The organism is Cyanobium sp. PCC 7001 (genome assembly GCF_000155635.1).
Taxonomy (GTDB): Bacteria; Cyanobacteriota; Cyanobacteriia; order PCC-6307; family Cyanobiaceae; genus NIES-981.
The window spans coordinates 1,525,194-1,577,763 of sequence record NZ_DS990556.1 but is presented as its reverse complement, the minus strand read 5'-3'; the positions used below and the strand labels follow the sequence as shown (position 1 = coordinate 1,577,763).

General features: G+C 68.8%; 64 protein-coding genes, 3 tRNA genes and 1 pseudogene (1 of these 68 running past the window's edge). 20 read left to right on the top strand and 48 right to left on the bottom strand.

What is annotated here, in order from left to right; genetic code table 11:
• Positions 1-441 precede the first annotated feature (441 nt).
• From psaA to CPCC7001_RS07910, 4 genes are all read left to right on the top strand, one after another.
• Positions 442-2,745 carry a photosystem I core protein PsaA gene (gene psaA, locus CPCC7001_RS07925; RefSeq protein ID WP_006909907.1) on the top strand — a complete coding sequence of 768 codons (2,304 nt, stop codon included), beginning with the start codon at positions 442-444 and terminating at the stop codon, positions 2,743-2,745.
• 19 nt (positions 2,746-2,764) lie between these two features.
• Entirely contained in the window at positions 2,765-4,984 is a 2,220-nt protein-coding gene (psaB, locus tag CPCC7001_RS07920; RefSeq protein ID WP_006910911.1) for a photosystem I core protein PsaB, read from the top strand.
• 132 nt (positions 4,985-5,116) lie between these two features.
• Positions 5,117-5,506, top strand: a complete 390-nt coding sequence (locus CPCC7001_RS07915; protein ID WP_043368797.1) for a CrcB family protein — start codon at positions 5,117-5,119, stop codon at positions 5,504-5,506.
• Complete coding sequence (locus CPCC7001_RS07910; RefSeq protein ID WP_006909212.1) at positions 5,503-5,913, top strand: CrcB family protein; 411 nt, start codon at positions 5,503-5,505, stop codon at positions 5,911-5,913. Before CPCC7001_RS07915 ends, CPCC7001_RS07910 begins: the two co-directional genes overlap by 4 nt.
• A 20-nt stretch (positions 5,914-5,933) precedes the next feature.
• On the opposite strand, the gene CPCC7001_RS07905 is transcribed toward CPCC7001_RS07910, so the two are convergent.
• From CPCC7001_RS07905 to CPCC7001_RS07895, 3 genes are all read right to left on the bottom strand, one after another.
• Positions 5,934-6,260 carry a hypothetical protein gene (locus tag CPCC7001_RS07905; RefSeq protein ID WP_156796726.1) on the bottom strand — a complete coding sequence of 109 codons (327 nt, stop codon included), beginning with the start codon at positions 6,258-6,260 and terminating at the stop codon, positions 5,934-5,936.
• A gap of 129 nt (positions 6,261-6,389) precedes the next feature.
• Positions 6,390-6,881, bottom strand: a complete 492-nt coding sequence (locus CPCC7001_RS07900; RefSeq protein ID WP_006909724.1) for a photosystem I reaction center subunit XI — start codon at positions 6,879-6,881, stop codon at positions 6,390-6,392.
• A gap of 54 nt (positions 6,882-6,935) precedes the next feature.
• Positions 6,936-7,052 carry a photosystem I reaction center subunit VIII gene (locus CPCC7001_RS07895; protein WP_006910603.1) on the bottom strand — a complete coding sequence of 39 codons (117 nt, stop codon included), beginning with the start codon at positions 7,050-7,052 and terminating at the stop codon, positions 6,936-6,938.
• A 90-nt stretch (positions 7,053-7,142) separates the two neighbouring features.
• Between CPCC7001_RS07895 and CPCC7001_RS07890 the strand changes: the two genes are divergently transcribed.
• Positions 7,143-7,667 (top strand): HEAT repeat domain-containing protein, encoded by a 525-nt coding sequence (locus tag CPCC7001_RS07890; RefSeq protein WP_043368794.1) that lies wholly within the window; start codon positions 7,143-7,145, stop codon positions 7,665-7,667.
• On the opposite strand, the gene CPCC7001_RS07885 is transcribed toward CPCC7001_RS07890, so the two are convergent.
• Positions 7,613-8,578, bottom strand: coding sequence for a glycosyltransferase family 2 protein (locus CPCC7001_RS07885; RefSeq protein WP_006909116.1), 966 nt, complete (start codon positions 8,576-8,578; stop codon positions 7,613-7,615). The two genes, CPCC7001_RS07890 and CPCC7001_RS07885, sit on opposite strands and share 55 nt — an antisense overlap.
• Positions 8,579-8,607: 29 nt before the next feature.
• Complete coding sequence (locus tag CPCC7001_RS07880) at positions 8,608-9,378, bottom strand: C40 family peptidase (RefSeq protein WP_006911461.1); 771 nt, start codon at positions 9,376-9,378, stop codon at positions 8,608-8,610.
• Positions 9,379-9,410: 32 nt separating this feature from the next.
• Here CPCC7001_RS07880 and CPCC7001_RS07875 point away from each other — a divergent pair, with 32 nt between their 5' ends.
• The gene (locus CPCC7001_RS07875) at positions 9,411-10,343 is read left to right on the top strand and encodes a serine hydrolase (RefSeq protein WP_043368793.1); all 933 of its coding nucleotides are present in this window, start codon (positions 9,411-9,413) and stop codon (positions 10,341-10,343) included.
• 67 nt (positions 10,344-10,410) lie between these two features.
• On the opposite strand, the gene CPCC7001_RS07870 is transcribed toward CPCC7001_RS07875, so the two are convergent.
• Positions 10,411-10,499: transfer RNA gene (locus CPCC7001_RS07870), tRNA-Ser, on the bottom strand.
• Positions 10,500-10,557: 58 nt separating this feature from the next.
• Positions 10,558-13,047, bottom strand: coding sequence for an alanine racemase (gene alr / locus CPCC7001_RS07865; RefSeq protein WP_006909246.1), 2,490 nt, complete (start codon positions 13,045-13,047; stop codon positions 10,558-10,560).
• 92 nt (positions 13,048-13,139) lie between these two features.
• Here alr and CPCC7001_RS07860 point away from each other — a divergent pair, with 92 nt between their 5' ends.
• Positions 13,140-13,667: an HNH endonuclease gene (locus CPCC7001_RS07860; protein WP_043368791.1), complete on the top strand. Its 528-nt coding sequence runs from the start codon at positions 13,140-13,142 to the stop codon at positions 13,665-13,667.
• A gap of 36 nt (positions 13,668-13,703) precedes the next feature.
• Here CPCC7001_RS07860 and prfA read toward each other — a convergent pair whose 3' ends face one another.
• From prfA to rplC, 30 genes are all read right to left on the bottom strand, one after another.
• A complete protein-coding gene (gene prfA, locus CPCC7001_RS07855; protein WP_006910225.1) occupies positions 13,704-14,801 on the bottom strand; it encodes a peptide chain release factor 1 in 1,098 nt (365 codons plus the stop codon).
• Positions 14,802-14,907: 106 nt separating this feature from the next.
• A complete protein-coding gene (gene rpmE, locus CPCC7001_RS07850; protein WP_006909642.1) occupies positions 14,908-15,180 on the bottom strand; it encodes a 50S ribosomal protein L31 in 273 nt (90 codons plus the stop codon).
• Positions 15,181-15,209: 29 nt separating this feature from the next.
• The gene (gene rpsI, locus CPCC7001_RS07845) at positions 15,210-15,611 is read right to left on the bottom strand and encodes a 30S ribosomal protein S9 (protein WP_006910781.1); all 402 of its coding nucleotides are present in this window, start codon (positions 15,609-15,611) and stop codon (positions 15,210-15,212) included.
• Complete coding sequence (rplM, locus tag CPCC7001_RS07840; RefSeq protein WP_006909970.1) at positions 15,608-16,060, bottom strand: 50S ribosomal protein L13; 453 nt, start codon at positions 16,058-16,060, stop codon at positions 15,608-15,610. Before rplM ends, rpsI begins: the two co-directional genes overlap by 4 nt.
• 72 nt (positions 16,061-16,132) lie before the next feature.
• Positions 16,133-17,053: a tRNA pseudouridine(38-40) synthase TruA gene (truA, locus tag CPCC7001_RS07835; protein WP_006909755.1), complete on the bottom strand. Its 921-nt coding sequence runs from the start codon at positions 17,051-17,053 to the stop codon at positions 16,133-16,135.
• Between the two features lie 41 nt (positions 17,054-17,094).
• Positions 17,095-17,445, bottom strand: coding sequence for a 50S ribosomal protein L17 (rplQ, locus tag CPCC7001_RS07830; RefSeq protein ID WP_043368790.1), 351 nt, complete (start codon positions 17,443-17,445; stop codon positions 17,095-17,097).
• A 38-nt stretch (positions 17,446-17,483) separates the two neighbouring features.
• Positions 17,484-18,422, bottom strand: a complete 939-nt coding sequence (locus tag CPCC7001_RS07825; RefSeq protein ID WP_006910451.1) for a DNA-directed RNA polymerase subunit alpha — start codon at positions 18,420-18,422, stop codon at positions 17,484-17,486.
• 59 nt (positions 18,423-18,481) lie between these two features.
• The gene (gene rpsK / locus CPCC7001_RS07820; RefSeq protein ID WP_006910768.1) at positions 18,482-18,874 is read right to left on the bottom strand and encodes a 30S ribosomal protein S11; all 393 of its coding nucleotides are present in this window, start codon (positions 18,872-18,874) and stop codon (positions 18,482-18,484) included.
• Positions 18,875-19,023: 149 nt separating this feature from the next.
• Positions 19,024-19,389 (bottom strand): 30S ribosomal protein S13, encoded by a 366-nt coding sequence (gene rpsM / locus CPCC7001_RS07815; protein ID WP_006909855.1) that lies wholly within the window; start codon positions 19,387-19,389, stop codon positions 19,024-19,026.
• 135 nt (positions 19,390-19,524) lie between these two features.
• On the bottom strand, positions 19,525-19,638 hold the full coding sequence (gene rpmJ, locus CPCC7001_RS07810; protein ID WP_006173336.1) for a 50S ribosomal protein L36: 114 nt from the start codon (positions 19,636-19,638) through the stop codon (positions 19,525-19,527).
• Between the two features lie 94 nt (positions 19,639-19,732).
• Entirely contained in the window at positions 19,733-20,293 is a 561-nt protein-coding gene (locus tag CPCC7001_RS07805) for an adenylate kinase (RefSeq protein WP_006909614.1), read from the bottom strand.
• 75 nt (positions 20,294-20,368) lie between these two features.
• A complete protein-coding gene (gene secY / locus CPCC7001_RS07800) occupies positions 20,369-21,688 on the bottom strand; it encodes a preprotein translocase subunit SecY (protein WP_006909719.1) in 1,320 nt (439 codons plus the stop codon).
• A 131-nt stretch (positions 21,689-21,819) separates the two neighbouring features.
• Complete coding sequence (rplO, locus tag CPCC7001_RS07795; protein ID WP_006909951.1) at positions 21,820-22,269, bottom strand: 50S ribosomal protein L15; 450 nt, start codon at positions 22,267-22,269, stop codon at positions 21,820-21,822.
• Positions 22,270-22,278: 9 nt separating this feature from the next.
• The gene (gene rpsE, locus CPCC7001_RS07790) at positions 22,279-22,923 is read right to left on the bottom strand and encodes a 30S ribosomal protein S5 (RefSeq protein WP_006910949.1); all 645 of its coding nucleotides are present in this window, start codon (positions 22,921-22,923) and stop codon (positions 22,279-22,281) included.
• Between the two features lie 14 nt (positions 22,924-22,937).
• Positions 22,938-23,303: a 50S ribosomal protein L18 gene (rplR, locus tag CPCC7001_RS07785; RefSeq protein ID WP_006909511.1), complete on the bottom strand. Its 366-nt coding sequence runs from the start codon at positions 23,301-23,303 to the stop codon at positions 22,938-22,940.
• Positions 23,304-23,335: 32 nt separating this feature from the next.
• Positions 23,336-23,875: a 50S ribosomal protein L6 gene (gene rplF, locus CPCC7001_RS07780; RefSeq protein WP_043368788.1), complete on the bottom strand. Its 540-nt coding sequence runs from the start codon at positions 23,873-23,875 to the stop codon at positions 23,336-23,338.
• 16 nt (positions 23,876-23,891) lie between these two features.
• Positions 23,892-24,293, bottom strand: a complete 402-nt coding sequence (rpsH, locus tag CPCC7001_RS07775) for a 30S ribosomal protein S8 (protein ID WP_006909077.1) — start codon at positions 24,291-24,293, stop codon at positions 23,892-23,894.
• A 19-nt stretch (positions 24,294-24,312) separates the two neighbouring features.
• Positions 24,313-24,852: a 50S ribosomal protein L5 gene (gene rplE / locus CPCC7001_RS07770; protein ID WP_006910001.1), complete on the bottom strand. Its 540-nt coding sequence runs from the start codon at positions 24,850-24,852 to the stop codon at positions 24,313-24,315.
• Between the two features lie 94 nt (positions 24,853-24,946).
• A complete protein-coding gene (gene rplX, locus CPCC7001_RS07765; protein WP_006910118.1) occupies positions 24,947-25,303 on the bottom strand; it encodes a 50S ribosomal protein L24 in 357 nt (118 codons plus the stop codon).
• 1 nt (position 25,304) lies between these two features.
• Positions 25,305-25,670, bottom strand: a complete 366-nt coding sequence (rplN, locus tag CPCC7001_RS07760; RefSeq protein WP_006910461.1) for a 50S ribosomal protein L14 — start codon at positions 25,668-25,670, stop codon at positions 25,305-25,307.
• A gap of 13 nt (positions 25,671-25,683) precedes the next feature.
• The gene (rpsQ, locus tag CPCC7001_RS07755; protein ID WP_006909923.1) at positions 25,684-25,935 is read right to left on the bottom strand and encodes a 30S ribosomal protein S17; all 252 of its coding nucleotides are present in this window, start codon (positions 25,933-25,935) and stop codon (positions 25,684-25,686) included.
• Between the two features lie 16 nt (positions 25,936-25,951).
• Positions 25,952-26,176, bottom strand: coding sequence for a 50S ribosomal protein L29 (gene rpmC / locus CPCC7001_RS07750; protein ID WP_006911384.1), 225 nt, complete (start codon positions 26,174-26,176; stop codon positions 25,952-25,954).
• A 2-nt stretch (positions 26,177-26,178) separates the two neighbouring features.
• The gene (gene rplP / locus CPCC7001_RS07745) at positions 26,179-26,670 is read right to left on the bottom strand and encodes a 50S ribosomal protein L16 (RefSeq protein WP_043368787.1); all 492 of its coding nucleotides are present in this window, start codon (positions 26,668-26,670) and stop codon (positions 26,179-26,181) included.
• Positions 26,671-26,686: 16 nt separating this feature from the next.
• Positions 26,687-27,415, bottom strand: a complete 729-nt coding sequence (gene rpsC, locus CPCC7001_RS07740) for a 30S ribosomal protein S3 (protein WP_006910865.1) — start codon at positions 27,413-27,415, stop codon at positions 26,687-26,689.
• Positions 27,416-27,435: 20 nt separating this feature from the next.
• The gene (gene rplV / locus CPCC7001_RS07735; RefSeq protein WP_006911273.1) at positions 27,436-27,789 is read right to left on the bottom strand and encodes a 50S ribosomal protein L22; all 354 of its coding nucleotides are present in this window, start codon (positions 27,787-27,789) and stop codon (positions 27,436-27,438) included.
• 3 nt (positions 27,790-27,792) lie between these two features.
• A complete protein-coding gene (gene rpsS / locus CPCC7001_RS07730) occupies positions 27,793-28,068 on the bottom strand; it encodes a 30S ribosomal protein S19 (protein WP_006911786.1) in 276 nt (91 codons plus the stop codon).
• 35 nt (positions 28,069-28,103) lie between these two features.
• Entirely contained in the window at positions 28,104-28,967 is an 864-nt protein-coding gene (gene rplB, locus CPCC7001_RS07725; RefSeq protein ID WP_006910666.1) for a 50S ribosomal protein L2, read from the bottom strand.
• Between the two features lie 18 nt (positions 28,968-28,985).
• Positions 28,986-29,288, bottom strand: coding sequence for a 50S ribosomal protein L23 (locus CPCC7001_RS07720; RefSeq protein WP_006910939.1), 303 nt, complete (start codon positions 29,286-29,288; stop codon positions 28,986-28,988).
• Positions 29,281-29,916, bottom strand: a complete 636-nt coding sequence (gene rplD, locus CPCC7001_RS07715; RefSeq protein WP_006909581.1) for a 50S ribosomal protein L4 — start codon at positions 29,914-29,916, stop codon at positions 29,281-29,283. The genes CPCC7001_RS07720 and rplD overlap by 8 nt, the downstream gene beginning before the upstream one ends.
• Before the next feature lie 14 nt (positions 29,917-29,930).
• Positions 29,931-30,578, bottom strand: a complete 648-nt coding sequence (gene rplC / locus CPCC7001_RS07710) for a 50S ribosomal protein L3 (protein ID WP_043368785.1) — start codon at positions 30,576-30,578, stop codon at positions 29,931-29,933.
• A gap of 530 nt (positions 30,579-31,108) precedes the next feature.
• On the opposite strand from rplC, the gene CPCC7001_RS07705 reads away from it, so the two are divergent.
• From CPCC7001_RS07705 to recA, 6 genes are all read left to right on the top strand, one after another.
• Positions 31,109-31,573 carry an NAD(P)H-quinone oxidoreductase subunit N gene (locus CPCC7001_RS07705; RefSeq protein ID WP_006910056.1) on the top strand — a complete coding sequence of 155 codons (465 nt, stop codon included), beginning with the start codon at positions 31,109-31,111 and terminating at the stop codon, positions 31,571-31,573.
• A gap of 23 nt (positions 31,574-31,596) precedes the next feature.
• A complete protein-coding gene (locus CPCC7001_RS07700) occupies positions 31,597-32,655 on the top strand; it encodes an LdpA C-terminal domain-containing domain (RefSeq protein ID WP_006910028.1) in 1,059 nt (352 codons plus the stop codon).
• A gap of 8 nt (positions 32,656-32,663) precedes the next feature.
• On the top strand, positions 32,664-34,373 hold the full coding sequence (locus CPCC7001_RS07695; RefSeq protein WP_050757212.1) for an AAA family ATPase: 1,710 nt from the start codon (positions 32,664-32,666) through the stop codon (positions 34,371-34,373).
• Between the two features lie 160 nt (positions 34,374-34,533).
• Positions 34,534-34,605, top strand: a tRNA-Gln gene (locus CPCC7001_RS07690).
• A 31-nt stretch (positions 34,606-34,636) separates the two neighbouring features.
• On the top strand, positions 34,637-35,398 hold the full coding sequence (locus CPCC7001_RS07685; RefSeq protein WP_006910377.1) for an HAD family hydrolase: 762 nt from the start codon (positions 34,637-34,639) through the stop codon (positions 35,396-35,398).
• Positions 35,399-35,530: 132 nt separating this feature from the next.
• Positions 35,531-36,739, top strand: a complete 1,209-nt coding sequence (recA, locus tag CPCC7001_RS07680; protein ID WP_043368784.1) for a recombinase RecA — start codon at positions 35,531-35,533, stop codon at positions 36,737-36,739.
• Between the two features lie 5 nt (positions 36,740-36,744).
• Here the strand turns inward: recA and CPCC7001_RS07675 are convergent, their stop codons facing one another.
• The 3 genes from CPCC7001_RS07675 to CPCC7001_RS07665 form a co-directional block, all read right to left on the bottom strand.
• On the bottom strand, positions 36,745-37,125 hold the full coding sequence (locus CPCC7001_RS07675; protein ID WP_043368783.1) for a DUF1815 family protein: 381 nt from the start codon (positions 37,123-37,125) through the stop codon (positions 36,745-36,747).
• Between the two features lie 112 nt (positions 37,126-37,237).
• Complete coding sequence (locus CPCC7001_RS07670) at positions 37,238-37,480, bottom strand: DUF2839 domain-containing protein (protein WP_043368781.1); 243 nt, start codon at positions 37,478-37,480, stop codon at positions 37,238-37,240.
• Positions 37,481-37,541: 61 nt separating this feature from the next.
• Positions 37,542-39,020 carry a hypothetical protein gene (locus CPCC7001_RS07665; protein ID WP_006911254.1) on the bottom strand — a complete coding sequence of 493 codons (1,479 nt, stop codon included), beginning with the start codon at positions 39,018-39,020 and terminating at the stop codon, positions 37,542-37,544.
• Between the two features lie 60 nt (positions 39,021-39,080).
• Here CPCC7001_RS07665 and CPCC7001_RS07660 point away from each other — a divergent pair, with 60 nt between their 5' ends.
• Positions 39,081-39,977: a prephenate/arogenate dehydrogenase gene (locus tag CPCC7001_RS07660; protein WP_050757093.1), complete on the top strand. Its 897-nt coding sequence runs from the start codon at positions 39,081-39,083 to the stop codon at positions 39,975-39,977.
• Here CPCC7001_RS07660 and crtD read toward each other — a convergent pair.
• Entirely contained in the window at positions 39,940-41,517 is a 1,578-nt protein-coding gene (gene crtD, locus CPCC7001_RS07655; protein WP_225867203.1) for a C-3',4' desaturase CrtD, read from the bottom strand. The two genes, CPCC7001_RS07660 and crtD, sit on opposite strands and share 38 nt — an antisense overlap.
• Here crtD and CPCC7001_RS16010 point away from each other — a divergent pair.
• Together CPCC7001_RS16010 and CPCC7001_RS07650 are read left to right on the top strand one after the other, a co-directional pair.
• Positions 41,438-41,653 (top strand): annotated as a pseudogene (locus CPCC7001_RS16010) (hypothetical protein); the annotation flags it as partial. The gene crtD and the pseudogene CPCC7001_RS16010 overlap by 80 nt on opposite strands.
• Before the next feature lie 76 nt (positions 41,654-41,729).
• The gene (locus tag CPCC7001_RS07650; RefSeq protein WP_006911451.1) at positions 41,730-42,392 is read left to right on the top strand and encodes a fructosamine kinase family protein; all 663 of its coding nucleotides are present in this window, start codon (positions 41,730-41,732) and stop codon (positions 42,390-42,392) included.
• 16 nt (positions 42,393-42,408) lie between these two features.
• Here the strand turns inward: CPCC7001_RS07650 and CPCC7001_RS07645 are convergent, their stop codons facing one another.
• Complete coding sequence (locus CPCC7001_RS07645) at positions 42,409-42,840, bottom strand: CAAD domain-containing protein (RefSeq protein WP_006909088.1); 432 nt, start codon at positions 42,838-42,840, stop codon at positions 42,409-42,411.
• Between the two features lie 45 nt (positions 42,841-42,885).
• On the opposite strand from CPCC7001_RS07645, the gene CPCC7001_RS07640 reads away from it, so the two are divergent.
• Positions 42,886-43,344 carry a M67 family metallopeptidase gene (locus tag CPCC7001_RS07640; protein ID WP_006909892.1) on the top strand — a complete coding sequence of 153 codons (459 nt, stop codon included), beginning with the start codon at positions 42,886-42,888 and terminating at the stop codon, positions 43,342-43,344.
• Between the two features lie 41 nt (positions 43,345-43,385).
• Complete coding sequence (gene moeB, locus CPCC7001_RS07635; protein ID WP_043369748.1) at positions 43,386-44,558, top strand: molybdopterin-synthase adenylyltransferase MoeB; 1,173 nt, start codon at positions 43,386-43,388, stop codon at positions 44,556-44,558.
• Between the two features lie 9 nt (positions 44,559-44,567).
• Here the strand turns inward: moeB and CPCC7001_RS07630 are convergent, their stop codons facing one another.
• Positions 44,568-45,752: a cob(I)yrinic acid a,c-diamide adenosyltransferase gene (locus CPCC7001_RS07630; RefSeq protein ID WP_006910305.1), complete on the bottom strand. Its 1,185-nt coding sequence runs from the start codon at positions 45,750-45,752 to the stop codon at positions 44,568-44,570.
• A gap of 129 nt (positions 45,753-45,881) precedes the next feature.
• Between CPCC7001_RS07630 and larE the strand changes: the two genes are divergently transcribed.
• On the top strand, positions 45,882-46,757 hold the full coding sequence (larE, locus tag CPCC7001_RS07625; RefSeq protein WP_006909073.1) for an ATP-dependent sacrificial sulfur transferase LarE: 876 nt from the start codon (positions 45,882-45,884) through the stop codon (positions 46,755-46,757).
• Between the two features lie 129 nt (positions 46,758-46,886).
• Here larE and speD read toward each other — a convergent pair whose 3' ends face one another.
• Together speD and recF are read right to left on the bottom strand one after the other, a co-directional pair.
• A complete protein-coding gene (speD, locus tag CPCC7001_RS07620; RefSeq protein ID WP_006910197.1) occupies positions 46,887-47,366 on the bottom strand; it encodes an adenosylmethionine decarboxylase in 480 nt (159 codons plus the stop codon).
• Positions 47,367-47,437: 71 nt separating this feature from the next.
• The gene (gene recF, locus CPCC7001_RS07615; RefSeq protein WP_006909975.1) at positions 47,438-48,613 is read right to left on the bottom strand and encodes a DNA replication/repair protein RecF; all 1,176 of its coding nucleotides are present in this window, start codon (positions 48,611-48,613) and stop codon (positions 47,438-47,440) included.
• A 55-nt stretch (positions 48,614-48,668) separates the two neighbouring features.
• Here recF and CPCC7001_RS07610 point away from each other — a divergent pair.
• A tRNA-Arg gene (locus CPCC7001_RS07610) sits at positions 48,669-48,742 on the top strand.
• A 136-nt stretch (positions 48,743-48,878) separates the two neighbouring features.
• Here CPCC7001_RS07610 and CPCC7001_RS07605 read toward each other — a convergent pair.
• The 3 genes in view from CPCC7001_RS07605 to gshA are tightly spaced (at most 36 nt apart) and all read right to left on the bottom strand, a layout consistent with a single transcriptional unit that may run on beyond the window.
• Complete coding sequence (locus CPCC7001_RS07605; RefSeq protein WP_006909056.1) at positions 48,879-49,331, bottom strand: hypothetical protein; 453 nt, start codon at positions 49,329-49,331, stop codon at positions 48,879-48,881.
• Positions 49,332-49,367: 36 nt separating this feature from the next.
• Positions 49,368-52,370, bottom strand: coding sequence for a phosphoenolpyruvate carboxylase (gene ppc / locus CPCC7001_RS07600; protein WP_006910189.1), 3,003 nt, complete (start codon positions 52,368-52,370; stop codon positions 49,368-49,370).
• Positions 52,367-52,570 carry the final stretch of a glutamate--cysteine ligase gene (gene gshA, locus CPCC7001_RS07595; RefSeq protein WP_043369744.1) on the bottom strand. The gene runs 963 nt beyond the window's last position, so only the last 204 of its 1,167 coding nucleotides appear in the window; the start codon falls outside the window, past its right edge; its stop codon occupies positions 52,367-52,369. The genes ppc and gshA overlap by 4 nt, the downstream gene beginning before the upstream one ends.

The window sequence follows — 52,570 nt, the reverse complement described above, 5'->3', positions numbered from 1 at the left end:
TGCTCCCTTGCTGGATGGCGGCATTCTGCTGGCTGGCGTGAAGCCCGGGAGCCTGTGTCACCGGCCCATCTCTAAATTTTCGGGAATGATGTAACAAAGTGCCTTGAAAATGCTGTGATCCCTTGTCGCTTACTCCCAGTCAGACCCCAGTGCTGGCCTGGGAAGCTGACGGATTGAACCTTTGTAACTGGCCGCCCAGGGCGGATCAATTTGGCCCCTATAGTGCCGCCAGCGGTCCCCTATCTGGGGCCCAAAGCCCCAGCCACAGCAGTCGGTTTCGCGGATTCCGCGAGTCCTGATCTCAGGCTGGAGCCCATGGCCTTGCCGGCTCCGGTCGGCCTGCGCCATGGGGCCCACTGACACCGTGCTCCCGTCTCGGCGGTTGCCGCTGTCTCCAGGGGTGGACCACCACCTCGACCCCGTCCCTCGAGGAACGTCTCGATGACCATCAGCCCACCAGAGCGTGGGGAAAAGGCCAAGGCCATGGTCGACCGGAACCCCGTTCCGGCCACGTTCGAGCTTTTCGAAAAGCCCGGACACTTCGACCGCAGCCTGGCCAAGGGTCCCAAAACCACAACCTGGGTTTGGAACCTCCACGCCAACGCTCACGACTTCGACAGCCACACGAGCGACCTCGAAGAGGTCTCTCGCAAGATCTTCTCGGCTCACTTCGGCCATCTGGCCGTCATCTTCATCTGGTTGAGCGGTGCCTTCTTCCACGGCGCCCGCTTCTCCAACTACACCGGCTGGCTGGCCGACCCTCTGCACGTCAAGCCTTCAGCCCAAGTGGTCTGGCCGATCTTCGGCCAGGAAATTCTCAATGGTGATGTGGGTGCCGGCTTCCACGGCATTCAGATCACCTCCGGCCTCTTCCATGTGTGGAGGGCCTGGGGTTTCACCAGCGAGTTCCAGCTCCTCTGCACCGCCATCGGTGCCCTGGTGATGGCTGGCCTGATGCTGAATGCCGGCGTCTTCCACTATCACAAGGCCGCACCGAAGCTGGAGTGGTTCCAGAACGTTGAGTCCATGCTCAACCACCACCTGGCTGGCCTGCTGGGCCTGGGCTCCCTGTCCTGGACCGGGCACCTCCTTCACGTGTCCCTGCCCACCACGGCCCTGATGGATGCCATTGATGCCGGCCAGCCTCTGGCCCTCAACGGCAAGACCATCGCCTCCTACGCCGACATCCCCCTGCCCCACGAGTTCATCAACCAGGACGTACTGGCGCAGCTCTATCCGGGATTCGGCGCAGGCATCTCCGCTTTCTTCACCGGCAACTGGGCGGCCTACAGCGATTTCCTCACCTTCAAGGGTGGTCTGAATCCTGTGACCGGCAGCCTCTGGATGACCGACATCGCGCATCACCACCTGGCGATCGCGGTGCTCTTCATCGTGGCCGGCCACATGTACCGCACCAACTGGGGTATCGGTCACAGCCTCAAGGAGATCCTGGAAGGTCAGAAGGGTGATCCCCTGCTCTTCCCGGCTCCGAAGGGTCACGACGGCCTGTTCGAGTTCATGACCACCAGCTGGCATGCCCAACTCGGCGTGAACCTGGCCCTGCTCGGCTCGCTGACCATCATCGTGGCGCATCACATGTATGCGATGCCGCCCTATCCCTACATCGGGATTGATTACCCCACTCAGCTGTCACTGTTCACCCACCACATGTGGATCGGTGGCTTCCTGATCGTGGGTGCCGGTGCTCACGCCGCCATCGCCATGGTGCGTGACTACGACCCCGCCAAGCACATCGACAACGTGCTGGACCGAGTGCTCAAGGCCCGTGATGCCCTGATCAGCCACCTCAACTGGGTGTGCATCTGGCTGGGCTTCCACAGCTTCGGCCTCTACATCCACAACGACACCATGCGTGCCCTGGGCCGTCCCCAGGACATGTTCAGCGACTCGGCGATTGCCCTGAAGCCCGTGTTCGCCCAGTGGATCCAGGGCCTCCACGCCGCTGCCGCCGGCAGCACCGCTCCCAACGCCCTCGCCGGCGTGAGTGAGGTGTTCAACGGTGCCGTGGTGGCGGTCGGCGGCAAGGTCGCTGCTGCGCCGATCCCCCTGGGTACGGCGGACTTCATGGTCCACCACATCCATGCTTTCACGATCCACGTCACCGTGCTGATCCTGCTGAAGGGTGTGCTGTATTCACGCAGCTCGCGTCTGATCCCCGACAAGGCGAACCTCGGATTCCGCTTCCCCTGCGACGGCCCCGGCCGTGGCGGTACCTGCCAGGTGTCGGCCTGGGACCACGTGTTCCTGGGTCTGTTCTGGATGTACAACTCCCTGTCCATCGTGATCTTCCACTTCTCCTGGAAGATGCAGAGCGATGTGTGGGGCACCGTCAACGCCGACGGCACCGTCCAGCACATCACCAACGGCAACTTCGCCCAGAGCGCCATCACCATCAACGGTTGGCTGCGTGACTTCCTGTGGGCTCAGGCCGCACAGGTGATCAACAGCTATGGCTCGAGCTCCAGTGCCTATGGCCTGATGTTCCTGGGTGCCCACTTCGTCTGGGCCTTCAGCCTGATGTTCCTCTTCAGTGGCCGCGGCTACTGGCAGGAGCTGATCGAGTCCATCGTCTGGGCTCACAACAAGCTGAAGGTGGCGCCGGCCATCCAGCCCCGCGCCCTCTCCATTACCCAGGGCCGTGCCGTGGGTGTCGCCCATTACCTGCTGGGCGGTATCGCGACCACCTGGTCCTTCTTCCTGGCCCGCATCATTGCGGTCGGCTGACCTTTCCTGACCTTTCCCAATGGCAACGAAATTTCCTTCGTTCAGCCAGGGTCTGGCACAGGACCCGACAACCCGCCGTATCTGGTACGGCATTGCCACGGCTCACGACTTCGAGAGCCACGACGGCATGACCGAGGAGCGGCTTTACCAAAAGCTGTTCTCCACCCACTTCGGTCACCTGGCCATCATTGGCCTCTGGGTTTCGGGCAACCTGTTCCATATCGCCTGGCAGGGCAACTTTGAGCAGTGGGTCACCGATCCTCTGCATGTCCGTCCCATCGCTCACGCGATCTGGGACCCCCACTTCGGCCAAGGAGCCATCGCCGCCTTCACCCAGGCCGGTGCCTCCTCCCCGGTGAACATTGCGTACTCCGGCCTGTACCACTGGTGGTACACGATCGGCATGCGCACCAACGCCGAGCTCTATCAAGGGGCCATCTTCATGATGATCCTCTCGGCCTGGGCTCTGTTCGCCGGCTGGCTTCACCTCCAGCCCAAGTTCCGGCCTTCCCTGGCCTGGTTCAAGAACGCTGAGTCCCGCCTGAACCACCACCTCGCGGTGCTGTTCGGCTTCAGCTCCATCGCCTGGACCGGTCACCTGGTCCACGTGGCCATTCCTGAATCCCGTGGTCAGCACGTGGGTTGGGACAACTTCCTCTCGGTGCTGCCGCACCCTGCGGGACTGGCCCCCTTCTTCACCGGCAACTGGGGCGTCTACGCCCAGAATCCCGACACCACCTATCAGGTGTTCGGCACCGCTGAAGGCTCCGGCACGGCGATCCTCACTTTCCTGGGTGGTTTCCACCCCCAGAGCGAGGCCCTCTGGCTCACGGACATCGCCCATCACCACCTGGCGATCGGCTGCCTGTTCGTGATCGCGGGTCACATGTACCGCACCAACTTCGGTATCGGCCACTCGATCCGCGAGATCCTCGACGCCCACAACCCTCCCGCCGGCACTCCCGGTGATCTGGGTGCGGGCCACAAGGGGCTCTACGACACCATCAACAACTCGCTCCACTTCCAGCTGGGTCTTGCCCTGGCGAGCCTCGGTGTGGTGACGAGCCTGGTGGCGCAGCACATGTATTCGATGCCGTCCTATGCGTTCATCGCCAAGGACTACACGACGCAGGCTGCCCTTTACACCCACCACCAGTACATCGCCATCTTCCTGATGTGCGGTGCCTTCGCCCACGGTGCGATCTTCTTCATCCGTGACTACGACCCCGAGGCCAACAAGAACAACGTTCTGGCCCGGATGCTCGAGCACAAGGAAGCGATCATCAGCCACCTGAGCTGGGTCTCCCTGTTCCTCGGTTTCCACACCCTGGGCCTCTACGTCCACAACGACGTGGTCGTGGCCTTCGGCACTCCCGAGAAGCAGATCCTGGTGGAGCCCGTGTTCGCCCAGTTCGTGCAGGCGGCGAGCGGTAAGGCCATCTACGGCATGAACGTGCTGCTGGCCAATCCCGACAGCCTGGTGAGCAATGCCCCTGGCCCCGGCGCCGTCTGGCTGCCCGGTTGGCTCGATGGCATCAACGCCGGCGACAACTCCCTGTTCCTGCAGATCGGTCCTGGTGACTTCCTCGTTCACCACGCGATCGCGCTGGGTCTGCACACCACCACCCTGATCCTGGTGAAGGGTGCCCTGGATGCCCGGGGTTCCAAGCTGATGCCCGACAAGAAGGACTTCGGCTACTCCTTCCCCTGCGACGGCCCCGGCCGTGGTGGTACCTGCGACATCAGTGCCTGGGACGCCTTCTATCTGGCTGTCTTCTGGGCTCTGAACACGGTTGGTTGGCTCACCTTCTACTGGCACTGGAAGCACCTCGCCATCTGGCAGGGCAACGTGGCCCAGTTCAACGAATCCAGCACCTATCTGATGGGCTGGTTCCGCGATTACCTGTGGCTCAACAGCTCCCAGCTGATCAACGGCTACAACCCCGCTGGTTCCAACAACCTGGCGGTCTGGGCGTGGATGTTCCTGTTCGGCCACCTCGTGTGGGCCACCGGCTTCATGTTCCTGATCTCCTGGCGTGGTTACTGGCAGGAGCTGATCGAGACCATCGTCTGGGCTCACCAGCGCACCCCGCTCGCCAATCTGGTGGGCTGGCGCGACAAGCCTGTGGCTCTCTCGATCGTTCAGGCCCGCGTGGTTGGTCTGGCTCACTTCACCGTGGGTTACTTCCTCACCTATGCGGCCTTCCTGATCGCCTCCACCTCCGGGAAGTTCGGCTGAGCCGAACCGCCTGATCCAGCCTCACTCGAGGGACCTCCAGCACCCCGGCATCGCCGGGGTGTTTTTTCTTGTCTGGGCTACAACAGCTCTGGGCTAAAACAGCCTCGACGCCCCAGGGGAGACCCCATCGCCATGTCCTCTGTGCCCGTTGCCACCGGAGCGCTTCTGGTGGCCCTCGGCGTTCTTCCCGGTGCCTGGTTGCGCTTCCGGGTGGTGAACCATCTCGAACCGATGCTGCCCCGCAAGCACTGGGGCACCTTCGGGGTGAACATGGCGGCCTGCTTTGCGCTGGGTCTGCTCGTGGCCATGCAGCAGAGCTGCGGTGGCGCCGGTCAGCGCACGCTGCTGCTGATGGGCACGGGATTCCTGGGGGGATTCAGCACCTTTTCCTCCTTCGTGGCCGAGCTCTACGTGGTGCTGTGCCAGTGCCACTGGGCCGAGGCGGTGCTGCTGGCGTCGGGCTCGGTGCTGGGAGGCCTCCTGGCCATGCAGCTGGGCCTGTTCATCGGTGGCCTGCCATGAGGCCTCCGCTGCGCCGGGAGCTGGCTGACCTGGTTCTGCTGGCGGCTGGAGCGATCCCGGGGGCCTTGCTGCGCTGGCAGCTCGATGGGCTGGCCGCAGCCAACACGGGCCCCTACGCGGGGCTGCTGCAAGCCTCGCTGCTCGCCAATCTGGCCGGTTGCCTTCTGATCGGCCTGCTGATCGTTCAACCGCCCCAGCGTGCCCGGCTGTACCTGCTCGCTGGCATCGGGTTCTGCGGCAGTCTCACCACCTTCTCCTCCTGGATGCTGGCGCTGGCCCGGCGACTCTCCACCGGCGAGTTGCTTGCCGCGGCCGGGGTGCTGCTGGTGAGCCTGTTCGGTGGCCTGGCGCTGGTGGCGCTTGGGGCCTGGCTGGGCAGGCAACTGTGGAGACAAGCGTCGCCCTGAGCGGGCAGGTGCGGTGGGCTTCAGGGGGCCTGGAGGTAGTTCTGCCGCACGTAGGACCAGTCTTCACAGCGGAGCTCATTGCCGTCGGTCTGGCCCCGCTCCCCGTGCAGGCATGACACCACCGCCTCGTGCCCCTGGAGCAGGCCACGGCTTCGCTCCGCGCTGAGCCGCGCCTGCAACTGGGGAGTGTCCGGCGACGGTGCTGCCGTGCCGCCCCCGGAGTTCGCCGGCGGCAGGGAGGGAGCCGAGGGGGGCTCGGGAACGGTCGAGGGCTGGCTGCCGCAGCTCCCCAGCAGGATCGCCATGCCGAGCAGCAGGCCCGGCCCGCTGGTGATGGGGCTTCGCATGGCGTTCGGCTTCCACGGCAGCTTCCTCTCCATCCTGCCCCTGGCCGGATGCCGTGGACGGGATCGTCCATGAAAAAGCCCCGCGTTGGCGGGGCTGGCCGGCAGTGTTGGAAGGGGAGGAGGAGGGCCTCAGCCGACGCTCCAGACACCACCGGCGATGTTCACCAGCGGGGCCACCACGGCGGTGCCGGCGAGGAACCAGGCGAAGGCTGCGCCACCGCAACCGCCGAGCCAGAAGCCGCTGGCGAATTCGGCCCACCCGGCCTTGGTGAACAGGTCAGCCGGGGGGGTGTCGATCGTGGCATCAGGCGGCTGGACATTGGGGCCGGTGCCGGCCGTGCCGTAGATGGACAGGCACACCGTGAGGATCGACACCAGACCGATCGTGGCCAGCAGGCCCGCCGTGCTGGCGTATTCCGTGAGGCGGAGCGGACCGGTGATGGCGAAGGGGCCGTAGAGGAAGAAGCCGTGGGCCATGCCCACTTCCAGGCCGCGACGGTTGGGGGAAAGGGCCGGTCGGTAGGCCGGCAGGGCGTTCAGGAAGGCCTTGGTGAAGTAGCTGCTGTTGACGGGGGTGGCCAGATTGCCGACACAGGGGTCGGCCACGGGGGTCACGGTCATGGGGGTGGAAGCGAGGGTGATGAAAGGGGCGCGGACACTCCGGGAGGAGTGAGTTCAGTCGCGGGCCTCGATCACGTTGAACAGCAGGGCCATCGCCACGGCTGGGCCGAGGATCCCGACAAGGGGCACAAACACCGAGGGCATCCAGGCGGCAGCGAATTCTCCAGTCATGGCGCAGGCCAGTAGCAACCGCCGGTACTGTAAGGATCGTTCCCAGGACAGCCTTCTCGGGCTGGAGCTGGCGACATAAAAGTTCAATCCATGCCTCCCTCCAGCCTGGGCGCCGCGGCGGCGGTTCTGGCCCTCCTCTTCTGGTTGCTGCGTCGCCGGCGGCCCGCCGTGGTGCTCCGCTCCACCGATGCCTCCGCCGTGGCGGCGCTCAACCGGGCCCAGATGACGGAGTCCGCTGCTGCGGACCAGGCTGAACGTGGAGTCCGGGCACGGCAGGATCCGGGTTCTGATGGTCGCGCCGGCGACCTGGAGACCGCCGAGGCCTGGCCACAGCCCTGGCGTCCACCGGACCTCCATGAGCGCGGCCGGGTGCTGCGCGATCTGCACCAACGCCTCCGCGGTGATGACGCGACCCGCCTCACCGCCATGCGGGTCGCCCGCCTCTGGGGTGATCCCTGCGTGGTGTCCCTGCTCAGGCGGGGGCTGCGGGACCCGGACCCCGCCGTGATGCGTGAAGCCGCGCTGGGACTGGAACGGTTCCGGGGGCGTACGGCGGTGCCTCAGCCGGCCGATCCAGCGCCGCCGCTGCCGCGCAATGTGGCCCGCACCCTGTAGATCGGCCGCCCCTGGCTTTCGTGATAGGTGCGCATCTGCACCTCGGCCAGCAGGCCGAAGCAGAACAGCTGCACGCCGGCGAGCACGCTGATCAGGGCCACCAGCAGCAGCGGGCGGTCGCCGATCTCCGCGCCCAGCACCAGCTTCTCCACCACCAGGGCGGCGGTGAACAGCAGCCCCAGCAGCATGGCCGCCAGGCCGCCGAAGCCGAACACGTGCATGGGGCGGGTGAGGAACCGCTTCATGAACCACACGGTGAGCAGATCCATCAGCACGCGGAAGGTGCGATCCAGGCCGTACTTGCTGCGGCCGAAGCGGCGGGCGTGGTGGTTCACCTGCACCTCGCTGATCCGGGCTCCCTCGATGAAGGCCAGCGCCGGCAGGAAGCGGTGCAGCTCGCCGTAGAGGTTCAGGTCGTCCACCACCTCGCGGCGGTAGGCCTTCAGGGAGCAGCCGTAATCGTGCAGGCGCACGCCGGTGACCCGGGCGATCAATCGGTTGGCCAGGCGGCTGGGCAGCAGCCGCCACAGGGCGTGGTCCTGCCGCTGGTGGCGCCAGCCGCTCACCAGGTCGTAGCCCTGATCCAGCCGTTCCAGCAGCACCGGAATGTCGGCCGGATCGTTCTGCAGGTCCCCGTCCAGGGTCACGATCACCGCACCGCGGCTGGCATCGAAACCTGCGGCCATGGCGGCCGTCTGGCCGTAGTTGCGGCGCAGCAGCACCACCACCAGCTCCGGCACGACCTCACTGAGGCGGCTGAGCACGGCGGCGGTGCCATCGGTGGAGCCGTCGTCCACCACCACCAGCTCATGGGCCAGGCCGAGCGGGCGCACCGCCTTCAGCACCTGCTCCACCAGCAGCGGCACGCTCTCCTCCTCGTTGTAGAGGGGCACCACCACCGAGAGATCCATTGCCACAGGCCCGGGCCGGACCGATGAACCTACGCGGGCAGGGGACTGCCGTCGTGGCAGCGCATCACCCGGCCCGCTCCCCGCAGCTCCCGGCGGTAATGCACCGCCACGGGGTCGGTGTTGCGGGGGCTGAGATCGTCGATCCCGATGCCGTTGCGCCCGTGCTCCCGGCCGGAGCTGTGCAGGTAGCGGCCCCCACCCAGGTGAAGGCCCACATGGGTGCAGCGCTGCGGGGTGCCGAAGAAGATCAGATCGCCCGGTTCCAGCAGCTGGGTCACGCCCGGCCGTGCCGCCACCGGCTGGCAGAAGCGTTCCTGCAGGTAGGCATCCCGCGGCAGCCAGATGCCGGCACTGGCGTAGGCGGCCTGCACCAGCCCGGAGCAGTCGTAGTCGGGCCCGAGGCTGCCGCCCCACAGGTAGGTGTTGGGGGTGCGCAGGGCGCCCATGGCGAAGGCGAGCACCGCCGCCAGACGTTCGGCGATGGCGGGGCGGTCCAGCAGCCGCGGTGGCGGTGGTGTCGCGGCGATGGCCATCCCCAGCAGGGACTCCGGGGCGATCCAGCCGGGATAGCCATCCTCCACCAGGCGCACCCGCACCCGCAGGCGCGACGGACTGCCCTCCACCGACGCCGCTTCGGGAAGCACCTGCAGGCAGCGGCCGGCCGTGGCCTGGGTGGCGAGTCCCGAGCCCCGGGGCCGACTGAAGAGATCGAGGCGGGCGAGCAGACGCCAGGTGGTGCCCGGCTGCAGCAGTTCGGGAGCGGCCGGGGTGCCCGCCGCCAGGGGACGGATCTGGGACATACCTAATCTCGCCACAGCAGGAGCCGGCAGTGATGGCGTTCTACAGCCCGGACCCGCCGATGGAGCAGGTGCTGAGCGACCTGGTCGGACTGCTGGAGCTGCAGGGGCGTCCGGGGCTGGCCCAGCAGCTGTCGATCACCTGGGTGCGCTTCGACCGATCCCAGATCGGCGCGGCGCTGGAGGGCGGTGCCGAGGCGTACTGGCAGCGGCACCCGCCCGGCGCCGGCTGGGGGGGGGATCGTCAGCGCTACCCCGCCAGTGTGGTGAAGCTGGTGTACCTGATCGCGGCCGAGGCCTGGTTGCAGGACGGGCTGCTCGAGGACGGCCCGGAACTGCGGCGTGCCCTGGAGGACATGATCCGCGACTCGAGCAACGACGCCACCGGCCTGGTGGTGGATCTGCTCAGCGGCACCACCAGCGGTCCGGAGCTCCCCCCGGAGCGCATGCAGGCCTGGGTGGCCCAGCGCCAGCTGGTGAACGAATGGCTCGCCGGCATGGCCTGGAGCGAACTCCGCGGCTGCAATGCCTGCCAGAAAACCTGGGGGGATGGCCCCTACGGCCGCGAGCGGGCCTTCTACGGGCCTGGCCTGGAGAACCGCAACAGCCTCAGCACCGATGCGGCCTCGCGGCTGTTGCTGGGGGTGATCGCCTCGGCGCTGGTGTCCCCCCCGGCCTGCGGGCGGATGCGGGAGGTGCTGCGGCGCCCCCTGGATCCCGCCAGCCGCGCGGCGGATCCGGAGAATCAGGTGGATGGCTTCCTCGGTGCCGGCTTGCCGGAGGGGGCCCGCCTCTGGAGCAAGGCCGGCTGGATGAGCCAGGCCCGTCACGACACGGCCTACGTGGAGGCCGAAGGCCACAGCCCCTTCCTGCTGAGCGTGTTCAGCGAGGGGGCCAGGCAGGCGGCCGACACCGCCCTGCTGCCGGAGATCGCCTCCCATCTGGCCAGGCTGTGTCGGCAGGACTGAGCACAGAGCTGGCCATGCCATGCCGGGCCGGTGGGTGGCTTGGCTGGGAACCAGGGACTCAGGGAAACGGAGAGGGAGGGATTCGAACCCTCGACAGAAGTTGCCTCCTGTAACTCCTTAGCAGGGAGCCGCTTTCAACCACTCAGCCACCTCTCCAGCGGCACCAGGAGCTTACCTGAACGCTCCAGCCGCTCCGGCTGCCGGAGCGTTCGATTCAGCCGCCCCGGAAGATCCGTTGCACCCGTCTGCCATCGACCTGCACCAGCAGGTCGTAGGGGATCGTGCCCGCCTGGAGGGCGGCCTGCTCCGGACGCAGCACCTGGCCTTCATAGGCTCCGAAGATCAGCACTTCATCGCCCACCGTCGCCTCGGGCAACGGATCCAGATCGACCGCCATCGAGTCCATTGACACCCGGCCGAGCACGGCCAGGCGCCGACCCTGGATCATCACCTCGCCGCGGTTGCTGAATCGCCAGGGCACACCGTCGTTGTAGCCCGCGGCCACGATGCCGATCCGCTGGCGTTCCGCGCTGACCACGTAGGTGCCGTTGTAGCCGATCCGCTGCCCCCTGCCGTACTCCCGCACCTGCACCAGGCGGCTGATGAACGCCACCGCCAGCTCCAGTTCGATCGCCTCAGCCACGGCTGGTGAGGGATGCAGGCCGAACAGCCCCAGGCCCAGCCGCACCATGCCGTAACGGGATTGCGGGAAGCGCACGGCCCCCGAGGTGGCGGCCGCGTGCACCAGCAGGGGCGTGCCCAGTTCCTGATGCAGCCTGGCCATCACCGCATCGAACCGCTCCAGCTGGGCGCGGGTCTCGTCATCGGCGGCGGGATCATCGGCGCCGGCCAGATGGGTCATCACGCCTGTCACGGTCACGACCCCGGAATCGCGCAGCAGCCTGGCGGCGGCCAGGGCCTCCTCCGGCGCCACACCGAGGCGACCCATGCCCGTCTCAATCTCCAGGTGCACCTCCAGGTGCGCGCCCATCGACTGCAGCGTCCTGACCAGCGCCTGGGCGAAGGGCAGCGAATAGATCAGCGGCGTCACGCGCCAGCGCACCGCCTTGTCCACCTCATCGGGGTCCATCAGCATCACCAGCACCGGCCGGTGCACCCCGGCCCGTCGGATCACGGCACCCTCGTCGGCGGCGGAGACCCCGATCCAGTCGATGCCGCTGTCCTGCAGGGCCGCCGCCAGCCGCGGCAGCTCGGTGCCGTAGGCCCAGGCCTTCAGCACCGCCAGGATCGCAACCTCGGGGCCGCAGAGGGCCCGGAAGCGGGTGATGTTGTCGCGGATGGCGTCGAGATCAACCAGCAGGCGGCGGGGTGCCATCGATTCCCAGATCGCGCGGGCCGCGCTGCTCAGCTCCTGGCGGGCGGCACCCTTGAGCAGAACGGTGTCGCCCGGCTCGGCCATCTGGCGGATCCGCTCGCGCAGGGCGGCGGTGTCGGCCAGTTCCTGGGCCGCCTGGGCGGGGTGGCAGCCGTTCCAGGCGGCGGCAGTGTGGCTGCGGGCCGGGTGCGGCAGCAGCAGCAGCCCTGAGAAGCCCTGTTCGGCCGCCATTCGCCCGATCAGCGCGTGCTCCCGCTGTTCGCAGGGTCCCAGATCTCCCATCCCGCCGAACACGAACAGGCGGCGGCCCCCTTCGGGAAAGGCGGCCACCGTGGCCAGGGCGGTCTGCACCGAGAGCGGGTCGTCGCTGGCGGTGTCGTTGATGATCGTGATGCCTTCCGGCGTCCGCCAGGTCTCCATGCGCGTCGGCCCGAAGGTGTAGTCCTGAAGCACCTCCGCCATCTCCGCCGCGGGCACCCCCAGGTGGTGGGCGGCGGTCAGGGCGATCAGGAGGTCGTCGACGAGAGGCCGGGAGCGGGTGTGCACCGTCACCTGGGCCTGGCACCCGCCCAGATCGAGCTGGAGCAGGAGGCCGTTCCCCCGGGAGCGCTGACCCAGCAGCCGTGGCGGCCCGGCGCCGGGGTGGATGCGGCGGCAGGGCAGGGGCAGGGCGTTCACGAGCGGGTCGTCCGGGGCGATCACCCAGCTGTGGGCATCCATGCCCTGGAACAGGCGCAGCTTCTCGCGTGCCGTCACCGCGCGGCTGCCGAAACTGCCGAGATTGGCCAGACCCACGTTCACCAGCACGCCGTGGTCGGGCTGCAGGATCGCCTCGAGGCGCTCCATCTCGCCGGGCGCCGAGATGCCGGCCTCGAACACCCCCAGTTCGGTGCCGGGCGGAGCCGTGAGCACCGCCAGCGGCACGCCCACCTGGCTGTTCCAGCTGCCGGGGCTGGAGGCCACCCGGAAACGGCCCGCCAGCAGGGCCGTCAGCGCAGTCTTGACCACGGTCTTGCCATTGCTGCCGGTGACCGCCACCACCCTGCGGATGTGGGTGCGGCGGTACCAGGCGGCAAGACGCTGCAGGGCCAGCAGCGGATCAGCCACCAGCAGGTGGGCGCAGCCCGGTCCCGGGCCGCTGTCCGGGCAGCGGTCCCGCCGCAGCACCACCAGCGACGCCCCGGCCCCTTCGGCCTGCGCCACGAAGTCATGGCCGTCGCAGTGGCGCCCCCCCAGCGCCACGAAGAGATCGCCGGGCAGCACCCGCCGCGAGTCGATCGCCACAGCCCGCAGCGGTTGCTCAGGCGGGGTGCCGCGCAGCTCGCCGTCCAGCAGGGCGGCCAGCTCTCGGGGTGCGGGCAGGGTCATGGTGCAGGACGGTCCGGCGGAAGGCCTGGTCGTGGACGACACCGACCCGGAGGATGTGCCTCGTTAGCATTTTGGCGATCCTGGTTGCGGCGATGGGGCACGTTCTCGTCCTCAATGCGTCCTATGAACCGCTCAACATCACCACCTGGAAGCGGGCGCTGGTGATGCTGCTCAAGGGCAAGGCCGAGGGACTGGAACATGACCGGAACCGAGCCATCCGCCCGGATCTTCTGCTTCCCACGGTGATCCGGCTGCGTCACTTCGTGCGGGTTCCCTACCGGCAGCTGCCGCTCACACGCCGCAATCTCTTTCACCGCGATGGTCACTGCTGTCAGTACTGCGGCTACAGCGGTGAGAAGTTGTCGGTCGATCACGTGGTGCCCCGCAGCCGCGGCGGTACCGACAGCTGGGAGAACGTGACCACGGCCTGCCTCAGCTGCAATGTCCGCAAGGGCAACCGCACGCCGCGGGAAGCCGGCATGGTGCTGCTGCGGGCTCCCCACCGTCCGGCGAGCGGGCTGGGCTATGAAGCCACCCGCCATCTGCGGGCCGGGAGGCACCACGAATGGGCCAAATACCTCATCGGCCTTGAGGTCCTGGCAGACGAACGGGCCGCCTGAGATCACACGGGCCGCCACTGCCCAGGGGCCCAGGGTTCACGCACTCACGTCGGCGGCCAGCTCGTCCAGCTGCCTGGCCTGGTCCGCGGCGATGCAGGCACCGATCACATCCTGCAGCTGACCGTTGAGCACGGGCTCCAGGCTGAAATTGCGACCCAGCCGGTGGTCGGTGGCGCGGTTGTCCTTGTAGTTGTAGGTGCGGATCTTCTCGCTCCGATCGCCACTGCCCACCTGGGCGAGGCGGGCGGAGCGCTCCCTGGCGTTGGCTTCGGCCAGCTGGCGCTCGTAGAGCTTGGCCCGCAGGATCTCCATGGCCCGCTCCCGGTTCTGCATCTGGGAGCGCTCCTGGGTGCAGAACACCCGGATGCCGCTGGGCTTGTGCAGCAGGTCCACCGCCGTTTCCACCTTGTTCACGTTCTGCCCTCCCGCGCCGCCGGAGCGGGCCGTGCTGATCTCCACATCGCCAGGCTCGATCTGCACCTCCACCGGATCCGCCTCCGGCATCACCGCCACCGTGGCGGTGGAGGTGTGGACGCGTCCCTGGGATTCGGTGGCCGGCACCCGCTGCACCCGGTGCACCCCGGCCTCGAATTTCAGCTGGCTGAACACGCCCTCGCCCCGGATGGAGAGGATCAGCTCCTTGTAGCCGCCCAGTTCGGCTTCCGAGGCGCTCACCGGCTCCACCCGCCAGCCCACGCTTTGGGCGTAGCGCTCGTACATCCGTGCCAGATCACCGGCCCAGATGGCCGCTTCGTCGCCACCGGCACCGGCCCTGATCTCGAGCATCACGCTGCGCTCGTCGCGGGGATCACGAGGCAACAGGGCAATCGTGAGGGACGTTCTGAGGCTGTGGATCCGCTCGGCGAGCTGCTTCAGCTCCTCGCTCGCCAACTCCTCCATGGCCCGATCGCCGCGATGGTCGCGCAGCAGGGTTCGCGCGTCGGCCTCCTCGGCCAGGAGTTTCTGCAGCTGCCGCTGATCGAGCACCAGCGGTTCCAGGCGAGCCCGTTCCCTGGCGATGGCCTGGAGCTGGTCCGGATTGCTGGCCACGGCAGGATCGGCCAGCTGCCTCTCCAGGGTCTCGAAGGTGCGCCGGGCGGCCTCAAGCCGGTCATGCAGCAGGGAGGGGTCCATCAACCCGGAGCTTCAAGGTGGTGTGGGCATGCCGCGGAAACGGCAAAAAGGCCGGATGCCCACTGCACCCGGCCCTGGAGAATGGATGGGAAGAGGGCCGCTGAGATCAGGCCTTGGCGCCGTCTTCCGCGTCGGCTTTGGCCTCGGTGTTGGCCGAGGCGCTGCTGTCGGTGCTGGCCATGCCGTATTTGCGCATGAAGCGGTCCACCCGGCCTTCGGTATCCAGGATCTTCTGGGTGCCGGTGTAGAAGGGGTGGTTGCCGCTCCACACGTCCACGTGGATTTCGGGGGAGGTGGAGCCGGTGGTCATCACCACTTCTCCATTGCAGATCACCTTGGCATCGGGATACCAGGTGGGGTGGATGTCGGCCTTGGGCATGGCTGGAGGAATCGGGAGAGAGCTGAGAATCAGCGCTTGGAGAACTGGGGCGCCTTGCGGGCTTTCTTGAGGCCGTACTTGCGGCGTTCCTTGGCCCGGGGATCACGGCTGAGGTGGCCTTCGGTCTTCAGGGGCTTGCGGTTGTCGGGCGAGAGGTCACACAGCGCCCGGGCAGCACCCTGCTTGATCGCATCGGCCTGGCCGGTGAGGCCGCCGCCCCGCACGTTCACGAGCAGGTCGTAGTCGGCGGCAAGGCCGAGGGTGTTGAGCGGAGCCTTCACCGCGGCCAGGTACACCGGGTTGTAGTTCAGGTAGTTGTCGCCGGGGCGTCCGTTGATGGTCACGGTGCCGGTGCCGGGGACGACACGGACGCGGGCGACGGAGGTCTTGCGGCGACCCGTGCCCCAGTAGACGACGTTGGAGGTGCTCATTGGGCAGCAGCGGCGGGATCGAGGGCGAGGGGCTGGGGTTGCTGGGCAGCGTGCGGATGCTCGGCGCCCTTGTACACCTTGAGTTTGCGGAACAGCTGACGGCCAAGGGCGTTGTGGGGCAGCATCCCCTTGATGGCCTTCTCCACGATGCGCTCGGGCAGCCGGGCCTGCAGGTGTTCGAAGGTTTCGGTCTTCATGCCGCCGGGACGGCCGGAATGGCGGCGATACACCTTCTGGGTGGCCTTGTTGCCGCTCACCCGCACCTTGTCGGCGTTGATCACGACGACGAAGTCACCCGCGTCGAGATGGGGGGTGTAGCAGGGCTTGTTCTTGCCGCGGAGCACGGCGGCCACTTCGCTGGCCAGGCGGCCAAGGGTCTGATTCTCCGCATCCACCAGGTACCACTGGCGGTCGAGCGAAGCAATCGAGGGCAGGGGAGTCTTGTTCATATCGCCTGGTCAGGCACCGGCAGGCCGTAGGGGGCTGGGCAGGTTGGTCGTGATGAGGGCGGAAACGCCCATTCAGAAGACCATACCGCTTGGCCGCGGCGGGCCCTGCGGAACGGCGGGTTGTGCAGCGAGGAGAGCCGGTGGATCGGCGGTCTCCAGCTGATACCGCGGTTGGCAATCATACCAGGCGGCCCTGGGGAAGACGGGCTTCGGGTAGCCCACCCGGAGCAGGCAGAGCCCATGGGGAGGGGCGGCCTCCTTCACGGCCCCGCGGTCGCGGTGGCGCCAGCGCCGCGCAAACGCCTCAGGGCTGAGCCGTCCTTCCCCCACCGCCACGAGCTGCCCCAGCACCAGCCGCACCATGCCGTAGAGAAAGCCGCTGGCCTGGAGCTCCACCCGCAGCAGGTCGCCCTCCCGCTCCAGCAGCACGTCCTGGAGGGTGGTGCGGGCATGGCGGCGCCGGCTGCCGGTGCGCTGGAACGCCGAGAAGTCGTGCTCCCCCAGCATGCCCTGCAGCGCCTGGACCATGGCGTTCTCGTCGAGCCGGTACTGGTAACGGTGCCAGCTCCAGGGGGCCAGAAAGAGGTTGGGCGCCCGGCCGTTGAAGATCGTGTAGCGGTAGCGCCGGTAGGTGGCGGAGTAGCAGGCGTGCCAGTCGGGGGGCACCTGGCTGGCGGCCATCACCCGGATGGTGGGAGGCAGCCGGCCGTTGAGCGCCTTGGGCCAGCGCCCGGCCGGAATCGGACCGCAGCTGTCGAAGTGCACCACCTGGGCTGCCGCATGCACACCGGTGTCGGTGCGGCCCGCTGCCCAGGTGCGGGGTGGTCGTGGTCGGGCAGCCGGGGGGTCGAGGATGGCGATGGCGTCCTCCAGGGCGGCCTGCACGCTCGGGGCATTGTGCTGGCGCTGCCAGCCGTGGAAGGCGCCACCGTCGTACTGCAGGCACAGGGCGATGCGCCGAGGCTCGCCGGGCTCATGCCCTGGCGGCGTCACGGTCGGCCGTAACAGCGGGACTCCGGCCGGTGCGGCAGGGGTCAGACCAGCTCGATGATGGCCATCTCCGCGTTGTCACCACGACGGGGGATGGTGCGGAGGATGCGGGTGTAGCCACCCTGGCGGTCGCCGTAGCGCTCCTGGGCCTTGTCGAACAGGGCGTGCACGAGCTGCTTGTCGTAGATGTAGCCCATGGCGCGGCGACGGGCGGCCAGGGTGCCGTCCTTGGCCAGGGTGATCATCCGCTCGGCCTCATCGCGGAGCGCCTTGGCACGGGCCTTGGTGGTGGTGACCCGACCCTCGCGGATCAGCTGCGTGGTGAGACCCCGCAGCATGGCTTTGCGTTGGTCGGCGGGGCGTCCCAGCATCGGGACTCGGCATTGGTGACGCATCGGTCTAGGGGTCCAGGGGAGTGTTCGGATGCCGCCGATCAGGCGCTGGTGCGGCTCTGGGGCAGGGTGATGCCGATGCGCTCCAGCGCCTCGATCACCTCATCGGCTGACTTGGAGCCGAAGTTCTTGATCTCCAGCAGATCTTCATAGCTGAAGCCCATCAGGTCGGACACGGAGTTGACCTGGGCGCGCTTCAGACAGTTGTAGGCCCGAACCGAGAGGTTCAGTTCCTCGAGGGGGATCTGGGCCTCGGCCGAGGGCTCGGGCTCCTGGCCCGGTTCCTCGACCACGCTCAGGGTGGCCAGCGGCTGGAACAGGGCGATGAGCTGGTTGGCCGCCTGGGCCATGGCGTCATCGGGGGTGATGCTGCCGTTGGTCTCGATCTCCAGCCGCAGGCGCTCGCGGGCCGAGCCCCCCTCACCCACGGCGGTTTCATCCACCGTGTAGTTGACGCGCTTGACGGGCTTGAACACCGCGTCGATCTGGAGGAGGTCGATGGCGCTGGTGTCTTCGCTGTGGCGGTCCACCGGCCGGTAGCCCACACCCCGCTCCACGTGCACTTCCATCTCCAGACCGAAGCCCTCGGCCACGGTGGCGATCAGACGGTCGGGGTCGATCACCTGCACCTGGGAGGAGAACTGCAGATCGGCAGCGGTAACGGTGGCGGGTCCGTTCACCACCAGCCGGCCGATCTCCAACTCACGGCTGCGGCTGCTCACCGCCACCTGCTTGCAGTTGAGCAGGATGTCGAGCACATCTTCCCGGACGCCGGGAACGGTGGCGTACTCGTGGTTGACGCCGGAAATGCGCACGGCGGTGATGGCGCTGCCTTCGAGGCCGCCGATCAGCACGCGACGCAGGGCATTGCCCAGGGTGGTGGCCTGTCCCCGGTCGAGGGGGCCAATCAGGAAGACACCCGTCTGGGCACGGTCTTCCGCGACGTGGTGTTCGATCCTGTCGATTTGGTAGTGCAGCACGGTCTGAACAGTCGGGATGTGGGGCGGGGTGCCCGTTGGCGGGAACGGGGCGACGAACTTCAGACGCGGCGGCGCTTGGATCGCCGGCAGCCGTTGTGGGGCAGCGGCGTGACGTCGCGAATCAGCGTGATCTCGAGGCCGGCCACCTGGAGGGCGCGGATGGCGGTCTCCCGGCCGGAACCGGGGCCGCGCACCAGCACCTCGATCTGGCGCATGCCCTGCTCGAGGGCCCGCCGCGCGGCGGCCTCAGCGGCGGTCTGGGCGGCGAAGGGGGTGCCTTTGCGGGCGCCCTTGAAGCCGCTGGCGCCGGCGGAACTCCAGGAGATCACCTCGCCGGCCGTATCGGTGATCGACACGATCGTGTTGTTGAAGGTGCTCTGGATGTGAGCAACACCGTTGGGAACGTTGCGCTTGGCCTTCTTGGGGCCGGTTTTCTTGGCGGGCTTGGCCATGGGGGCAGGGCCTGCGGACGCAGGAGGTGATCAGGGAACGTGGGAACACCCTGGTGACGCTGGACCCGTGGACACGCCCGGGAGGGCGGCGCTGGAGCCGGCGGCAGGGTGGTGGTGGGCTGGCCTGGGGCCACGGGAGGGGAGCCGGATTACTTCTTCTTGCCGGCCACGGTTTTGCGGGCCCCGCGACGGGTGCGCGCGTTGGTGCGGGTGCGTTGCCCCCGCACGGGAAGGCCCATGCGGTGGCGCCGGCCGCGCAGGCAGCCGATGTCCTGCAGGCGCTTGAGGGCCATGCCCTCCTGGCGGCGCAGGTCGCCCTCGAGGGTGAAGGTTTCGGCGGCGCCGCGCAGCTTCTGCACGTCGGCGTCGCTGAGGTCCTTCACCCGGGTGTCCGGATCAACGCCGGTCTTGGCGAGGATCTTCTGGGCACGGGTGAGACCGATGCCATACACATAGGTGAGAGCGATCTCAACCCGCTTGTCGCGAGGGATATCGACGCCGGCAATCCGAGCCACGTGGGAAAACGATCAAGGGTCAGGGGAGCCCGCGGTGGGGCTGGAGGCCGGCGGAGCCGGGCCGAGGGTTCAGTCAGGCCTTCGGGAGGGGAGGCAGGACGGGGCAGCGGCTCTGGCGGCCGAGCCGGGCTGGGGTCAGCCCTGGCGCTGCTTGTGCTTGGGGTTGGTGCAGATGACCATCACCCGGCCATGGCGGCGGATCACCCGGCACTTGTCGCACATCTTCTTGACTGAGGCACGCACCTTCATGGGCGTTGTGCTCTCCGAATTTGCAAACCGCCACCATACCACAGTGGTCAACGGGTTCCGGTTGACCCTTCCGCAGGGTCTCCGTGCGCAGGGCTCAGTCCAGCAGGGCGGCGATGCGCTGCCCCACGGTCTCCACCTCGCCGCTGGCATCGACGGACTGGAGGAGGCCCCGGTCGCTGTAGAAGCGGATCAGCGGAGCCGTCTGATCCCGGTACACCTCCAGCCGGTGGCGGATCACCGCCTCGTTGTCATCCTCGCGGCCCCGCCCCAGCAGCCGCTGCAGCAGCACGGCATCGTCAAGTTCCATCAGCACCACCACTTCGATCTGCTGGCCGAGGTCCTCCAGCAGCCCCTCCAGCGCCTCGGCCTGGGTGAGGTTGCGGGGGAACCCATCCAGCAACCAGCCGCCGCCGCCGGAAGCGGCCTGCTGTTCCAGGCGGCTGCGCACGATGGCCAGCACCAGGGCGTCGCTCACCAGTTCGCCGCGGGCCATCACGGCCGCGGCCTCCTGGCCGAGGGCGGTACCGGCGGCCACCTCGCCCCGCAGCAGGTCGCCGGTGGAGAGGTGCAGGAGGGCATGGGAGCTGGCCAGCTGCTGGGCCTGGGTGCCCTTGCCGGCTCCGGGGGGGCCGAGGAACAGAACGCGTTGCTTCATCGGAGGTGCTTCATCGGGGGAGCGAAGGGCCGGGGATCGAAGGGCTGGAGGGCGGAGAGGGAACGGGAAGGCCGACTACTGCCGCACCATCCCCTCGTAGCGCTGGGAGATCACGTAGGTCTGCACCTGCTTGGCCGTGTCGATGGCCACCCCCACCAGAATCAGCAGCGAGGTGGCCCCCAGGCCCTGGAAGGTGCGCACCTGGGTCGCCCCCTCCACCGCCGAGGGGATGATCGCCACGGCCCCGAGGAAGAGGGCGCCCAGCAGGGTGAGCCGATTCTGCACCCCCCCCAGGTAGGCGGCCGTGGCCGATCCCGGACGGACGCCGGGCACGGCCACACCACCGCGCTTGAGGTTGGTGGCGATGTCCACCGGGTTCACGGTGAGCGAGGCGTAGAAGAAGGAGAAGCCCACGATCAGCCCGAAGAACACCAGGGCGTAGAGCCAGGGGGTGCTGCTGTTCGGATTGAGGTAACCCGCCACCTGGATCAGCCAGGGGCTGCGGGTGAGGTTGGCGATCGTGAGGGGGAGGAACACCACGGCCGAGGCGAAGATGATCGGCATCACACCGCCGGCGTTGAGCTTGAGCGGCAGGTAGCTCTGACGGGCCGCCAGCAGGTTCACCCCGCCCACCTGGCGCTTGGCGCTCACGATCGGGATCCGCCGGTTGCCCTCCTGCACGAAGATGATGCCCACGATCGTGAGCAGGAACACCAGCACGAGCACCACGATGCCTCCCACGGTGCTCCGGTCACCGCTCTGCGCCAGTTCGATCGTGGAGCCGAGGGCCCGCGGCAGGGTGGCCACGATGTTCACGAAGATCACCAGGGAGGCCCCCTGGCCGATGCCCCGCTCGGTGATCACCTCGCTGATCCACATCACGATCATCGAGCCGGTGACAAGGGCCAGGGCGGTCTGCAGCACGAACACCGGTTCCGAGAGCCCCTCGGTGGCGTACTGCCGCAGGATCAGGGCGAACACGGTGCTCTGCAGAATCCCCCAGCCCAGCGCCACGTAGCGGGTGATCTGGGCGATCTTGCGCCGTCCGGCCTCCCCTTCGTTCTTCTGGAGATCCTCCAGCTGCGGCAGGGCTGCCGTGAGCAGCTGGATGATGATCGAGGCGTTGATGAAGGGCAGGATCCCCAGTGCGAACACGCCGAGGGTGGAGAGGCCACCGCCAGTGAAGATGTCCAGGAAGCCGATCAGCTGGCCGCCGCGGGAGAGGAAATCCTGGAAGGCCACCCGGTCGATGCCGGGAACGGGGATGTAGATGCCGAGCCGCACCAGCAGCAGCAGGCCGAGGGTGGTGATCACCCGATCGCGCAGTCCCTTGGACTGAACCAGCTGGCTGAGGATCTCTCCGGCGCTGGGGTTGCGTCCCCGACTGAGAAGCATGGTGGTTGGGCAGGGGGAAAGGGAGAAGCGGCCGGCCGGATGGGTGCCGGCATCAAAAAGCCGTCCACCGCAGTCCGGCAGACGGCTCAGACCCTAGGGCGACGGCCGGGCGGGGCTGGCGAGGGCGGGAGTCAGATGACGTCGCAGCTGCCGCCGGCGGCTTCGATCTTGGCGCGGGCACTGGCCGTGAAGGCCGAGGCCTGCACGGTGAGCTTCACCGACAGATCGCCGTTGCCTAGCACCTTGAGGGGATGCTTGGGGCTGGTCACGATGCCCTGCTTCACCAGGGTGTCGAGGTTCACCGTGCTGCCGGCGGGGCACTCCGCCAGCCGGGCCACGTTCACCACGGTGAATTCCTTGCGGTTCACCAGCTCGAAGTGCTTCAGCTTCGGCACGCGCCGGTAGAGGGGCATCTGGCCACCCTCGAAACCGGGGCGGGTGGGCCGGCCCGACCGGGACTTCTGGCCCCGCATGCCGAAACCGCAGCTGGCGCCCTGGCCGGCGGCGATGCCGCGGCCCTTGCGCAGTTTGCGGCGCCGGGCGCCGGGGTTGGCTTGAAGCGATTGCAGTGTGATGCTCATCGGGAGGCCTCAGGAGTAGATCTGCTCAAGGGAGATGCCCCGCTCCTTGGCGGTCTCCTTGTGGGTGCGAAGGCCGGCGAGGGCCTGCATGGCGGCGCGGGCGTTGTTGAGGGGGGTCTTGGACCCCAGGCGCTTGGCCAGCACGTTCTTGATTCCGGCCAGCTCCAGCACCGTGCGGATCGAACCACCGGCGATCACCCCGGTACCGGGAGCGGCGGGACGCAGCAGCACGCTGGCGGCGCCATCGCGGCCGTTGCTCAGGGTGGGGATGGAGTTGCTGCGGGTGAGGGGCACCTTGACCAGGTGCTTCTTGCCGTCGGCCACACCCTTGCGCACGGCACCGATCACGTCCCCGGCCTTGCCGACGCCGACGCCGACCTGGCCCTTCTCGTTGCCCACCACCACGATGGCGCGGAAGCTCATCTTCTTGCCGCCCTTGACGGTCTTGGAGACGCGACGGATCTGCACGACCCGCTCCTGCCACTCGGAGTCGCGCTCCTGACCGCGGCGGTTGTCGCGGCCCCGGCCGCCGCGGCGCTCACCCCGGCCCTCGCCGCGGCCACCCCGGCGCTCCTGCTGGCCCTCCGCTGCCGCCGGAACGTCGGCCGCGGCGGGAACGGCGTTGGATTGAACTTGGTCGTTGGTTTCGGTCATGGTGAAAGTCGGGATCAGAACTGAAGGCCCGCTTCCCGGGCGGCGTCAGCCAGGGCCTTGACCCGGCCGTGGTACAGGTTGCCGCCGCGATCGAAGACCACCTGGGAGATGCCCTTGGCCAGGGCACGCTTGGCGACGAGCTGGCCCACGGCCACGGAGGCTTCGCAGGTGCCGGCGGCCGTCACGCTCGGACGCAGCTCCTTGTCCACCGTCGACGCCGAGCACAGCGTGCTCTGGGCGGCATCGTCGATGACCTGGGCGTAGATGTGGTTGTTGGAGCGGAACACGGCCAGGCGCGGACGCTCGGCGGTGCCGGTGAGATGGCGACGCAGACGGCGGTGGCGCTTCTGGGTCTGCTCTTTGCGGGAGGGGGATGACATGGCAGTACAGGGTAAGGACGCTCAGGCAGACCTCATTTCTTGCCGGTCTTGCCGGCCTTGCGCAGGATGCGCTCGCCCGCATATTTGATGCCCTTGCCCTTGTAGGGCTCGGGCGGGCGGATGGCGCGCACCTTGGCGGCTTCGTTGCCCACCAGCTCCTTGTCGGCGCCGGAGACGAGCACGGTGGTGGTGCCCTCGACGGTGAAGGTGACCCCATCGGGGGGCACCATCTCCACCGGGTGGCTGTAACCGGCCGAGACCACGAGCTTCTTGCCCTGGACGGCGGCGCGGTAGCCCACCCCGACGATCTCGAGCTTGCGGGTGTAGCCCTGGCTGACGCCCTCGACCATGTTGGCCACCAGGGTGCGGCAGAGGCCGTGGCGTTCACGGGAGCGGCGGCTCTCGCTGGTGGGGCTGACGACGATGGTGCTGCCCTCCTGGGCAACGGAAACCCCCTCGGGGAGGGTGCGGCTCAGTTCCCCCTTGGGACCCTTCACGGTCACCGCGAGGCCGCTGAGGCTGACGGTGACCTTGTCGGGCACGGGGATGGGCGCTTTACCAATACGTGACATGAATCAATCTCCCTGATCAGTAGACGTAGCAGAGCACTTCACCACCCACGCCCTGCTTGCGGGCGTCGCGGTCGCTCATCACCCCCTTGGAGGTGGAGATGATGGCCACCCCGAGGCCACCGAGCACCTTGGGCAGCTGGCGGTTGTTCTTGTAGATGCGCAGACCGGGCTTGCTGACGCGCTGCACGGAGCGGATCGTGGGCTGGCGGTGCTTGCCGCTGTACTTCAGTTCCACCACGAGGTGCTTCTGCACGCCCTCGCCTTCTTCGCTGATGCCGGCGATGAAGCCTTCCTGCTGCAGCACGGTGGCGATGCTGCGGAGCAGGCGCGAGGCGGGGATTCGGGTGGTCTCGTGACGTTTCTCACTCGCATTGCGGATGCGGGTGAGCATGTCGGAAATCGGGTCGTGATTGGCCATGGTCGGGTCCGAAGAGGGCTCAGTTGCTGCGGAACGGCATTCCCATCTCGCGGAGGAGGGCCCGGCCCTCTTCGTCGTTACGGGCGCTGGTCACGATCGTGACGTCCATGCCACGAATCGCGTCGATCTTGTCGAACGAGATCTCAGGGAAGATGATCTGTTCCCGAATCCCCAGGGTGTAGTTGCCACGGCCGTCGAAGCTCTTGGGGCTGACGCCGCGGAAGTCGCGGATGCGGGGCAGCGCCAGATGGATCAGGCGCTCGAGGAACGCATACATCCGCTCACCCCGCAGGGTGACGGCCACCCCGATCGGCATCCCCTGGCGGATCTTGAAGCCGGCGATGGCTTTCTTGGCCCTCGTCACCACCACCTTCTGACCGGTGATGGTGGCCAGTTCGGCGATGGAGGCCTCCAGGGCCTTGGCGTTCTGGGCGGCTTCACCCAGGCCCCGGTTGACGGTGACCTTGACCACCTTCGGGACTTCGTGGACGTTGGAGAGATTCAGGTCCTTGAGGAGCTTGGGCTGAATCGTCTCCCGGTAGCGCTGTTTGAGGGACATGGCGGGGGAAAGGGGATGCGCTTCTGGGCTGGGTCAGAAGGCGGACGGGGAATCGGGAAAGGAAAGGTGGCTGTAGGCGTTGGGGCTGAAGGGATCAGTCGAGGATTTCGCCGGTCTTCTTGAGGCGGCGTTTCTTGGTGCCGTCGCTCTCGACGACGATCTCGACCCGGCTCGCCACGTTCTTGCTGGTGGAGAAGAGCATCACATTGGAGGCGTGCAGGGAGGCCTCCTCGGTGACGATCCGGCCGGTCTCGCCCTCCTGGGTGGGTTTGACGTGACGGGTGCGCAGGTTGATGCCCTGCACCACCACCCGGTTCTCGTAGGGAAGGGTGCGGAGCACCTCACCGGTCTTGCCCTTGTCCTTGCCGGCGATCACCTGCACGGTGTCGCCCTTCTTGATGCGCATCTTGGTGCGCGTCGCGGTGGTGGCTTTCGGGGTTGCGGTTGCCATGTCAGATCACCTCCGGGGCGAGGGACACGATCTTGGTGAAGTTGCGCTCCCGCAGTTCGCGGGCCACCGGACCGAAAACCCGCGTGCCCTTCGGGTTGTTCTCGTTGCCCAGGATCACCGCGGCGTTGTCATCGAAGCGGATGGCATTGCCGGTGTCGCGGCGCAGGGTGGCCTTGGTGCGCACCACCACGGCCTTGACCACATCCGATTTCTTGACGCCCATGTTGGGCATGGCGTCCTTCACGGCGGCCACGATCACATCGCCCACGTGGGCATAGCGACGGTTGGTGCCCAGCACGCGGATGCACTGGATGCGCTTGGCGCCGCTGTTGTCAGCGACGTTGAGAAACGTTTCCTGTTGAATCATCGGTCGTTCCTCGTCAAGTGGCGGCGGAGGTGTTGAGCACCTCGGCCACGGTCCAGCGCTTGGTGCGGCTGAGGGGGCGGGTTTCGGTGATGCGAACCCGGTCGCCCACCTTGCAGCTGTTGTCTTCGTCGTGAGCTTTGTAGCGTTTGGTGCGGCTCACCGTCTTCTGGTAGATGGGATGGGGGAAGCGGTTTTCCACCGCCACCACCACCGTCTTGTCCATCTTGTCGCTGACGACGGTGCCGACCCTTTCCTTGAGTGCCATGGGATCGAGGGGGGTATCAGGTAGCTGAATCAGCCGGGGCTGCGGAGGCCTTGCGCTCGTTCTGCACCGTGAGCAGGTGGGCCAGCTTGATGCGGGCTTTCTTGAAGCGGTGCGGATTTTCCAGACGGCGGGTGGCCTGCTGGAAGCGCAGGTCGAACAGTTCACGCCGGGTGGCGTCGATCTGCTCGGTGATGTCAACGTCCGTGAGCTTGCGCACGTCGGTGATGGCAGGAAGGGCCATGGTCAGGACTCCACAGTGTTGGCAGGCTCGGCCGTGACCGAAGCAGCAGCTGCAGGGGCTTCACCACCGGCGACCGGCTGGTCGTCCAGGGTGAGGAACTTGGTCTTCACGGGCAGCTTGTACTGCGCCAGGCGCATGGCTTCCCGTGCGATCTCGGGGGTGATGTCGGCACCGCCCATCTCGAACAGGATGCGCCCGGGCTTGATCACCGCCACCCAGAACTCCGGGTTGCCCTTGCCGGAACCCATGCGGGTCTCGGCGGGGCGCATGGTGACCGGCTTGTCGGGAAAGATCCGGATCCAGATCTTGCCGCCCCGCTTGACGTAGCGGGTCATGGCGCGACGACTGGCTTCGATCTGGCGGGAGGTGATCCACCCGCACTCCTGGGCCTGCAGGGCGAACTCCCCGAAGGCGATGGTGTTGCCGCGCGTGGCGACGCCGCGCATGCGGCCTCGCTGTTGCTTGCGGAACTTGACGCGTCTTGGACTCAGCATGGTTCAGGCCTCCTGATCACTCCTGGTTCGAACGGTCTTCGAACTGTTGGGGCTGCCGGCTGGTCCGGCGGCGGGGAGCGGCGCCCACGGGCAGTTGCTCCTTCTGGCCCGGCAACACCTCGCCCTTGAACACCCACACCTTGATGCCCAGCACCCCGTAGGTGGTGCTGGCCAGCTTGGTGGCGTAGTCGATGTCGGCGCGCAGGGTGTGCAGCGGCACCCGGCCTTCCCGGGTCCACTCGGTGCGGGCGATCTCGGCGCCGTTGAGACGGCCGCTCACCTGGATCTTCAGGCCCAGCACGCCGGCCCGCTGGGCCCGCTGCACGGCCATGCGGATCACCCGGCGGAAGGCCACCCGCTTCTCCAGCTGCTGGGCGATGTATTCGGCCAGCAGGAAGGCGTCGGCGTCGACGCGCTCCACTTCCACCACGTTGATGCGCACCTGACGGTTCGCATCACCCACGGTCTTCTGGATGCCGTTGCGGAGATCTTCGATGCCGCTGCCCTGGCGGCCCACCAGCACGCCGGGGCGGGCGGTCTTGAGCTCCACTTCGAGCTGGTCCGCCTTGCGGGCGATCAGCACATCGGAAATACCGGCGGCGCCGTACTTCTTGTGGATGAACTTGCGGATCCGATCGTCCTCCTGGAGGAGGGTGGGATAGGTCTTGCTCGGGGCGTACCAGCGGGAGCGGTGGTCCTGGGTGATCCCCAGGCGCAGGCCGGTTGGATGGATTTTGTGTCCCATCGGTGCGGTGTCCTCGGGGGTCAGGCGGAAGGAGCCACAGCAATGCTGATGTGGCAGGTCTGTTTCTTGATCGCGTAGGCGCGACCCTGTGCTCGGGGCCGGTAGCGCTTCATGGAGGGGCCCATGTCAGCGCTGGCGGTGGTGACCACCAGGCTGGCCGGATCCATGCCGAGGTTGTGCTCGGCGTTGGCCACGGCGCTGCGCAGCACCTTGGTGATGGGTCCGGTGGAGCGGTAGGGCATGAACTCGAGCATGATCAGCGCCTCGCGGTAGGTGCGGCCGCGGATCTGGTCGAGAACCCGGCGCACCTTGCTCACGGAACCGCGGATGTAGCGGCCGTGGGCGAGCGCCTGATTCGGAGCGGTGTTAGCCATGGATCAACGGCCTCCCTTTTTGTCCTTGATGTGGCCCCGGAAGGTGCGGGTGGGGGCGAATTCCCCGAGCTTGTGGCCCACCATCTGCTCGGTGACATAGACCGGCACGTGCGATTTGCCGTTGTGAACGGCGATCGTGTGGCCGATCATCATCGGCAGGATGGTGGAAGCGCGTGACCAGGTCTTGATCACGGTCTTGTCGTTGGCGGCGTTTTGCTTTTCAACCTTGCGAAGCAGGCTGTCGGCGACAAACGGGCCTTTTTTGAGTGAACGTCCCATAGCGGTTCAGGAAGCGGGCAAAGCGGTGTGGTTCATCAGGAATCGCGTCCGCCACGGCTCCGCTTGGAGGTGCGGCGACGTTTCCGGAGCACAAACCGGTTGCTGGGCTTGTTCCGCTTGCGGGTCTTGAGGCCGAGGGCCGGCTTGCCCCAGGGGGTGACGGGGCCGGAGCGGCCGATCGGAGCACGGCCCTCACCACCACCGTGGGGGTGGTCGCAGGGGTTCATCACCGAGCCGCGCACCTCGGGGCGGCGGCCCAGCCAGCGCTTGCGACCGGCCTTGCCCAGGCTGGTGTTGCGCACCTCGGAGTTGCCCACTTCGCCGAGGGTGGCGTAGCACTCGCGGCGCACCAGGCGCACCTCGGTGGAGGGCAGCTTGAGAGCGACATAGTCACCTTCCTTGGCCATCACCTGGGCGCTGGCACCGGCGGTGCGCACCATCTGGCCGCCGCGACCGGCGTACAGCTCCACGTTGTGAACGCTGGAGCCCAGGGGGATGGCCGAGAGCGGCAGGGCATTGCCGGTCTCGATCGGGGACTCGGGGCCGGACACCACCTGCTGGCCGATCTCGATCCCGGCGGGGGCCAGGATGTAGCGCTTCTCGCCATCGGCGTAGAAGAGCAGGGCCAGCCGGGCATTGCGGTGGGGGTCGTAGTGGATGGCCGCCACCTTCGCCACCACGCCGTGCTTGTCCCGGCGGAAGTCGACGAGGCGATAGAGGCGCTTGTGGCCGCCGCCGCGATGGCGGCAGGTGATCACGCCGCGGTTGTTGCGGCCCTTGCGGCGGTGCTTGGCCACCACCAGGCCCCGCTCCCGACCGCGGCCGGTGACTTCGGTGAAGTCACTGGCGACGCGGGTGCGGGTGCCGGGCGTGGTGGGGCGGTAGTTACGGATTGCCATGTGGTTTCAGACCCCTCCTCAGGACTCAGGGAACAGCTGGATGGCGTTGCCCTCGGCCAGGCGCACCACCGCTTTCTTGACCTGGGCGCGCTTGCCGGCGAAGCGGCCGACGCGGCGGGTGCGACGCGGCGGGTTCATGGTGCTCACGCCCACCACCTTCACGTCGAAGAGGGTTTCGACGGCGGCCTTGATGTCGGGCTTGGCGGCCCGATGGTCCACCTCGAAGGTGTACTGGTTCAGTTCGAGGGCACGGGTGGCCTTCTCGGTGATCAGCGGCCTGCGGATCACATCCGCGAGCCGGCCTGCAAAACGTTCAGCCATCGCCGTAGACCTCCTGAATCTTCGCGAGTGCCTCCTCGCTCACCACCAGCTTGTTGGCGTGGAGCAGGTCGAACACGTTGAGCTGATCGGCGGCGATCAGCTTCACCTTCTCGAGGTTCCGCACGGACTTGCGCACGGCCTCGGAGGCGTTGTCGAGGATCACCAGCACCTTGGCGCCGGCCTCGATGCCGAGGCGGGTGAGGGCGGCGGTGATCTCCTTGGTTTTGGGAGTGTCGAGCCCGGCGCCGAAGCCCTTCACCACGGTGATGTCCTCCACCCGGCTCATCAGCGCGGTGCGGAGGGCCAGGCGACGCTCCTTGCGGTTCATCGCCAGTGCGTAGCTGCGGGGCTTGGGCCCGAACACCACGCCACCGCCCGGACGCAGCGGGGTGCGGATGGAGCCCTGGCGGGCCCGGCCGGTTCCCTTCTGCTTGTAGGGCTTGCGGCCACCACCGGCCACTTCGGCCCGGGTGAGGGTGCTGGCCGTGCCCTGGCGGGCGTGGGCCAGCTGGCGCACCACGGCGCGGTGCACCAGGTCGGTGGCGGAGCTTTCCTTGGCGACCTTCAGGTCAAGGTCGGCCTTGCCGGCCTCCTTGCCCTGCCAGTCGCGAATCACACAGTGAGCCATGTTCTCGGTCCTCCTCAGTTCCCGGCGTTGGCGCCCACCCGGTTCGCCGGGCGGATGTTGAGCAGCGCGCCGGGCTTGCCGGGCACCGATCCCTTCACCACCAGCAGATTCCGCTCGGTGTCCACCTTCAGGATCACCAGACCACGGGTGGTGGTCTGCTTGCCGCCGTAACGGCCGGCCATCCGCTTGCCGGGGTAGACCCGGCCCGGGGTGGTTCCGGCGCCGGTGGAACCGGGCTCGCGATGGTTCTTGGAACCGTGGGTCATGGGGCCGCGGCTGAAGCCGTGGCGCTTCTGGTAACCCGCGAAGCCACGGCCCATGGTGTCGCCGCTCACGTCGACCTTCTGGCCGGGCTCGAAGGCGGCGACGGTGACTGCACCGCCGAGCTCGAGACCATCCAGGCTGTCGACCCGGTATTCCTTGAGGTGGCGGAGCAGCTCCTCGCCGGATTTGGCGAGGTGGCCCTGGGCAGGCTTGTTCACGAGCTTCTCGCGAATGTCGCCGAAACCGAGCTGCACGGCGTTGTAGCCGTCGGTGCCGGTGGATTTGATCTGGGTGATGCGGCAGGGGCCAGCCTCGATCACAGTGACCGGGATGGACTTGCCCGCCTCGTCGAAGAACTGGGACATACCCAGCTTCTTCCCAAGAATGCCGATGGACATAGGAGGGGAGTCAGCGCCAGCTGGACCACCGGGGTTTCCGGTGAAGCCGATGCGGATGCCTGGAAGGTCGTGCCGTGCCGTGTCATCCGGTTCCGGATCCCGGCTCAGAACTCCGGCGTCGGCGACGACTCCGGTGAGGCACGGAACCCTGAAGAGACGTTCAGGGCGCTAGCAGACAGATCGCAGGATCTGATCAGCGCGGCTGGGACTTGCCTGGACCGGACGGACCGACTCGTGGGAGAGATCAGCGCGTTCAGGCAGTTTCCCGGCGGTTTGACTGGTCTTTCCGTTGGGGCGTCCGGGCCGGGGCCAGGGCGGTGGAAAAACCTGCGCTGCCGCTCAGGCCGTGGAGGTCGCCACCACTGGCGACCTGGTGCAATGTTCTGGAGGCCCGGCTAGCGGTCGGGCACAGATTCCAAGCACAGCTGACAACCATACCCCACGGCCTTCCCCCCTCCCTGCGTTGTCCCCAGGGAACGTCCCCCATCCCCGGGAAGCTGGCAGACTCGGCCCACCGCGTCACCGTCGCCATGCCGCTGCTGTTGTCTGGTCGGGGATTTCGGCAAGACCTCGAGCGGGCCGGTGCCCTGGCTCTGTTCGCCCCGTTGGAAGGAGGGGCGGAGACCCGGCTGATGCGGCGACTGCGGGCTGCCGGTTACCGCGCCCAGCTCACCTCGGCCCGCGGCCTCGGCGATCCCGAGGCGTTCCTGCTTCAGCTCCACGGTGTGCGTCCACCGCACCTGGGCCACCAGAGCGTGGGACGCGGCGCCGCGGTGGGGGACGTGCACCGGGTGATGCCCCAGCTGGGCAGCCTGCTGGAGGGCGACCAGCCCATCCTGCTGTGGTTGCTGGAGGGTCAGGTGCTCTCCACGGCGGAACTCAGTTCCCTGGTGGCCCTCACCCGGCGGGAACCCCGCCTCAAGATCGTGGTGGAGATGGGCGGCGCCCGCGCGCTGCGCTGGCAACCTCTGGAGGCCCTGCTGGCCGCCGCCTGAACTCCCCCACCGCCAGCCGCGGGGTGTCGGCCCCAGCGGCCGGGATCCTCCCCGAGTCGGCCCTGCGGCGCGGCCGCTGGGTGAAGTGGATCGGTGGGGCCAGCAATCACGACCTGGCCGCCATCGAGGACCTCGCCGGCCTCTATGCGCTGGCCGGTGTGCACTGTCTGGATGTGGCGGCGGACCCGGCCGCCGTGGCGGCCGCCCGGCGCGGCGTCGCCTGGGCCGAGCGCCGGGGTGCTGGGCGCCCCTGGCTGATGGTGAGCCTGAGCGATGGCGAGGATCCCCACTTCCGCAAGGCCTGGTTCGATCCGCGGCGCTGTCCGCCCGCCTGTCCCCGCCCCTGCGAGCGGGTCTGTCCGGCCCTGGCCATCGGCGTGGGGGCCACCGGCGCCGCCGGTGTGGCGGAGGAGCGCTGCTATGGCTGCGGACGCTGCCTGCCGGCCTGTCCCCTCGGCCTGATCGAGGAGCGCGGTCATGGCCTGGCGGCCGCGGCGGTGCCGGGGCTGCTGCGCCAGCTGAGCCCCGATGCGGTGGAACTGCACACCCGGCCCGGGCGGCAGCAGGCGTTCGAGCGGCGCCTGGAGCAGCTGGCCGGCAGCGGCGTGCCGTTCCGCCGGGTGGCCGTGAGTGCGGGCCCGGAGGTGACCGCGGAGGAGCTGTGGCAGCGCTACGGCGCCCTGCGGGTCCATGGGCTGGCGCCCCTCTGGCAGCTGGACGGTCGGCCGATGAGCGGGGATGTGGGCGTCGGCACCGCCCATGCCGCCGTGACCCTGCTGCGGCGGCGCGGCCGCCGGCTGCCGCCGGGGCCCCTGCAGCTGGCCGGAGGCACCAATGCCTCGACGCTGCCGCTGCTGGAACGCCATCCGGAGGCAGCGCGGCTGTGCGCGGGCGTCGCCTTCGGAGGCGTGGCCCGGCGCTCCCTCCAGCCGCTGTTGCAGGAGGCCCAGCGGCGGGGGGGCTCGCTGCTGGAGAGCCCCGAGCTGTGGCCTCGGGCCCTGGAGCTGGCGCGGACTCTGGTGCGCCCCTGGCTAGAACGAACCCACCCGAGGCCGCTGCGGTGCTGTCACCCGAGCCCCTGATCTCACTGATGCCCCAGACGGCCGGGAGCTCCGGCGCGGATGCCGGCCAGGGCGTCACTGACGATCTGGACCGGCTGCTGGCGGTGCTGCCGGCACCCGTGCAGGCTGCCCTCGCCAGTGCGGAGAGCCGGGCGCACCTGCTGGAGGTGGTGCTGGATCTGGGCCGGCTGCCGGAGGCCCGCTACCCCGGCCGGGCCGCCCTGCTCGGCGATCGGCCGGTGGAGCGCAGCGATCTCGATGCGGTGGTGGACCAGCTGGGGGCCTTCGGCGCCGACAACCGGGCCGGCATCGCCTGCACCCTGCACCGCATCAGCGCGATCCGCAACCGCATCGGGACCATCGTGGGCCTCACCTGCCGGGTGGGCCGGGCCGTGTTCGGCACGGTGGTGATGGTGCGTGACCTGCTCGATTCCGGCCAGTCGCTGCTGCTGATGGGCCGCCCCGGGGTGGGCAAGACCACGGCCCTGCGGGAGATCGCCCGGGTGCTGGCCGACGATCTCGGCAAGCGGGTGGTGGTGATCGACACCAGCAACGAGATCGCCGGCGATGGCGACATCCCCCATCCCGCCATCGGCCGGGCGCGCCGCATGCAGGTGGTCAGGCCGGACCTGCAACACGAGGTGATGATCGAGGCGGTGGAGAACCACATGCCCGAGGTGATCGTGATCGATGAGATCGGCACGGAACGGGAAGCCCAGGCGGCGCGCACCATTGCGGAGCGGGGCGTGATGCTGGTGGCCACCGCCCACGGCAACGAGCTCACGAACCTGATCAAGAACCCCACCCTCAGTGACCTGGTGGGGGGAATCCAGTCGGTGACCCTCGGCGACGAGGAAGCGCGGCGACGGCGCACCCAGAAGACCGTGCTCGAGCGGGCCGCGGAACCCACCTTCCCGCTGGCGGTGGAGATGCACAGCCGCCACCGCTGGCTGATCCACCGGGATGTGGCCCAGACGGTGGATGGTCTGCTGCGGGGCCAGACGGCCAGGCCCCAGGTGCGGGAGCTGGGGCCTGATGGACGTCTGCAGCTGCAGGACGACCTGCCCGCGCGTCCCCATTCCGTCTCCCGGCCGCTGCCGCCCCCTGCGGTGCGGGCCTCCGGCACCGAGGCTCCCGCCGGCCTTCCCCTCAGGGAGGCGGCCCGCCATCAGGCTGCGCCGGCGTCTCCTCCCCCGCTGGAGCCCTCCCTTGCGGCTGCCGCTTCTGCGCCTCCGCCCGCCTCCACCGGTCCGGCGCCCCTGCGGGTCTACGGAGCCGGCATCAGCCGCAGCACCCTCGAGCAGGTGGTGCGGGCCCGCCAGTTGCCCGTGGCCGTGGTGGGCAGCGTGGAGCTGGCCGATGTGGTGCTCAGCGCCCGACAGCAGCTCGGCCGCGACCCCCATGTCCGTCGTCTGGCGCAGGATCTGGGCCTGCCGATCCTGGTGATCAAGAGCGGGGCGATGCCCCAGGTGCAGCGGGCCCTGGAACGGCTGCTCGCCCGCCACCGCCCCCAGGAGCCCTCCGTCTCGGTTCCCGAGGGGGACGACACCCTGGCGGCCCTCGAGGAGTGCCGACTGGCGGTGGAGCACGTTGTGCTGGCCCAGGGGCAACCCGTGGAACTGCTGCCCCGCAGCGAGCGGGTACGCCAGCTTCAGCGGGAGCTCGCCAGCCGCTACCGGGTGCGCACGGCCGTGTTCGGTCCCAGCGGCGATCAGCGTCTGCGCCTGTTTCCCGCCTGAGGGGCCGGAGCCCTGGGTGGCCGGTGATTGACGAAGGACCGGACGCTGTGGGTAACTAGCTAGGCATCGGCGAGCGCCGCTGCACCGGGAGCCGGACTCACCAGCTCGGATTCCCCGCTTTCAGGAGACCCTGCCTCCGGCAGTCGACCTCCACCGTCATTGGGCCGTCGCCAAGTGGTAAGGCAGCGGGTTTTGGTCCCGCCATTCCTAGGTTCGAATCCTAGCGGCCCAGTTTCCTGCTCCAGTCCCCGGGGAGCCCTGCCGTGACTGGGATCTCCCCGCCAGAGCCGCTGCTGGTCTTCGACTTCGACGGGGTGCTCGTCGATGGCATGGACGAGTACTGGTGGGCGGCCCGGACAGCGGCCCTGCAACTGTCCCCGGCCCTCGCGCTGCCGGAGCAGGCGCCGCCGGGGTTCGCCCGGCTGCGCCCCCTCATCCACAAGGGCTGGGAGATGGTGCTGATGGCGGCCGAACTCTCCCGCCCGGACCTGGCGCTGGAGAACCTGCTCGCGGACTATTCCCGGCGGCTTCCCGAGCTCCTGGCCCGCTGGGGCTGGAGCGATGCCGAGCTGCAGGAGACCCTGGAGCAGGTGCGCAGCCGGGCGATCCGCAGGGATCTGCCGGCCTGGCTGGCCCTGCACCGATTCTATCCCGGCGTGGTGGAGCGGCTGCGGCAGCTGGAGCGGGACGGGATCACCTGGATGGTGCTCACCACCAAGGGACAAGCCTTCGCCCAGCGCCTGCTGGAGTCGGCCGCCCTGGCGCCCGCGGCGGTGCACGGGCATGAGCAGGGCAGCAAGCCCGAGGTGCTGAAGCAGCTGCTCGGCCACCACCCCCGGGTGTGGTTCGTGGAGGATCGCCGGCCCACCCTGGAGCGGGTGCGCGCCGATCCGGGCCTGGCGGCCGTGCGCTGCTTTCTGGTGAGCTGGGGCTACCTCGGGCCGGCGGACGGCGTGGATCTGCCCGAGGGCATCCACTGGCTCGAGCCGGATCGTTTCGCCGCCCCCCTGGCGCTGTGGCCCTGACCCTCGCTAGGGTACGTACGTACTAAGCGCGATTGAGACGCTGGTCTCGTTTGGTGGTACTGACCTCCCGGCGGTCGCAGGATGGATCCGCGACCCGACCAGCTTTTCCGATTCACCCCCGTTTTCATCCCCATGCCTGCTGACTCCAAGGCCGCTTCCTTCGCGACGTCCGGTGCCTCGGCCTCCTCTCCCGCCGATGCCAGGGCCGCGGCCGAGCGGGACAAGGCCCTGGGCCTGGTGCTCAACCAGATCGAGCGCAACTTCGGCAAGGGCTCGATCATGCGCCTCGGCGATGCCTCCCGCATGCGGGTGGAAACCATCTCCACCGGTGCCCTGACCCTGGATCTGGCCCTGGGCGGCGGCTATCCCAAGGGCCGGGTGGTGGAGGTCTACGGCCCGGAGAGTTCCGGCAAGACCACCCTCACGCTCCACGCCATTGCCGAGGTGCAGAAGCGCGGTGGTGTGGCGGCGTTCGTCGATGCCGAGCACGCCCTCGATCCCGTCTATGCGGCCGCGCTGGGGGTGGACATCGAAAACCTGCTGGTTTCCCAGCCGGATACGGGCGAAATGGCCCTGGAGATCGTCGACCAGCTGGTGCGCTCGGCTGCCGTGGACATCGTGGTGGTCGACTCGGTGGCGGCTCTGACGCCCCGCGCCGAGATCGAGGGGGAGATGGGCGATCTGGCGGTGGGCAGCCAGGCCCGCCTGATGAGCCAGGCCATGCGCAAGATCACCGGCAACATCGGCAAGTCCGGCTGCACGGTGATTTTCCTGAACCAGCTCCGCCAGAAGATCGGCGTCACCTACGGCAGTCCGGAAACCACCACCGGTGGCAACGCCCTCAAGTTCTATGCCTCGGTGCGCCTGGACATCCGCCGCATCCAGACCCTCAAGCGGGGCACCGAGGAATACGGCATCCGCGCCAAGGTGAAGGTGGCCAAGAACAAAGTGGCCCCGCCGTTCCGCATCGCCGAGTTCGACATTCTGTTCGGCAGGGGCATCAGCACCCTCGGCTGCCTGCTCGACCTGGCCGAGGAAACCGGCGTGGTGATCCGCAAGGGCGCCTGGTACAGCTACGAGGGCGACAACATCGGCCAGGGACGCGACAACACCATCACCTGGCTGGAGCAGAACCCCGAGCAGGCCGAGGAAATCGAACGGCGCACCCGCCAGAAGCTCACCGAAGGTTCGGAGGTCACGGCCAATTCGATGAAGCCTCTGGCGGCCGCGGCCAAGGCTTCGACCGTCACGACGGCGGAGGCACCTGGTTCTGGTCTTCCCGGGGGTTCAGGTCTCGATGCTGCGGTCAAGCCGGCCAGCGCGCTGCCCGTGGCCGGCTGAGTCCGTCAGGTGGGGAGGGAGTTCGGGGCCGCGATGTCCGCGGATGGGTCCACCGAACCGGACGCCGGCTCTGGAGCGGGGCCGCTGTGGAGCACCTGGGCCACCCGTTGAAGCTCCTGGATGGCCTCGGCGCCTTCCAGTTTCACCAACTCATGGCCGTTGCGCGATTCCACCCAGCTGATGCCGAAATCGGACACCAGGAACCGCACCATGTGGTTGGTGCCCAGGTTGGCCACGAAGGAGGCGCCCTGGCCATCACGGCCGTCGCCGCAGCTGTAGCAGGTGGCGGCCATGCCGCGGCTCTGAAGGCTGGTGGCGAGGGCCTTCAGGCTCATCACAAGGTCTTGGACAACGGAGCGGTACTGCTCCGCGAGCCGAGGAAACATGGGCCCAACGCTGTTAACCTTGAATCCTAAGCATTTCTTCCAATTTTCGTGGGTATGAATGCTTACATCCGCACAGTGCTTGCATCTGCACAACAGTCAGTCCGGGACGGAGTCAGCCGTCCGCCAGCGTCCACCAGCCCAGCGCAGGCCCCAGGAACCGCACCGTGATCCAGAACAGCACCAGGGCGGCAATGCCGATCCAGGCACCCTTGGTGGTGATGGCCACGAACCGGTCGGCCTGATTGCGGCTCAGCGGCAGCCATGGGGCGAGCCGTGGCGAGGTGTCCGGCTCGGACGTCCGCTTGGGACCTCTGGGGGGAAGGCCCTGGATGCTGCGGCGGCGGGCTTCTCCCATCGGTGCTTCTCCAGATCGCGATGTTCAGCCGCTCAGGCTAGGGGGGGCCTGACGGTCACCCCTAGTGCGGCAACAGCCGGCTCAGGTTCATCCAGGGTTCCAGGGCGCGCAGCACCTGGCGGCCCCAGCTGCGCCCCCGCAACCTGCCATCGAGGATCGCCAGCCGTCCGCCCTGGCTGCGCAGGCCCGTCACCGCCAGCTGCAGCCGGGTCAGACCGTCCGGCAGCAACCGCTCCCGGAACCAGTCGCGGCCCTGGCGCCGCAGGGCCAGCACCTGGGCCGCGGTGAGCGGATCCTCCAGGCTGGCGATCGGCAGCAGGCCCACCACGATCTGCCCCGGCAGCGGCAGGCGCTGCTGGTGGTCCAGCCACCAGCACCAGCGTGCGCAGATCACCCCGTTCGCTTCCGGCGTGGTGGCCTCATGCACCACCCGGCTGCCGAATTCGGCGGCCAGGCCGCTGGTTAGGGACAGGCGCAGCCCCTCATCGTCCAGCAGCACGAGGGTGAGCCCGGCCTGGCCCAGCACCAGCCGCCGACACTGCTCGAGCAGGTGCTCGCCGTAGCGCGGGCTGTTGGGCAGCGGTTGGCGGAGCGGGGCGTACACCGGCAACGGATCGGCGAGGGGAGGCTCCCCGAGATCCACGCACACATCGGGGCTGAGGCCCAGACCGCGGCCCTCATTGCCGGCGGAGGTGGCGGTGCTTCCGGCCAGTTCCGCCACCAGCACGACGCCCCGGCCCTCGAACAGGCCCTGCAGCAGATGCAGGGGCTCGAGCGGCTGGCGATGCAGGCTCCAGACGACGGGCGGCCCCTGGTCCTGGCGGGAGGCCTCGAGGGTGGCCCAGCTCACCCAGGCGTCCCCCCCACTGGCCTGCCACCGCCGCCAGGGTTCGGGCAGCGGCTGCAACAGGGCCAGCAACTGGCGCAGCGGGGCCTCATCCTCCGGGGCGAGGGGCAGGGGGCGGCGATCACCTCCGGGGTGGGCCATCACCTGCCGCGTCAACCGTGCATGCAGTTCCGCCAGGGCCGGAGCCGCGGCGGGGTGGGCCCGGGCCAGCCGGTCCCAGTCGGGCCCCGAGATCTTCAGGGCCAGGCCGGCGCGAAGGCGGGCATCGAGCTGTTCGGCCTCGGGAATCACCAGCTGCCGCCCAGCCAGGCTTGCCGAGCGCCAGGCCTGCAGCAGCTCCTCAATGCTCAGCAGCCACAGCCGCGCCCCCTCGGGCTCAGGGCCCTCATGGCAGGGCAGGGCCAGGCCGGAGGCCGCCAGTCGGGGCAGCTCCACCTGGAGCAACCGCTGCCGCAGGGTGGGGCTGAGCACCAGGGCGATCGGGGTGTCACTCAGGGCCAGGGGCACCAGCAGCCCCAGCAGCCAGCCCGGGTCCGTGCCCGGCGCGAGCCGCACCAGGGTGTGGTCGCCGCGGCGCAGGCTGCGGGCCACGAGCCGACAGAGGCTGAGCTGATGGGGCCAGGGCTCCTGACCTCCCAGACCCTCCCGGCGCAGCAGGGCCTTGAGCTGGTGGTGGGCATGGGCCTCGAGCATCCGCCGCCGTCAGCCGGGGGCTGAATCGTAGGAAGCTGACCGCATGGCACTGCAGCCGTGATGACAACCGCTCTGTTGGCGACATCCCTCTCGGCGCCGCCTCGGCTCGAGGGGCCCATCGGCCTCGTGGGGCTGGGCCTGATCGGAGGCTCCCTCGGTCTCGATCTTCAGGCCAGGGGCCTGGAGGTGCGGGCCCTGGTGCACCGGCAGGCCACGGCCGAACGGGCGCGGCAGCGAGGCCTCGCCAGCGCTGTGAGCCTGGATCCCTCGATCCTGCAGGACTGCGCCCTGGTGGTGCTGGCCCTGCCCCTGGACCGGTTGCTGGCACCGGAGCCCGCCCTGGTGGAGGCGATCCCGGCGCAGGCCGTGGTCACCGACGTCGGCTCGGTGAAAGCGCCTGTGCTGGCGTGCTGGTCGGGCCTGCATCCCCGGTTCGTGGCCGGCCATCCGATGGCCGGAACCGCATCGGCGGGCGTGGAGGCGGGGCAACGGGGCCTGTTCGCGGGGCGCCCGTGGGTGCTCACCCCAACCCCCCACACCGATCCGGCGGCGCTCGATCAGCTGTGCGGCCTGGTGGCGGCGGTGGAGGCGCGCTGTCTGGTGGGTGACGCAGCGGATCACGATCGGGCCGTGGCCCTGATCTCGCACCTGCCCGTGCTGGTGAGTGCGGCCCTGCTGCAGGGGGTGGACGGCTGCGCCCGGCAGCAGGGGGGTGCTCTGCCGGAGCTGGTGCGGGCCCTGGCCTCCAGCGGCTTTGCCGATACCACCCGGGTGGGGGGAGGCAACCCGGAGCTGGGCACGTTGATGGCCCGCTGCAACCGGGAAGCGCTGCAGACCGCGCTGGCGGCCTACCGCCGCAGCCTTGAGCAGCTGGAGCAGTGCCTGGCCGAGGAGCGCTGGCCCGCTCTCCAGGAGGAGCTCAGCACCTGCCAGCGTTTGCGGCCGGAGTTTCTCTGAGCGCCAGCTCCCGCCCGTGGCGTGCCAGCAGCTGGCGGCAGACCATCAGGGCCGAGAGCGTCACCCCCGCGGTGCCCTCTCCGGGGTGGATGGCATCGCCGCAGAGCCAGAGGCCCTCCAGCGGGGTGCGGCTGGCCAGGCCGCAGGGCCCGAAGTTCGAGGGGCGTTGGCCCAGGCCCCCCACGAACCCGAACGGCCGCCCGGTCCAGCGGGCGAAGCCCCGTGGCGTGGCCAGTTCCTGGTGCCGCCAGGCCGAGGCGGGCAGGCCGAGGTGGCGCTCCACTCCGCGGCGGATGCCGGCCAGGGCCCTGGCCTTGGCAGCCCGGTAGGCCTGCGGATCCAGGGAGAACCAGGGCCGGGCCTCGGTGAACACGCTGGCGATCAGGGTGGCCGCGCCTTCGGGCGCCCGGCCGTCCCCCGGCTGGCTCACCGAGAGAAACAGGGAGCCCGGATCGTCCCAGGCGATCTGGAGGTGGCACGGGCAGTCGGCGGGCAGGGCCGCGCGCTCCACAGCCCCGTATAGCACGAGGGCGCCGGACGGGTCCGGCAGGGTGGTGAGGCGGCGGTGGTACCCGGCCGGCAGCTGCTCGGAGCCCAACAGCTCCGGCAGGCACTGGGGCGGAATCGCCACCACCACATCGGCTGCCTCCCAGAGGCCTTCGGGAGTTCCTCTGCCGGAGCCCTGGGCCCTGACGGACCAGCCATGGGGGAGGCGCTCCAGCCGCGTCACCCTGTGGCGCAGGTGCAGCTGCCCGCCCGCCCTGGCCAGCGCCTCCTCCAGCGGGGTGCTCAGGGCCTGCATGGAGTCCTCCAGATGCCACAGCCCCAGGGGGGCCTGCGCCATGGCCAGCACCGTGGCTCCGTAGAGGGCCGCCGTGCGTGCGGCCGGTTCCTGGGAGTAGAGCCGCAGCTGCAGATCCAGGAACCGGCGCAGCCGTGGGTCGCCCCCGCAGCCGCAGAGCTCCAGCACCTGGGCCATGCTGGCCGGCGCCAGCACGCCACTGGCCAGGTTGGCGGGCCTGAGGGCCCCGATCAGGCGGCCCAGATCCCAGGCATTGCGGGGCGGAAGCACGGGATCACGGGCCGCGAACCCCCAGTTGGCCCGATGCAGGGCGTCGCACAGCCGCCAGAAGGCGCCACTGCCGGGGAACTGGTGGTCCCGCTCCTGCCGCCAGCGCTCCGGGTCACGCCAGAGGCGCACCGGCGGGCTGCCATCGCCCAGGTCCACCACGCAGGCCGGATCCAGGGCGCGGGCCGCCGGGAGCGGCAGGCCCAGATGGGCAAAGATCCTGGCGTGGCTTCCCCCCGGCTCCAGGCCCGCCACCTGGGTGGCCCCCACATCGAAGCAGTACGGGCCGCGGCGGAAGGTGCCGGCACAGCCGCCGGTCTGGCTGTGGGCTTCGAGCAGGGCCACGTGCAGGCCGGCGTCCGCCAGGAGGGCGGCGGCGGTGAGACCGGCGATGCCGGCTCCGACCACCACCACCTCCACGGCCTGCCCCATGGCGGCATGCTGGCAGCCAGGCGTGTGCGACCGCGACATGGCAGGGCTTCCCATCGAGCCGTTGTCGGAGTGGCTGCAGTCCCGTGTGGGTTCTCGGGTGCTCAGCGCCGCACCGGTGGGCGGTGGATGCATCCATCAGGCCTGGCGCCTGAGCTGCTCCGATGGCCGCAGTCTGTTCGCCAAGACCAACCGGTCCACGGCCCTGGCGATGCTGGAGGCCGAAGCCGAAGGCCTGGTGCCCCCCGGAGCTGGTGGTGCCGCGTCCTCTGGCCTGCGGCGTGGTGGGGGATCGGGCCGTGCTGGTGCTTCCCTGGCTGGCGCTGCAGAGCGGTGGCCCCGGCTGGGCCGAGCTGGGGCGGGGCCTGGCGGGGCTGCACAGAAGAAGCCAGGGCGGCAGCCCGGGGCCCGGTTTCGGTTTCACCAGCGACAACTTCATCGGTTCGGCACCCCAGAAGAACGGCTGGCGCGCCGGCTGGGCCGACTTCTTCGTGGCGTGCCGTCTGGCACCCCAGTTGGCGATGGCCGAGGCGCGGGGAGACACCTATCCCGGAGCGGCAGAGCTGCTGGAGCGCATTCCCCGGCTGCTGCAGAACCATGCCTGCGAGCCGGTGCTGGTGCACGGCGATCTATGGAGTGGCAACGCCGGCCTGCTGGAGAACGGCGGCGCCATCTTCGATCCGGCCGCCTACTGGGGTGATCGGGAGGTGGACCTGGCCATGGCCAGGCTGTTCGGCGGGTTCCCGACCACCTTCTTCTCGGCCTACGAGGCGGCTTGGCCCCTGCCGGAAGGTGCCGACCAGCGCGTGCCTCTCTACAACCTCTACCACCTGCTCAACCACGCCAACCTGTTCGGCGGAAGTTACAGGCACCAGGCCCAGGTCTCCATCGACAGACTCCTGGCCGTGGTCGGCTGAGGGTACGAGCTCAGCTTCAGCCCAGGTACTCGTTGCGCAGGTTCTGGAGCCTGGCCACCACGGCTGAGCGCTTCTCGCTGGTGGTGAGGTTCTGCCAGCTCCACTGGCCCACCACCACGAGGCCGAGCAGCTCGAGCAGGCCGGGAACGATGGGCAGCAGGTTGATGGTGTCCAGCACGCCCTTGATCAGGATCTGCACCACGATCACCACCACCAGGATGCCGACCGCCTTGCCGATCCGCCCCATCTGGTTCCAGTCCACCTGGCCCAGGGTCTGGTTGATCTGGCCCAGGATCTCGCTGTAGCGCTCCTTGATCTCCGCCGCGGTCTGGGAGCCGCTGCCGCTGTCGGTGTCCGTGGCAGTGGCACCGAATGGAGCAGCGCCGGCGTCGCTCGCCTGCTGGGCCGTGTCGTCGGAGTCGACTGTGGGCGTGGTGGTGTCGTTCATGACCTGCGCAGGGCTCCGGCTCACAATGCTCCATAAAGTATCGGGGTGCCTTCCACCGCGCCAATCGCCCTGGGCATTGATCGCGGCCTGCACACCGTGCTGGTGCGGCTGCTGGCCTGTGCCGCTCCTGAGGAAGGCTGCGCTCTGCTGCTGGGCCGCCAGCTCCCGCCTGCGGCGGAGGACGAAGGGCCACTCTGGCAGCTGGAGCGGATCTGGCCCTGCCTGAACGTGTGGCCGGAGTCAGGCGCGAGGAGCCGGCGCTTCGCCATCGATCCAAGGGAGCAACTCGTGGCCCAGCGCTGGTGTCGGCCGCGCGGGCTGGCGGTGCTCGGGGCCGCCCACAGCCATCCAGTCGGGCCGGCCCGGCCTTCGGCTACCGATCGATCCCTCACCCTGGCCCCGGCGCTGATGGTGATCCTGGGTGCCGATGCTGCCCCCCTGGCCTGGTGGCTCCCGGAGAACGGGGCCCATCCCCGGCCCCTGCCGTGGAGAATGGGTGATTGATCCGGTCCGCGGCCCGAGCCGCCGCGGCCATGCTCCTGCCGATGCTTCCCCCCGACACCACTGGCGTCCAGCTCAGTTCCGATGAGGTGGCCCGCTTTTCGCGCCATCTGATCCTGCCGGAGGTGGGCATGGAGGGGCAGAAGCGACTCAAGGCGGCCTCCGTGCTCTGCGTGGGAACCGGCGGGCTTGGCTCCCCCCTGCTGCTCTACCTAGCGGCAGCGGGCGTGGGGCGAATCGGCATCGTCGATTTCGACGTGGTGGACCACTCCAACCTGCAGCGCCAGGTCATCCATGGCACTAGCTGGGTGGGCAAGCCCAAGATCGAATCGGCGAAGGCCCGCATCCATGAGATCAACCCCCACTGCCAGGTGGATCTCTACGAAACCGCTCTCACCAGCGAGAACGCTCTCCAGATCATCGGGCCTTACGACCTGGTCTGCGACGGCACCGACAACTTCCCCACCCGCTACCTGGTGAACGACGCCTGTGTGCTGCTGGGCAAACCGAACGTGTACGGCTCGATCTTCCGCTTCGAGGGCCAGGCCACGGTGTTCAACCTGGATGAGCACAGCCCCAATTACCGCGATCTCTTCCCGGAGCCGCCGCCGCCGGGGATGGTGCCCTCCTGCGCCGAAGGCGGGGTGGTGGGTGTGCTGCCCGGCATCATCGGCGTGATCCAGGCCACCGAGGCCGTGAAGATCATCACCGGCATCGGCACCACCCTCAGTGGCCGGCTGCTGCTGTTCGATGCCCTGGGCATGAAGTTCCGGGAGCTCAAGCTGCGGCCCAACCCGGAGCGCCCCGTGATCGACGGGCTGATCGATTACCAGGAGTTCTGCGGCGTGGGTGGCAGCGCTCCGGGCCAGGAGGAGGCCGGCAGCGTGCCCACCATCACCGTGGCCGAACTGAAGACCGTGATCGACGGGCAGCTCGAAGAGATCCTGCTGCTGGATGTGCGCAACCCCCAGGAGGCCGACATTGCCGTGATCCCGGGGTCGGTGCTGGTGCCGCTCGATCGCATCGAGAGCGGTGAGGCCATCGAGGACGTGCGCCGCCTGGCCGAGGGCAAGAAGCTCTATGTGCACTGCAAGCTGGGTGGCCGCAGCGCCAAGGCCCTGCTGGCCCTCGGGCGCCATGGCATCGAGGGCATCAACGTGAGCGGCGGCATCGACGCCTGGAGCCAAGAGGTGGATCCCTCGGTGCAGCGCTACTGAGCTGCGCGATCAGTAATCCACCCCTCGCTTGAGGTCCACGCCGCGCTCGGCGTAGTGCTTGTGGCACACCATTTCGGAGTGCACCGAAGCCAGGTCGAAATAGAGGGGGCGATTGCGGCAGCGTCCGGTGAGGATCACTTCCGTTTCCGCCGGTTTGCGCAGCAGCGTCTGCACGATCGGCTCCTGGGGCAGCAGTTCCAGGTCCACCGTGGGGTTGATCTCATCGAGGATCACGGTCTTGTAGAGCCCGCTCGAGATCGCTGCCCGGGCGATTTCCCAGGCCCGCTCGGCCTCCACGTAGTCGATCGGCTGCTGCTGGCCCCGCCACACGATGGCATCGCGGCCCGAACGCAGATGGTCCACCAGGTGGGGATAGCTCTCGCGCAGAGCGGCGATGGCCGCATCCTCGGTGTAGCCGGCGCCGCCCTTCAGCCACTGCAGGATCAGCACGCGGTGGCTCTTGTCCTGGCTGATGCCGCGGCCGATGGCCTGCAGGGCCTTGCCCAGGGCACTGGTGGACTTGCCCTTGCCCTCGCCGGTGTAGATCTCGATCCCGTCGAGCCCCAGGGGTTCGGCCGTGGCGTCCTGGCGGCGGTGCGCCCGCATCTCCGAGTGCAGATCGGCCAGCTGCACCAGCTGGCGCGGCGCCCCCCGCCCGGTGCAGATCACCTCCATGCCTTCGGGTTTGGCTGCGAGGGTGCGGCAGATCTGCTCGGTGTCCAGCAGACCGAGATCGAGCACGGGGTTGAGCTCATCGAGCACCACCACCGAGTAGAGATTGCTGGCGATCGCTCCCTTGGCGATGTCCCAGCCCCGCTCGGCCTCCTGCCGGTCGAAGCGGGTCACCTGCTCGGCGCTGAAGAACTCCCCCCGGCCGGTGCGCACCTGGTCGATCAGATGGGGGAAACCCTGCTGCAGCGCTTCGATGGCCGCATCCTCGTCGTAGGCCCGGCCCGGCCCCTTGAGAAAGCGCAGCAGCAGCACCCGGGTGCGCTTCTGCTCGCAGATGCCGAGCCCGATCGTGCGCAGCACCACCCCCAGAGCGGCCTGGCTCTTGCCCTTGCCGTCGCCGTCGTACACGTGCAGCTGCCCGTGGGTGCGCTCATCGCGGTCCGAGGCCGTGCGGATGCCGATGCCGGCACTGCTGCCGCGTCCGCTGCTCCGTTGCGGCGAAGGCGTGGTGCTCGGGCTCATCGCTGCCGTGCGTTGGCGGCGATGCTACCCGCCATGGCCGGGGCCTCCACATCGCGCAGCTGTTGCACAGCACCGCCATGGCCTTGCCAGGATCGCCCCACGCTCCAACGCTCCCGCAGCCCCGAAGCCGTGCCGTTCTCCCTGCTCGAGAGCCTCCCAGCCGCCCTGGATCGGGGTCTGGCCGACCTGCGGGCCCGTCTGGCGGCGATGCCCCGGATCGTAGTGGCCTACTCCGGCGGTGTGGACAGCACGCTGGTGGCCGCGATCGCCGTCGAGCAGCGGGGCTCCGGGGCCCTGGCGATCACCGGGGTGTCGCCGGCTCTCGCCCCCCATCTGCGGCGGGAGGCGGCGATGCAGGCGAGTTGGCTGCGCATCGCCCATCGGGAGATCCCCACGGCGGAGCTGGCGGATCCCGCCTATGCCGCCAATCCCGAGGATCGCTGCTACGCCTGCAAGCGTGAGCTGCATCGGGTCCTGGCCCCGATCGCCGCAGCGGCCGGCGCCGCCACCGTGGTGGATGGCGTGAACCACGACGACCTCGGCGACCACCGCCCCGGCATCCGGGCCGCCCGTGAGCATGGGGTTCAATCCCCCCTGGCGGAGGTGGGCCTCGACAAGGCAGCGGTGCGGCGTCTCTCCCGCGCCCTGGGGCTGCCCTGGTGGGACAAGCCGGCCCAGCCCTGCCTGGCTTCCCGCTTCCCTTACGGAGAGGCCATCAGTGCGGCGCGCCTGGAGCGGGTCGCGGCCGCCGAAGCCTGGCTGCTGGAGCGGGGCTGGCCGGAGGTGCGGGTGCGCTGCCAGGGGGATACGGCCCGCATCGAGCTGCCGGCCGCCCAGCTGGATGGAGCACTGCGGCTCTGGAGCGAGGCGCCGGAGCGGCAGGCCCTGGTCCAGGCCTTTCTGGAGCTGGGCTTCACGGCCGTGGGCCTGGACCTCGAGGGTCTGGTGAGCGGCAAGCTCAACCGCGCTCTGGCGGTTGGAGCCATCCAGACCCCTTGGCCCTGAGCTTGGTCCCGGGCCTCAGGCTGCCTCGAGCCCCCGGCCGCCATAAAACAAGCCCCCGTGTGGGGGCAGGATCACGGCAGAGGGTCTCGCACAGGAGCGCGCTGAGGGTCTCGAAAAGGAGGCTCGGGCTCAGGCCGCCAGGGCCGGCTGCCGTTCCTCGGCCGCGATGGCTCCCGGGGTTTCCCGCCGGAAGCTGGTGAGTTTGTGGTGGCTGGCGGCCAGCTCGCCGGCGAGAACGGCACAGGCCTGCTCCGGCATGGTGTGGTCGCCACAGGTGAACACGTCCACCGCGGCATAGCCGGATTCCGGCCAGGTGTGAATGGAGATATGGGATTCAGCCAGCAGGGCCAGTCCGGTGACGCCCTGGGGTTCGAATCGGTGCGTGATCAGGTTGAGAAGGGTGGCACCAGCACGTTTCGCAGCGGCGGTGATGGTGTCCCTGAGAAAAGCTTCGTCGTTGAGCTTGGCGGTGTCGCAGCCGTAGAGCTCAAGAATGCAGTGTTTTCCGACCGTGTCGGAGATCTGGTGAGGGAGGGGTTCCGCGTCGGTGGCGGACTGGGCTGCACTCCATCCGGGGTGGGGGTGGAGGCACGGCAGGACCTGGGTCATCGAATACGACCGCACAAGCCGCCCACCTTACGCGAACTTCCCGCCAGGACGCTTCAGGCCGGCGATGGCGCTCAGTCCGGTGGCTTCAGGGCACCGGCGCGCAGGTGCACGATCTGGCTGCGCTGCTGCCAGCCAGCGCTGAAGGCCCCCAGGTGGGTGGCGCTCACCAGGCACTGGTGCCCCTCGCCCACGGCCTCCAGCAGCAGCTGCTGGCGGGTCGGGTCGAGCTCGGCCAGCACGTCGTCGAGCAGCAGCAGCGGGGGGTCTCCCACCACGCTGCGCACCAGTTCGAGTTCCGCAAGTTTCAGGGCGAGCACCAGGGTGCGCTGCTGGCCGGCTGAGCCGTAGCGCCGGGCCGGCTGGCCCCCCAGGCTGAGCGCCACCTCATCCCGGTGCGGCCCCACGCTGCACTGGCCCAGGCGCAGCTCGGTGTCGCGCTGGGCCGCCAGCTGGCTGTGGAGGGCGGCCCGCCAGGGCTCCTCCGCCTCGTCGCCCTCCAGATGGGTGCCGCTGCGGTAGGCGATGGCCAGCGCATCACGCCCGCCGCTGAGGCGTTGCTGCCAGTGGGCCGCCAGGGGCTCGAGGCGTTGCAGGGCCCGGTGGCGGCGGCGATGCAGCCGGGTTCCCACCACGGCCATCTGCTGATCGAAGGCATCCAGCAGCCCGGCCTGCTCCCCTCCCCCCAGCCCCCGCCGCAGCAGCTGGCTCCGCTGCCGCAGCAGCCGGCCGTAACGGCTGAGCAGCTCGCCGTAGAGCGGCTCCAGCTGCAGCACCACCCGGTCGAGCCACTGACGCCGCCCCGCGGGCTCCCCGCGCACGAGCTCCAGATCCAGGGCACTGAAGCTCACACAGCGCAGATCGCCGAGCAGATCGAGCTGCCGTTCCAGGGGCTTGCCGTTGCGCCGGGCCTCACGGCCACCCCGGTGGCGCAGCTCCAGCTGCAGCAGCTCCCCCCGGGCGGTGAGGCCCCGGATCCGGGCGTGGCTGCACCCCTGCTGGATCAGGTCCCGGTCGGAGCCGGTGCGATGGGTGCGCAGGGAGCCGAGCAGCTCCACCCCTTCGAGCAGGTTGGATTTCCCCTCGCCATTGGGTCCCAGCACCAGCAGCCGGGAGGCCTCCAGGTTCAGCTCCAGCCGCGTGATGTTGCGGAACTGCAGCAGCTCGAGGCGTTCCAGCCGGATGGGTCTGAAGCGGTGAGCGGCTAAGGTAAGACCGCTGCAGGCACCGCCTGCAGGCGCCCACTCCACCGGCTTGCCAGGCCGTGGGAGACGCCGGACATCAGCTGCCGGTCCATGGGAATCTGGGCATGTAGCTCAGTTGGATAGAGCGTCAGATTCCGGTTCTGAATGTCGGGGGTTCGAGTCCCTCCATGCTCGTCGGTCGCCGGTTCCATGGTCTGCTCCCTCCCGCCCTGTGGTCGGGGGGGATTTTTTTCGCCACGGGCTGTTTTCAAGGGCCTCTTCGCAACCGTCAAGGCGCGGCAGCGCCCTGAGGGCTCGGAGGCTGGTCAGATCAGAGTTTCAGGCCCATGGCGCGGATGCCGCCGGGGTCGACGATGAAGCCCTGGCGTTCCAGGGCCCTGAGGGCTTCCGGCGGAGCCGAGAGCGACACGCTGCAGCCGGAGAGATCCCGGCGCAGCCGTCCCAGGGAGGCCTGCACGAGGGCCCGCAGCACCTGATCCCGGTTGGCGTCGTTCGGATCGCTGCACAGATCCCAGAGGTTGGCGTTGAGGGCCAGATCGCTCGTGGCACGCACGAATCCCACCACGCTGCCTGCGGGCCCCGCCACGCCGAGATGCCAGAGACTTTTCTCCAGGGCCCGTTGCCAGCGCTCGGGCGGGCGTGGGGCCTCGCCCGATGCCACCAGCAGCCCGTTGAGCACCTCCGCTGTCGGCCAGGGGTTGACCAGCAGGCTGTAGCCCTCCTGCAGCCGGGGGGGCGGTGTCTGCGGACGGAAGGGGATCAACAGGGAGCCCAGGGTGATCGCGAGCGGAGGATGGGGTCAGCCGGTGTTGCGCATGCCGGCGGCAATGCCGTTGATGGTGAGCAGAGCACCGCGCAGCAGTTCGCTGCGGCTGTACGTGCGGCCATCGGAGCCGGCACCCGTAGCTTCGCGCATGGGCGGCTGACGGTTCTGGTCGCGCAGGCGGCGCAGCAGAGCCACCTGCAGAAAGCCGAGGGGGACGATCGTGCGGTTGCGGAGGTCCACCGAGAGCTGCAGGGCCGGATCTCCATCCAGCAACCGCTGATGCCCGGTGATCGCCAGCACCAGATCGCGGGTGAGATCGAACTCGGCGGCGATGGTCTGGAAGATCTGCTCGAAGGCCTCGCGCCGCTCCGGCCGGCCCAGGGCCTGCACATAGTGGTGGGCCAGATCGATGTCCACCTTGGACAGGGTCATCTCCACCTTGGAGATCAGCATGCGGAAGAACGGCCAGCGCTGGTAGAGCAGCCGCAGCAGCTCCAGCTGTTCCGGGTCGTGGTCCAGTTCCTCCCGCAGGGCGGCCCCCACCCCGAACCAGCTGGGCAGCAGGAAGCGGCTCTGGGTCCAGCCGAACACCCAGGGGATGGCCCGCAGGCTGGAGAGATCCTTGGCTCCGCTCTTGCGGCGGGCCGGCCTGCTGGAGATCTGCAGCTTGCTGATCTCCTCGATCGGCGTGCACTGCTGGAAGAAGGCCACCAGATCGGGGTTGTCGTGCACCAGGGCGCGGTAGAAGTCGCGGGAACGGGCCGCCAGCCGCCCCATCAGCTCGTTCCAGACGGGGGTGTTGTCCACCGGGGTGCTCACCAGGCTGTTCTGCAGCACGGCGGTGGTGAGGGTCTCGAGGTTGTAGAGGGCCAGCTCCGGGAGGGAGTACTTGGAGGCCAGCACTTCCCCCTGTTCGGTGATCTTGATGCGACCGCTCAGGGTGCCGCTGGGCTGGGCCAGCACGGCCTGGTAGGCCGGGCCGCCCCCTCGGCTCACCGAGCCGCCGCGGCCATGGAAGATCCGCAGCGCCACATCGTGCTGGGTGGCGAGCTGCTGCAACGCGATCTGGGCCTTGTGGATCTCCCAGTTGCTGGAGAGGAAGCCGGAATCCTTGTTGCTGTCCGAATACCCCAGCATCACCTCCTGCAGCGGCGGGCTGGCGTCACTGCCGGTGAGCAGGCGGCGGTAGAACGGCTGGCTGAACAGGTGGCCCATCACGGCCGGGGCCCCCTGCAGGTCTTCAACGGTTTCGAACAGGGGCACCACGAGCAGGCTGGAGCTCTGGGCCACCGGATCCACCAGACCCGCCTCCTTGGCCAGCAGCAGCACCTCGAGCAGGTCAGACACCGTGTGACTCATGGAGATCACGTAGGTGCTGCAGATGCGGGTGCCGAATTCCTGCTGCAGGCGCTGCACCATGCGCAGCACGGCGAAGGTCTCGGTGGTGGCGGGGCTCCAGCTGGCGGTGGGAGGGAACAGGGGACGTCGGGTCTGCAGCTCGCCCAGCAGCCAGGCCACCCGCTGTTCCTCCTCCATCTCGCCGTAGGGGACGGGCAGCTGCAGGTAGCGGCTCAGTTCATCGAGCGCGTCGCTGTGGCGGGTGCTCTCCTGGCGGATGTCCAGGCTGGCGAGGCAGAAGGCGAAGATCTGCACCTGGCTGATCAGGTGCTGCAGTGATTCGCAGCTCAGCCCAGTGCCCTCCAGGCTCTGGAGCACCAGTTCCAGGTCGTTGCGGAATTCATCCACCGCGGCGTAGTGGAGGTCCTGCAGACCGGCGCCCCCCCCCAGGCTCCCCAGCGGGGGGGCGGTGGAAGCAAGGCCGTCGCAGGGGGATTCCCAGCCGGCGTCGGCGAGGAGCTGGTTGCGCTCCTGGGTGAGGCGCAACCGCTCGAGCACATAGCTCAGCTTGAGCCGATAGGGCTCCAGGCGGTAGCGGGCGGCCCGTTCCTCGTAGATCTCAGGGAAGCGGAGCCGGTCCATCTCAAGGGATTCCAGCAGGGCAGGACTCACCTGGCTCCACTGCATCGAGATGCTGAGCTGGTCCCGCAGCTCCCCCACGGCCCTGATGTAGCGCTCGAGCATCAGCTGGCGCTGGAAACAGGCCGTGCGCCAGGTGATGTCCGGAGTCACCGATGGATTGCCGTCACGGTCGGCCCCCACCCAGGAGCCGAAGGTGCAGAAGGCGTCGCTGGGGGGCTCCACATCCGGGTAGCTCTCCGTGAGAGCCGCGCTCACCCGCTGCCGCAGCAGGGGCATGGCCTCGAACAGCACCTCCTGGAAGAAGTGGAGGGCGTAATCCACCTCGTCGAGCACGGTGGGCTTGAACTGGTGCAGCTCATCGGTGCGCCACCAGAGCCTGATCTCCTCCTCCAGCTGCAGGCGGAGGCTCTGCCGTTCCACCCGGTTCAGGCCCGATCCCTGTTCGAGCTTCTGGATCAGGGTGGCCACCCGGCGCTGCTTGTGACGCACCGTGTGACGCACGATCTCGGTGGGATGGGCCGTGAACACCAGCCGCAGATCCAGATCCCGCAGCAGGTTCTCGATCTGGGCGGGCGGCACGTTGAGGTTGCGGAGCCGCTCGAACAGCTGGCGGAACGTGGCCGGTTCCGTCTGGCTGGCCAGGGGCGGCAGGAAGGGATCGCTCGCCACCGGTTCCGGCAGAGTCTTGAGGCTGTCGAGGTAGCTGTCCTCCTCGATGTGCTGCTCGAGGATGTTGACCAGCTGGAAGTAGAGCGAGAAGGCGCGGGCGGCGGCGATCGCCTCGGCCAGATCCATCTCCCGGATCAGCTGCACGATGGCGGCGCCAGTGTCGATGCTGGCGGTGTCGCCCTCGCTGGGGTCGCTGAGGCGCTTGAGGCGCAGCAGCCGCTCGGCGTGGTGGGGCGGGCACTCACTGCGCAGCACGGTCTGCCACAGGTCTTCGACCAGCTCCAGCCGCTCGCCCAGGAGGCGGGTGGCGCGCGGGGATGGCTCGACGACGGAGGGCACCAACTGCCGCATGGAGGCTGGACGGTCGTCGCTTGTGGTGGTGATCATCCCAAAAGACCCAGAGCCGGGTCTGTGCCCGTCATGGCGGAGAGGCGCAGCTCCTGGGCTGCCATGGAGGCCACGTCTGACGTCAGGATCGCACGGATTGTGCTGCCCTCCCGATGCCGCCGCAGCCACACCATCGCCTGATTGCCCTGGCGGAGCACCGCGTGGAGGGGTGACAGCACGGTGGAGAGACCCAGCTCCGC

Bases quoted from the DNA above. Each gene is read 5' to 3' on its own strand.
- psaA (WP_006909907.1), top strand. From the start codon at position 442: ATGACCATCAGCCCACCAGAGCGTGGGGAAAAGGCCAAGGCCATGGTC.
- psaB (WP_006910911.1), top strand. From the start codon at position 2,765: ATGGCAACGAAATTTCCTTCGTTCAGCCAGGGTCTGGCACAGGACCCG.
- CPCC7001_RS07915 (WP_043368797.1), top strand. From the start codon at position 5,117: ATGTCCTCTGTGCCCGTTGCCACCGGAGCGCTTCTGGTGGCCCTCGGC.
- CPCC7001_RS07910 (WP_006909212.1), top strand. From the start codon at position 5,503: ATGAGGCCTCCGCTGCGCCGGGAGCTGGCTGACCTGGTTCTGCTGGCG.
- CPCC7001_RS07905 (WP_156796726.1), bottom strand. From the start codon at position 6,260: ATGCGAAGCCCCATCACCAGCGGGCCGGGCCTGCTGCTCGGCATGGCG.
- CPCC7001_RS07900 (WP_006909724.1), bottom strand. From the start codon at position 6,881: ATGACCGTGACCCCCGTGGCCGACCCCTGTGTCGGCAATCTGGCCACC.
- CPCC7001_RS07895 (WP_006910603.1), bottom strand. From the start codon at position 7,052: ATGACTGGAGAATTCGCTGCCGCCTGGATGCCCTCGGTGTTTGTGCCC.
- CPCC7001_RS07890 (WP_043368794.1), top strand. From the start codon at position 7,143: ATGCCTCCCTCCAGCCTGGGCGCCGCGGCGGCGGTTCTGGCCCTCCTC.
- CPCC7001_RS07885 (WP_006909116.1), bottom strand. From the start codon at position 8,578: ATGGATCTCTCGGTGGTGGTGCCCCTCTACAACGAGGAGGAGAGCGTG.
- CPCC7001_RS07880 (WP_006911461.1), bottom strand. From the start codon at position 9,378: ATGTCCCAGATCCGTCCCCTGGCGGCGGGCACCCCGGCCGCTCCCGAA.
- CPCC7001_RS07875 (WP_043368793.1), top strand. From the start codon at position 9,411: ATGGCGTTCTACAGCCCGGACCCGCCGATGGAGCAGGTGCTGAGCGAC.
- alr (WP_006909246.1), bottom strand. From the start codon at position 13,047: ATGACCCTGCCCGCACCCCGAGAGCTGGCCGCCCTGCTGGACGGCGAG.
- CPCC7001_RS07860 (WP_043368791.1), top strand. From the start codon at position 13,140: ATGGGGCACGTTCTCGTCCTCAATGCGTCCTATGAACCGCTCAACATC.
- prfA (WP_006910225.1), bottom strand. From the start codon at position 14,801: ATGGACCCCTCCCTGCTGCATGACCGGCTTGAGGCCGCCCGGCGCACC.
- rpmE (WP_006909642.1), bottom strand. From the start codon at position 15,180: ATGCCCAAGGCCGACATCCACCCCACCTGGTATCCCGATGCCAAGGTG.
- rpsI (WP_006910781.1), bottom strand. From the start codon at position 15,611: ATGAGCACCTCCAACGTCGTCTACTGGGGCACGGGTCGCCGCAAGACC.
- rplM (WP_006909970.1), bottom strand. From the start codon at position 16,060: ATGAACAAGACTCCCCTGCCCTCGATTGCTTCGCTCGACCGCCAGTGG.
- rplQ (WP_043368790.1), bottom strand. From the start codon at position 17,445: ATGCGTCACCAATGCCGAGTCCCGATGCTGGGACGCCCCGCCGACCAA.
- rpsK (WP_006910768.1), bottom strand. From the start codon at position 18,874: ATGGCCAAGCCCGCCAAGAAAACCGGCCCCAAGAAGGCCAAGCGCAAC.
- rpmJ (WP_006173336.1), bottom strand. From the start codon at position 19,638: ATGAAGGTGCGTGCCTCAGTCAAGAAGATGTGCGACAAGTGCCGGGTG.
- CPCC7001_RS07805 (WP_006909614.1), bottom strand. From the start codon at position 20,293: ATGAAGCAACGCGTTCTGTTCCTCGGCCCCCCCGGAGCCGGCAAGGGC.
- secY (WP_006909719.1), bottom strand. From the start codon at position 21,688: ATGCTTCTCAGTCGGGGACGCAACCCCAGCGCCGGAGAGATCCTCAGC.
- rplO (WP_006909951.1), bottom strand. From the start codon at position 22,269: ATGAGCATCACACTGCAATCGCTTCAAGCCAACCCCGGCGCCCGGCGC.
- rpsE (WP_006910949.1), bottom strand. From the start codon at position 22,923: ATGACCGAAACCAACGACCAAGTTCAATCCAACGCCGTTCCCGCCGCG.
- rplR (WP_006909511.1), bottom strand. From the start codon at position 23,303: ATGTCATCCCCCTCCCGCAAAGAGCAGACCCAGAAGCGCCACCGCCGT.
- rplF (WP_043368788.1), bottom strand. From the start codon at position 23,875: ATGTCACGTATTGGTAAAGCGCCCATCCCCGTGCCCGACAAGGTCACC.
- rpsH (WP_006909077.1), bottom strand. From the start codon at position 24,293: ATGGCCAATCACGACCCGATTTCCGACATGCTCACCCGCATCCGCAAT.
- rplE (WP_006910001.1), bottom strand. From the start codon at position 24,852: ATGTCCCTCAAACAGCGCTACCGGGAGACGATTCAGCCCAAGCTCCTC.
- rplX (WP_006910118.1), bottom strand. From the start codon at position 25,303: ATGGCAACCGCAACCCCGAAAGCCACCACCGCGACGCGCACCAAGATG.
- rplN (WP_006910461.1), bottom strand. From the start codon at position 25,670: ATGATTCAACAGGAAACGTTTCTCAACGTCGCTGACAACAGCGGCGCC.
- rpsQ (WP_006909923.1), bottom strand. From the start codon at position 25,935: ATGGCACTCAAGGAAAGGGTCGGCACCGTCGTCAGCGACAAGATGGAC.
- rpmC (WP_006911384.1), bottom strand. From the start codon at position 26,176: ATGGCCCTTCCTGCCATCACCGACGTGCGCAAGCTCACGGACGTTGAC.
- rplP (WP_043368787.1), bottom strand. From the start codon at position 26,670: ATGCTGAGTCCAAGACGCGTCAAGTTCCGCAAGCAACAGCGAGGCCGC.
- rpsC (WP_006910865.1), bottom strand. From the start codon at position 27,415: ATGGGACACAAAATCCATCCAACCGGCCTGCGCCTGGGGATCACCCAG.
- rplV (WP_006911273.1), bottom strand. From the start codon at position 27,789: ATGGCTAACACCGCTCCGAATCAGGCGCTCGCCCACGGCCGCTACATC.
- rpsS (WP_006911786.1), bottom strand. From the start codon at position 28,068: ATGGGACGTTCACTCAAAAAAGGCCCGTTTGTCGCCGACAGCCTGCTT.
- rplB (WP_006910666.1), bottom strand. From the start codon at position 28,967: ATGGCAATCCGTAACTACCGCCCCACCACGCCCGGCACCCGCACCCGC.
- CPCC7001_RS07720 (WP_006910939.1), bottom strand. From the start codon at position 29,288: ATGGCTGAACGTTTTGCAGGCCGGCTCGCGGATGTGATCCGCAGGCCG.
- rplD (WP_006909581.1), bottom strand. From the start codon at position 29,916: ATGGCTCACTGTGTGATTCGCGACTGGCAGGGCAAGGAGGCCGGCAAG.
- rplC (WP_043368785.1), bottom strand. From the start codon at position 30,578: ATGTCCATCGGCATTCTTGGGAAGAAGCTGGGTATGTCCCAGTTCTTC.
- CPCC7001_RS07705 (WP_006910056.1), top strand. From the start codon at position 31,109: ATGCCGCTGCTGTTGTCTGGTCGGGGATTTCGGCAAGACCTCGAGCGG.
- CPCC7001_RS07695 (WP_050757212.1), top strand. From the start codon at position 32,664: ATGCCCCAGACGGCCGGGAGCTCCGGCGCGGATGCCGGCCAGGGCGTC.
- recA (WP_043368784.1), top strand. From the start codon at position 35,531: ATGCCTGCTGACTCCAAGGCCGCTTCCTTCGCGACGTCCGGTGCCTCG.
- CPCC7001_RS07675 (WP_043368783.1), bottom strand. From the start codon at position 37,125: ATGTTTCCTCGGCTCGCGGAGCAGTACCGCTCCGTTGTCCAAGACCTT.
- CPCC7001_RS07670 (WP_043368781.1), bottom strand. From the start codon at position 37,480: ATGGGAGAAGCCCGCCGCCGCAGCATCCAGGGCCTTCCCCCCAGAGGT.
- CPCC7001_RS07665 (WP_006911254.1), bottom strand. From the start codon at position 39,020: ATGCTCGAGGCCCATGCCCACCACCAGCTCAAGGCCCTGCTGCGCCGG.
- CPCC7001_RS07660 (WP_050757093.1), top strand. From the start codon at position 39,081: ATGACAACCGCTCTGTTGGCGACATCCCTCTCGGCGCCGCCTCGGCTC.
- crtD (WP_225867203.1), bottom strand. From the start codon at position 41,517: ATGTCGCGGTCGCACACGCCTGGCTGCCAGCATGCCGCCATGGGGCAG.
- CPCC7001_RS07645 (WP_006909088.1), bottom strand. From the start codon at position 42,840: ATGAACGACACCACCACGCCCACAGTCGACTCCGACGACACGGCCCAG.
- moeB (WP_043369748.1), top strand. From the start codon at position 43,386: ATGCTTCCCCCCGACACCACTGGCGTCCAGCTCAGTTCCGATGAGGTG.
- CPCC7001_RS07630 (WP_006910305.1), bottom strand. From the start codon at position 45,752: ATGAGCCCGAGCACCACGCCTTCGCCGCAACGGAGCAGCGGACGCGGC.
- speD (WP_006910197.1), bottom strand. From the start codon at position 47,366: ATGACCCAGGTCCTGCCGTGCCTCCACCCCCACCCCGGATGGAGTGCA.
- ppc (WP_006910189.1), bottom strand. From the start codon at position 52,370: ATGATCACCACCACAAGCGACGACCGTCCAGCCTCCATGCGGCAGTTG.